The organism is Maricaulis sp. B-26 (assembly GCF_056857855.1).
Genome location: NZ_JBSXNX010000024.1, coordinates 112,888 through 159,163, shown reverse-complemented (window position 1 = coordinate 159,163; position 46,276 = coordinate 112,888). Strand labels below are relative to the sequence as shown.

Sequence of the window (46,276 nt, the reverse complement as noted above, 5' to 3'; positions counted from 1 at the left end):
GACAGTCAGCGCTTTTGCTGCCTCTCCGAACCGATGGCCACCACCGGGCCCTGCTTTGGTCAGTCAGCAGAGACGGGCAGGCTCCGTACTCCCCACACCCCCGGCGAACCAGGCCGGGCCTCGAGCGGTGCGAGAACGGGGTGAGTCTAAGCGAGGTTCTGAGGGCGGGGATAAATCTCCGTTTTCCGCCCTGAAAACCGTCATCCTGACGAAGGTCAGGACCCAGATCCCAAAGCGGAATTTTGGACAAGCGGGCTTATATCCATCGGAGGCGCCAAGCGGGACAGGAGTGCCCTGATCGCATCCACCCAGCCCCATGAACTGGGCCCTTACCTTCGTCAAGGTGACGGTTTCAGGTGAGCCGCTTCCAGACTTGTCATCCCGGACGCATGCCCGGCCCCGAGCCGGGCGGAGATCCGGGACCCATACGCCCGGTGTCCATCGGAAGCAGACGCGACGTGGATAGCGAACCCGCTTCCGGGAAAATCCCGCGTTTATGGGTCCCGGCTCTACAGCCCGCCTGCGCGGGCTAGCCGGCCGGGATGACAGATTGGAATGATCAAACTCTATTCCCCCGGACTGGTTCCGGGGTCTCGGAGACGGCACCGAGTGGAACTCATCGACGCTTCCAAGGCCCCGGGACAAGCCCGGGGAAACCGGAGCTGAGCGGCGTGCCCCGCGCCACTTCCCCGTTCATCGCTTGCCGAGAGCCCGCCGCCCCTAACCCGGTGACGTCCCCTCGCCCGTTTCCAGCTTGCGGCGGAACCGTGTGAGGCCGACGGCTTCGGCGTCGGGATAGGCGTCGACCTTGCGGGTCGTGACCTGGGCGGCGACGACGGCGGCGGGTTCCAGCGAGAGGTCGAGGATAGTGCCGCAGAGGGTTTCCTGGAGGTCGAACTGCTTGCCTTCCAGGGCCTTGATGCCGTGCAGGATGTAGTCGTAATCGACGACCGTCGCGATATCGTCGCTGCCGCACCATTGCTTGGAGACGAGGGTGACGACGTCCACCAGGACGCGCTGTTTCACGCCGCGCTCATAGTCGTGGATGCCGATCTCGATATCCAGTTTCACCCCTTCCAGGCGGTAGACGAAGACATCGTCGCCGGTGGCATGGATGAGCGCGTTTTCGATAACCTGGTCGAGTCTCACGGCTGCCCCTCTCCGGCCATCCCGTCCTCCGGTACGCCGGCTGCGTACATCACATCGCGGTTGCGGGCATCGAGATGCTGCCCGCCATCAATGGTGATGGTCTCGCCCGTCATGGCAGGCGTCGCAAGGATGAAGCGCACCGCGCGGATGATGTCGTCCGGTGTCGAGCCGCCCTGCATCGGGTTCATCGTGTGGGCGCGCCGGAATTCCTCTTCCGACTGGCCGCCCGAGGGCAGGGTGATACCCGGCGCCACGCCGCACACGCGCACGCGCGGCGCATAGGCCATGGCCATGGTCCGCGTCGCGCCCAGCAGCGCGTATTTGGCGAGCGTGTAGGAGTAGAAATCCGGATTGAGATTGAAGAGCTTCTGGTCGAGCAGATTGATGATGCAGCCCGAAGCGCGCGTCTCGTGACGCGCCGCCATGGCCGAAGCCAGGATGACGGGTGCGGCCAGATTGACCTTCAGCATGCGCTCGAGATGTTCTGCCTCGACATGTTCCGGCCGGTCCATCTCGAAGATGGAGGCCGAGTTGATCAGCGCGTCGACGCGGCCCACCCGGTCCATGAACTCACGGATGCCGCCCGTGTCCTCGAGATCGAAATGCGCGGTCTCGGCACTGCCGCCGGCGGCGCGGATCGTCGCCTCGACAGCCCGGGCTTCCGTGCCGGAGCTGTTGTAGTGGACGACGACATGCCAGCCATCCTCGCCGAGCGCCTGCGCAATTTTGGCACCCAGCCGCTTGCCGCCGCCGGTAACGAGCGCGATCTTGTCCGCCATGACGTCCTCAAATCAAAAATCTGGCTCAAATCAGCAATCCGGTCCGATAGATGACGCTTCCGGCGCGTCGGCGCAATCGCCGAGCGGTCCGAAAATCATCGCCGAGTATGTGAAACAGCTGCCGTCCAAGCCGGGCGTCTACCGTATGCTGGGCGAAGATGGGGCCGTGCTCTATGTCGGCAAGGCCCGGAACCTGAAGAACCGGGTGAGCAATTACGCCGCCGGACGCGGACACTCCAACCGCATCGCGCTGATGATCGCGCTGACGCGGTCGATGGAATTCGTGGTCACCGAGACGGAGACCGAGGCGCTCCTGCTCGAGGCCAATCTCATCAAGCGCCTCAAGCCGCGCTTCAACATCCTGCTGCGCGACGACAAGAGCTTCCCCTATATCCTCATCCGCAAGGACCATGCGGCGCCGCAATTGCTCAAGCATCGCGGGGCGCGCAAGGCGAAGGGCGATTATTTCGGTCCCTTCGCCTCGGTCGGCGCGGTCAACCAGACGCTCAACACGCTGCAGAAGGCGTTCCTGATCCGCACCTGCTCGGACAGCGTCTATGAGGGCCGCTCGCGCCCCTGCATGCTCTACCAGATCAAGCGCTGCGCCGGCCCCTGCGTCGATCTGGTCGAGCCGGCGGCCTATGACGAGCTGGTGAAGGAGGCGACCGACTTCCTGCGCGGCCGCTCGGACAGTCTGCGCAGGGAGCTGCAGGCGCGCATGCAGGACGCCTCCGAGGCGATGGATTTCGAGACCGCCGCCCGGTTGCGCGACCGCATCCGCGCCATCGCCGCCGTGACGACGGACCAGGGCATCAATGCGGAAGGCGTGGAGGAAGCCGACGTCATCGCCGTCGCCCAGGATGGCGGGCGGTCCTGCGTGCAGGTCTTCTTCTACCGGGCCGGGCAGAACTGGGGGAACCAGTCCTTCTTCCCGCGCCACGAGGCCGAGGCCGAGCCGGGCGATGTGCTGGCTGCCTTCCTGGCGCAATTCTACGACGACAAGCCGGCCCCGGGTCTGCTCCTGCTCTCGCACGAGATTGAGGAGGCGGACCTCATTTCCGACGCCCTCTCCCTCAAGGCCGAGCGCAAGGTGACGCTGCACACGCCGCAGCGCGGCGAGAAGCGCAAACTGGTCGACCGGACGCAGACCAATGCCCGCGAGGCCCTTGCCCGGCGCCTCTCGGAAAGCGCCACCCAGACCCAATTGCTCAAGGGCGTGCAGCGCGTCTTCGGACTGGAGGACCTGCCCCAGCGCATCGAGGTCTACGACAACTCCCACATCCAGGGCACGAACGCCCTGGGCGCCATGATCGTGGCGGGCCCGGAGGGCTTCGAGAAAAACCATTATCGCCGCTTCAACATGAAGGGCGACGACGCAGCCACGAATGACGACTTCGCCATGATGGCGGCGATGATGCGCCGGCGCTTCTCGCGCCTGCAGAAAGAGCGCGAGGACGGCGCGCCCGTGCCGGACCTCGTCCTGATCGACGGCGGCAAGGGGCAATTGTCGAGTGTGCTGGAGGTCGCCGAGGAGCTGGGCGTCACCGACGTGCCCATTGCGGCCATCGCCAAGGGGCCCGAGCGCGATGCGGGCCGCGAGGCCTTCTATCTGCCGGGCAAGGCGCCCTTCAAACTGCCCCAGAAGGACCCGGTCCTCTACTATCTCCAGCGCCTGCGCGACGAGGCCCACCGCTTCGCCATCGGCGGCCACAGGGCCAAGCGCAAGAAACAGATGACCGAGAACCCGCTCGACGCGATCGAGGGTATCGGCCCCGCCCGCAAGAAGGCGCTCCTCGCCCATTTCGGCTCCGCCAAGGCCGTCAGCCGCGCTGCCCTTGCCGACCTCGAAGCGGTTGACGGGGTATCCAAAGCCATGGCCAAAAGAATACACGACTGGTTTCAGAGGTAGCGCGCGTGCAGCGACACATTCCCAACATCCTGACCGTCCTGCGGATCGTCCTCGCCCTCGCCGGTGCGACGGCGCTCTGGCTCTCCTTCGCCTGGTCTCAGGGCCTGCAGCCCGTCCCGGCCATGCTCGGCGAACCGCGCGCCGTGGCCCAAGGCTTCGCCTTCGCCGGACTTCTCGCCTTCCTGATCGCCGCCGCCTCGGACTGGCTGGACGGTTATCTGGCGCGCCGGTGGTCGGCCCAGAGCGCCTTCGGCAGCGTGCTCGATCCGATCGCCGACAAGATTCTCGTGAACGCCTATCTCGTCGTCTACACGATGATCCTCAATGCGCCGCTGGAGCTGGCCGTCCCGGTCGCCGCCATCGTGCTGCGCGACGCCGTCATCACCCTGGCGCGCATGGTCGGCAAGGACCAGCCGGAAGAGACGCTGCCCGTCTCGCCCTCGGCCAAGCTGAAGACCGCCTTCGCGCTGATCGTCACGGCTTTCCCGCTGATCGCCGTGCCCGCGGGCTGGCACACCTCGGACATCGCCCTGACCATCTGGATCGGCGCCGTCTGGCTCACCGCCGCCCTCAGCCTCGCAACCGGCCTCGCCTACCTCAAACCCCCGGCCCGCAAAGCATAAGCGCGCTTGAGCGGGCGGGCGGAGCGGGGCATGCTGCGCGAGGCTTTTCAGGAGACGGCATGGCGGACCTCGCCGGTGATGACGCGCATATTCTCGTTGTCGATGACGACGACCGGATCCGGTCGCTGCTGAAGCGCTATCTGCAGGAGCGCGGCTATCGCGTCTCCACGGCGCCGGACGCGAAGAAGGCGCTTTCCACGCTCAATTCTCTGGCTTTCGATCTTCTCGTGCTGGACGTGATGATGCCCGGCATGGACGGGTTCGAGCTGACCGAGGCGATCCGCGAGCAGAACGACACGCCCATCATGCTGCTCACGGCGCGCGGCGAATCCGAAGACCGGATCCGCGGGCTCAGCCTCGGCGCGGACGACTATCTGCCCAAGCCCTTCGAACCGGAAGAGCTGATCCTGCGCATCAATGCCATCCTGCGCCGGGCCCGCCCGGCTGCCGCGGCGATCAAGCGGGTCGAGTTCGGACCGTGGAGCTATGATCTGGGCCGCGAAATTCTCATGCGCGAAGGCGAGCCGGTGCGGCTGACGGGCGGCGAGAGCGCCCTCCTCTCCGCCCTCGCCGCATCCGCCGGACAGACCGTGTCGCGTCTCTCCCTGTCCGAACGGACGGGCGGCGGCGAGCGGGCGGTGGACGTGCAGGTCACGCGCCTGCGCCGCAAGCTGGAGAACGATCCGAAGGAGCCCCTCCACCTCCAGACCGTGCGCGGCGAGGGCTATCGCCTCGTCGGCGACCCGGTCTTCGAGGACTAGGAGGTCCGCATCATGGCCGTGCTGCGCCGCTTCCTTCCCAAGGGCCTGTTCGCCCGCACCCTGCTCATCATCGTGCTGCCCGTGGCGCTGATGCAGGTCGCAGTGGCCTGGTCCTTCTTCGAGGAGCACTGGGAGACGGTGACGAGCCGCCTCTCCGAAGGCGTGGCCGGCGATATCGCCATGATGACGGCGCTCTACGAGCAGTCGGCGGACGATCCGGCGAGTTTCGAGCGCTATGCGGAGACGGCCTACGAGACCATGCAGCTCTCGGTCGATTACCGGGCCGGCGACAGCCTGCCGACCTCGCGCCGGTCCTCCTTCTTCCGCACGCTGGACCGGACCCTGCGGCGGGCGCTCTCGGATCAGCTGGACAACGGGTTCTGGTTCGATACGACGCGCTATCCCAGCTATGTCGATGTGCGCGTCGAAGTGGATGGCGGCGTGCTGCGCTTCATCGCCGTTCGCGAGCGCGTCTTCGCCACGACGGGGCATATCTTCCTTCTGTGGATCATCGGCGCGACCTCGCTGCTGACGGCGGTCTCGGTCGTCTTCATCCGCAACCAGGTCAAGCCGATCCGCCGCCTCGCCGACGCCGCGGAACAATTCGGACGCGGCCAGGACGTCGCCCATTTCCGGCCCGCCGGAGCCGCCGAGGTCCGCCAGGCCGCCCATGCCTTCCTGGAAATGCGCAACCGCATCCGCCGCCATCTCGACCAGCGCACCGCCCTGCTTGCCGGCGTCAGCCACGATCTGCGCACGCCGCTCACGCGGCTGAAACTGCAGCTGGCCCTGATGCCCGAAAGCCCGGAGCGCGAGGACGCCAAGCGCGACCTCAACGAGATGGAGGAAATGCTCGACGAATATCTCGACTTCGCTCGCGGCCAGGCGACGGACGAGACCGAGCATGCCGATCTGGTCGCCCTCGTGCGCGACACCGTCGAGGCCGCCACCCGGCAGGGCGGCGAAGTCGAGCTGATTGCCGAAGGCCCGATCGAGGCGGATATCCGCGTGCCCACCGTGCGCCGCGCCGTCGCCAATCTGGTCGGCAATGCCCTGACCTATGGCGAGCATGCCCGCGTCACCGTCGCCCGCGCCGGCTCACGCGTGGAGATCCGCGTCGAGGATGACGGTCCGGGCATCGCGGAGGAGAATTACGCCGAGGCGCTCACCCCCTTCAATCGCCTCGACGAAAGCCGCAACCAGAACCGCAAGGGCGTCGGCCTCGGCCTCGCCATCGCCCGCGACGTCGCCCGCAATCACGGCGGCGATATCCGGCTCGGGCGAAGCGGGATGGGTGGCTTACAGGCGGTGCTGAGCTTGCCGGGGTAGGTGCCAATCAGCGACGGCGACGAACCGCGCCACGCGCTCGCCTTCTCCCCGGGGAGAGGGAGTACTGAGCTCATCAGATCACGCTAATAGCCGCTAGCGGTCATTCCCGTTGGCGCCGAGCTGGCGCGAGCGGCGTTCGGCCGCCGTCACGGCCTGGCGGACGAGCTCCGGCAGACCGCCGCCCCGGCCCATCAGCACGTCGACGGCAGCCTGGGTGGTCCCGCCAGGCGAGGTCACGGCGCGGCGCAATTCCTGGGGCGACTTGTCGGTCTTGGCGAGGAGAGCTCCCGCGCCGACGATGGTTTCCCGGGCCAGCTTCTCGGCGAGATCGCGCGGCAGGCCTTCCGCCGAGGCGGCACCGGCCAGTGCTTCGGCCAGCAGGAAGACATAGGCCGGGCCCGAGCCGGAGACGGCGGTGACGGCGCCGATCAGGCGCTCGTCCGTGACCCACTCGACCGTTCCGGCGCCTTTCAGGAGACGCGTGGCCGCATCCTTGATCGTCTCGCCCGCCTCATTGGCGACGCAGACGCTCATGCCCGCACCGACCGCAGCGGCCGTGTTCGGCATGGCGCGCACGATCGGTCGATCGCCGAAAGCCATCGCCAGACGGTTGATGGTGACGCCGGCCATGACGGAGAGAATGGCAGCCTCGGCGCCCAGATGCGGCGAGATCAGCGTGGCGACCTGTTCGAGCATTTGCGGCTTCACCGCCAGCACGAGCAGATCGATTTCTGCGGCCAGGGACTCGTCCAGCGCATCGACGGCGGTCAGCCCGTGTTCTGCGATCAGGGCTTGGACGGCCTCGCCCGGCGCCGGGTCGACGATAACGAGATTGGCCGGGTCGACGCCGCTGCGTTTCTTACGCAACCAGCCGGCCGCCAGCGCGCCGCCCATATTGCCGCCGCCAACCAGTGCGATCTTCAGTGTCTTGGTCATGGTCCGTATCAGGCCTCGCCGGCCGTCTCGAACATCGCTGCGGCGGCCGCTTCTTCCACTCCTTTGCCACCCCAGACGAGAAAGTGGAAGGCCGGATAGAAGCGTTCTCCCGCCTCGCGCGCAGCCGCGATCATCGCGGCGGCCTGGGAGGGAGACACGGTTTCGCCATTGGGCAGCGAAATCGCATGGCGATAGACGATGGAACCGTCATCCGCCCAGATGTCGAAATGGCCGAGCCAGAGCTTTTCGTTGAGGCGGGCGACGAGCTCGCACACTTCGCGGAAGCGGTTGGCCGGAACCTTGAGATCGAGGCTGGAGCAGATGTGCAGCGCGTCCAGGTCCGGACGCCAGGCAAACCACATCTGGTGATCGCGCCAGGCGCCGGGCGTGCTGATGTGCAGCTCGCCGGTTTCGTCGCGATCATACGGATATTGTTCGGCAATCACCGCCTGTTCGACCGCGTCGAGCGGATCCGTCACAGAGGGTGCGAAATCATCTGACAGCAGGTCCATTGGAGGTGTCTCCTTCGTCTGCGCGGCGACTCACACCGTCCAATGACGGTATGTCTGCGCCGCGTCAGGCGCAATAAAAAGCGCGGGTGAAGCGCGGATCAGTCGGTGGATTTCGTCGCGCGCGGCTTGCTCGCAGCCTTCTTGGTGCGGCTCGCGGTCGATTTCGGCCTGGCGGGTTTCTCGACCGCATCGAGCCGGGCTTTCAGCGAATCGATTTCGCCCAGCGCCTCGTCGAGCGCTGCCTTGACCGCATCGAATTCCTCGCGGCTGACCAGGTCCATCTCGGCGACCATGCGGTCGGCCCGGGCCCGGAAAACCGCCTGGGCCTCCTCGCCCATGGCCTGCGCCGCGCCGAAGGCGTCGGTCATCAGATCGGCAAAATCATTCAGAAGCGGGTTGCGCGTTTGCATCAAAGAAAGCCATTAGAGAGTTCAACACCGCCTATATGCGGCCCATGGGGCAAAAGCGCAATGTGCGCTTCCGTCACATCTGCAGGTGCCGCGCCCGAAAAAGCCGAGTGATACATGCCTTATTGCGAACCGAGTTTCAGTTTCGACCCGGTCATTTTCGCCATTCCCACGCCCTGGGACTTCGAACTGCCCATCCGCTGGTACGCCATGGCCTATATCGCCGGCCTGCTGCTGGGCTGGCGCTACATGGTCTCGCTGTCCCGGCGCCCCGGCCTGTGGAATCCGGCCGGTACGAAAAATCCGAAAGCCCCCTTCAATGGCGAGCAGGTCGACGATCTCCTGATCTGGGCCACACTCGGCGTGATCGTGGGCGGGCGGCTCGGCTATGTGATCTTCTACATGCCCGACATGATCTGGGAGCGGCCGCAGGACATCATTCTCGGCATCACCCAGGGCGGCATGGCCTTCCATGGCGGACTGATCGGCGTCTCGCTCGCACTCTGGGTCTTCGCCAGGCGGCAAGAGCTCGATCTCTGGCGCATCGCCGATGCCGCCGCCGTGGTCACGCCGATCGGACTCTTCTTCGGCCGCATCGCCAATTTCATCAATGGCGAACTCTGGGGCCGGCCGACCGACCTGCCCTGGGGCATGCGTTTCGCGACCGACCCGGACTGCGTCGCCCGCCACCCCAGCCAGCTCTACGAAGCGGCACTGGAAGGCCTCGCCCTCTTCGCCATCATCAATTTCGCCACCTGGAAGTTCCGCTCGCTGGAGCGGCCGGGCCTCAATGCCGGCCTCTTCCTCCTCAGCTACGGCCTCTTCCGCGCCATCCTCGAGACCGTGCGCGAGCCGGATCTGCACATGCCCGAAGCCCTGCGCGGCTATGTGACCATGGGCATGCTGCTCTCCATTCCGATGATCATCGCCGGTGCCTGGCTCGTCCGCCGGGCGCTCAACGCACAGCCTGCCAAGGTCTGAGCCATGATTGCCGAAAGACTGCGCGACCGGATCCGCGAAGCGGGTCCGGTCTCGATCGCCCAGTTCATGACCGAAGCGCTGTTCGACCCGCGCGACGGTTTCTACGCCACCAAGGACCCGATCGGCGCCGGTTCGGACTTCATCACCGCACCGGAAATCAGCCAGATGTTCGGGGAGCTGGTCGGTCTGTGGGCGGCCCAGTCCTGGATGGATATGGGCAAACCCTCGCCCTTCCACTTCATCGAGCTCGGCCCGGGCCGCGGTACGATGATGGCCGATGCGCTGCGCGCCGCGCGGACCGTCCCCGGCTTCATGGACGCGGCCCGCATCGTGCTGATCGAGGCCAGCGCCGCCCTCAAGGCGGTGCAGGCCCAGACCCTCGGCCCCAGCGGCGCGCAGATTTCCTGGGTCGACCGGCTCGAAGCCGTGCCCGCCGGTCCGTCCATCGTGGCCGGAAACGAATTCCTCGACTGCCTGCCCGTGCGCCAGGCCATCAAGCGCGACGGCCAGTGGCATGAACGCATGGTGGGGCTGGACGCGGACGGGGAGCGCTTCGTCTTCGTGCTCGGCCCGCCGCTCGGCGTCGATGAGACCCTGGTGCCCGCCCCCCTGCGCGACACGCCGGAAGACAGCCTCGTCGAACTGCGGCCCGGCGATCTGCAGGTCCTCGAGGCGCTGGCGAAACGCTTCGACGCCGATGCCGGTCGCGCCCTCTTCATCGATTACGGCCCGGCGCTCAGCGAGACCGGCGATACGCTGCAGGCGATCAAGGCTCATAAGAAAGTACCCGTGCTCGACGAGCCGGGTACGGCGGACCTCACGGCGCGGGTGGACTTCCAGTCTCTCCTCACTGCTGCCGACGCGCTTGACCTGACCGGATACGGCCCCGTCGAACAGGGCGAATTCCTAACCGGGCTGGGCATGGAGGCCCGTGCGGCGGCCCTCTCTCAGGCCGCACCCGAACAGCGCGCCAAGATCGCCCGTCAGGTCTGGCGTCTGACCGATCCGGACCAGATGGGGCGGCTCTTCAAACTGGTCTGCATCGACAGCCAGAGGCTCCCGACGCCCCCGGGATTCGCCCCGCGCTGAGGATTTCGGCTTCATTCCAAAGCCGGGCTCTGTTAATCACCGCGCAAATTGGGAATCGGGGTCCTCCACCATGAAACTGATGTCCGGAACGTCGAACCGTCCGCTTGCGCAAGCCATTGCGGACTATCTCGACGCCCCGCTCACCGCGAGCGAGATCGAACGCTTCGCCGACGGCGAAATCTTTGTACGGATCGATGAGAATGTGCGCGGTGAGGACGTCTTCGTCATCCAGTCGACCTCGTCCCCGGCCAATGACCACCTCATGGAATTGCTGATCTGCATCGACGCGCTCGTCCGCGCGAGCGCCAAGCGGATCACGGCCGTCATTCCCTATTTCGGCTATGCCCGCCAGGACCGGAAGACCGGCGGCCGTACGCCGATCTCGGCCAAGCTGGTCGCCAATCTGATCGCCAAGGCCGGCGCCCACCGCGTGCTGACCGTAGATCTCCATGCCGGCCAGATCCAGGGCTTCTTCGACATTCCGACGGACAATCTCTTCGCCACCCGGGTGATGGAAGACGATATCCGCCGCAATTACCGCACCGACGATCTGATGATCGTCTCGCCGGACGTGGGCGGCGTGGTCCGCGCCCGGGCGCTGGCCAAACTGCTCGATGCCGAGATCGCCATCGTCGACAAGCGCCGCCCCAAGGCCGGCGTGTCCGAAGTGATGAATATCATCGGCGATGTGGAAGGCCGGCGCTGCATCCTGTTCGACGATATGTGCGACAGCGGCGGCACGCTCTGCAATGCCGCCGACGCGCTGCTCGCGAAGGGCGCGACCGAGGTCTCGGCCTATGTCACGCATGGCGTGCTCTCCAACGACGCCCAGGGCCGCGTGGCCAAGTCGGCACTGAAGGAACTCGTCGTCACCGACTCGATCACCGAACTGCCTGGTGCCACGCAGACCGACAAGGTCCGGCACCTGTCCGTCGCCCCCCTGCTCGGCGAAGCCATCCGCCGGATCGCCAATGACGAGTCGGTGTCGAAGCTGTTCGACTGACAATCCGGCGGAATTCGCTGACTCTCGCGCGCTCGCGGTGTTGCGCAGCGCTTGTGGATCGGCTATAGCCCGCCGCTCGAAATAACACTGTGGCGCAAGGCCAGGATAGATCGCCGCCCGCGATGGCGCAGGAGGCGGCGTTTGCATTTAAGGAACAGGACCGATGAGCAACATCGTTCTCAACGTTGACGTTCGTGAAGAGACCGGCAAGGGCGCGGCTCGCGCTGCCCGCCGTGAAGACATGGTTCCGGGCGTCCTCTATGGCGGCAAGCCCGGCCCGGTCGCGATCAATCTGCGCGGCAATGAAGTCCGAAAGGCGCTGCTGACCGGCCAGTTCATCTCCAACATGATGGAGCTGAAGCACGACGGGAAGAGCCAGCAGGTCATCGCCCGCGACATCCAGTTCCACCCGGTTTCCGACCAGCCGATGCATGTCGATCTGTTCCGCGTCGACGAGAACACCAAGATCGACGTCGAGGTCCCGGTCCACTTCGTGAACGAGGAAGCCTCCCCGGGCATGAAGCGCGGCGGCGTTCTGAACATCGTGCGTCACACGGTCGAACTGCTCTGCCCGGCCGGCTCCATCCCGGATTCGGTCGAAGCCGACCTCACCGGCCTGGACATCGGCGATTCGATCCACATCTCGGCCATTCCGCTGCCGAAGGGCGTCGAGCCGACCATCACCGACCGCGACTTCACCGTCGCCACCCTGCAGGGTTCGCGCGCCGTCCTGACGCCGGAATCCGAGGAAGAGGAAGGTGCCGAGGAGACGCCGGAAGAGCCGGAAGTCATCAAGCAGAAGGACGAAGGCGAAGACTAAGCCTTCGACCCTGCACGGTCTGGACTACACGATCAGCGAAGCCGGACCCGGCTTCGCTGATTTTGTATCCGCAGCGAACAGCAAGAGTATCTGGCGATGATGATCCTGGCCGGGCTCGGCAATTACGAACCGAAATACCTGCGGAACCGGCACAATGTCGGTTTCATGGCACTCGACGTGATCGCCCATGCCTGGAGCGCCGGTCCCTGGCGCAAGAAATTCCAGGGCCTGTGCTGTGAACTCACCATCGGCTCGAACAAGCTCCTCCTGCTCAAGCCCCAGACTTTCTACAATAATTCCGGCCATTCGGTCGGCGAGGCGGCGAAGTTCTACAAGGTCGACACCGAGAATATCGTCGTCTTCCACGACGAGCTCGACCTCGCCCCGGGCAAGTTCCGGCTGAAGACGGGCGGCGGCGCGGCCGGCAATAACGGCATCAAGTCGATCACCAGCCAGATCGGCCCGGACTTTCGCCGCGCCCGCATCGGCATCGGCCATCCCGGCGATCGGAACCGTGTGACGGGCTATGTCCTGTCAGACTTCGCCAAGGCTGAAGAGGACTGGCTGATCGACCTTCTGGACGCGATCGCCGACAGTCTCGACCTGCTGGCTGCCGGCGATTACGACGCCTTCCAGACCCGCGTGACGCACAAGGCGCCCGCGCCCGAAATCAAGCGGCCCGGCCCGCCCCAAAGCAAGGACTGACACCATGGGTTTCAAATGCGGCATCGTCGGACTTCCGAACGTCGGCAAGTCGACCCTGTTCAACGCGCTCACCCAGACGGCGGCGGCGCAGGCGGCAAACTATCCCTTCTGCACGATCGAGCCGAATGTCGGCGACGTGGCCGTGCCGGAACCGCGCCTGCAGAAGCTGGCCGAGATCGCCGGTTCCAAGGAAGTCATCCCGGCGCGCATGAATTTCGTCGACATCGCCGGCCTCGTTGCCGGCGCCTCGAAGGGCGAAGGCCTGGGCAACCAGTTCCTGGCCAATATCCGCGAGACCGACGCCATCGCCTATGTGCTGCGCTGTTTCGACGATGACGACGTCACCCACGTCGCCAACAAGATCGACCCGCTGGCGGATCTGGAAACCGTCGAGACCGAGCTCATGCTCGCCGATCTGGAAAGCCTGGAAAAGCGCCGCACCAATCTCGAGAAGAAGGCCAAGACCGGCGACAAGGAAGCCAAGCAGCTCCTGCCGCTCGTCGATCTGGCGCTGGAACAGCTCAATAACGGCCGGCCGGCGCGCTTTGCCGAGGTCGACAAGGACGACCGCAAGGCCTGGCGCGGCCTCCAGCTGCTGACCACCAAGCCGGTCCTCTTCATCGCCAATGTCGACGAGGACAGCGCCGCGACCGGCAATGCCTATTCCGAAATCGTCATGAAGCGCGCCGAGGAAGAAGGCGCCGAGGCCGTGGTCATCTCCGCCAAGATCGAGAGCGAGCTGGCCCTGCTCGAGGACGAGGAGCGCACCGAATATCTCGAAGAGCTGGGCCTTGAAGAGGCCGGCCTCGATCGCCTCATCCACACCGGCTACAAGCTGCTGGACCTGCAGACCTATTTCACCTGCGGCCCGAAGGAAGCCCGCGCCTGGACGATCCGCGAAGGCTGGACCGCCCCGCAGGCCGCCGGCGTCATTCACGGCGATTTCGAGAAGGGCTTCATCCGGGCCGAGACCATCGCCTATGACGATTTCGTCGCCTGCGGCGGCGAGAGCGCGGCCAAGGAAGCCGGCAAGATGCGGGCGGAAGGCAAGGACTACATCGTCAAGGACGGCGATGTGATGCACTTCCGCTTCAACGTCTAGGAGCCCCTCGCCCTGGCACTGCGTCAGCGGACCGCATCGGCAGCTCGCCCGGCCTGCGCCAGACTGCGATTTCACCAGCTACGGACCTTGTCATGTCTGCCAATTACCAGCTTCGCGTCACCGAAGCGCGCCAGGCGGCGCGGACCGAAGCCGATGCCATGGGCATTACCGCCGAGATGATCTCGGAGCTGGTCGACACCTTCTACGGTCACGTCCGCAGCGATGACATGCTCGGTCAGGTCTTCGAAAAGGCGATCGGCGATCGCTGGGAACCGCATCTGGAGACGATGAAGCGCTTCTGGTCGGCCATCGTCTTTCATGACGGCGGCTATGGCGGCCGTCCCATGCCGGCGCACATGAAGCTGAAGGCCGAGATTTCGCCGGCGCATTTCGAGCGCTGGCTCGGCCTCTTCGCGCAGACGCTGGACGAACTCGGCCTCGGCGAGGCTGCCAAAGCGGCCTTCCTCGATCGCGCCAACAGGATCGCGGGCAGTTTCCAGGCCCATCTTTTCTACGATCCCTACACGACAGTGCCTCAGGGCTGACACGCCCGTTTGCGTATGGGGGCTGTCCGTATTTGACCGCGCCCGGCGGGTTGCGCCCGCCCTGAGCAGGTCACATATTCACCGGAACGCGCCATCCGGCGCGTTTTCCCGGAGACAGTCATGGTGACTTCGCAACGCCCCCTGGGCGACAGCTTCCCGCTTTCGCTGACAGAATTCGTCGCCCTGCTCGTCGCCATGACGGCCGTGGTGGCGCTGGCGATCGACATGATGCTTCCGGCACTGGACGATATCGCGCGCGATCTGGGCGTCGCGGCGGCGAACGACCAGCAATTCGTCATCACCGCCTATCTTGCCGGCTTCGGCGCGGCCCAGCTGGCCTATGGCCCCCTTTCCGACCGTTTCGGCCGCAAGCCGGTCATCCAGGCCGCGCTGGGCTTCTTCCTCGTGACCAGCCTGATCTGCACGCTCTCGCCCTCCTTCGACCTGCTGCTGGTCGCCCGTTTCCTTCAGGGTGCCGCGGCCGCCGCCTGCCGCGTGATCGCCGTGGCGATCGCACGCGACGTCGCCTCGGGGCGACGCATGGCCGAGATCATGTCCATGGTGATGACGGCCTTCATGGCCGTCCCCGTTCTCGCCCCCGCGCTCGGCCAGGTTATCCTGACCGTCGCGCCCTGGCGCTGGCTGTTCGGTTTTCTCATTCTGTTCGGCGCCGCCCTCATGGTCTGGCTGCAGCTGCGCCTGCCGGAAACCCTGCATCCCGAATTCCGCGTGCGCCTGAAGCTGCGCTCGCTGATCGCGGCTTTCCACGAGACCACGCGCCATCGCCTCATGGTCGGCTATACGCTTGCCGCCATGCCCTTCTTCGGCGGCCTCTACGGCTTCCTCGGCACGTCGCAGCAGATATTCGTCGACCATTTCGGCCTGTCCGACGGACATTTCCCGATCGCCTTCGCGGCCATTGCGGGCGGGATCGGCGTCACCAGCTTCATCAATTCCCGCCTCGTCATGCGGATCGGCCAGCGACGCCTGTCCCACGGCGCACTGGTCGCCTTCACAGCGATCAGTGCGATTCACGCGATCATCCTGATGGCCGGGATCGACAATCTCTATCTCTTCCTCGTCCTGCTGGCGGCAGCCATGGCCTTCCTCGGCCTGATCGCCGCGAACTTCTCGGCGCTGGCGATGGAGCCTGTCGGTCACGTCGCGGGAACAGCATCGGCGGCCTATGGCTTCATGACCGGCGTGGTCGGCGCCCTGATCGGCTCGGCGATCGGCCAGATGTATGACGGCAGTCCCGTCCCGCTCATCGTCAGCCAGACCCTGCTGGCCGCGCTGGCGCTGGTTTTCGTCTTCATGACGGAGCGGGGAAAGCTGTTCGCCGTCGTCGAGGAAGACGGGGCCGAATAGACGGCGACGATACCGCAATAGCGGGTGCCACGCCGCGCAGGGTTTGCTAGCGTTCCGGCCGAACATACCGGGAGGTCGAAGTGTCGTTCAAAGCAATCCGTTACGAGGTCGAGGACCAGGTCGCGACCCTTACGCTGAACCGTCCGCACAGGCTCAACGCCTTCACCTACGAGATGGGCGACGAGGTCGTCGCGGCTTTCGACGAGGCCGATGTGGACGACGGCGTGCGCGCAATCATCGTGACGGGCGAGACGCCAGCCTTCTGCGCCGGCGCCGACCTCTCGACCGGCGCGGAGACCTTCGATCTCGTCTCCAGGGCGCAGGACAGCGGCGAGTTCGACGACAGCGATCCGCGCTGGCGCGACCAGGGCGGGGTGATGAATCTGCGCATCTGGAATTCGACCAAGCCCGTGATCGGCGCGATCAACGGCGCCGCCGTGGGCATCGGCGCGACCATGATCCTGCCCATGGATATCCGTCTCGCCTCGATGGAGGCGAAGTTCGCCTATCCCTTCGCCAAGCGCGGCATCGTCTGGGACGGCTGCGCGAGCTGGTTCCTGCCGCGCGTGGTCGGCATTTCCACCGCCATGGACTGGGGACTGACAGGCCGCACTTTCTCGGCCGCCGAAGCCTTCGAGAACGGGCTGGTCGCCAAGGTCGTGCCCGCCGAGGATCTGATGGCCGAGGCCCGCGAACGCGCCCGCCTGATCGCCGAGCGCTGCGCACCGGTCTCGGTCTCGCTGATGAGGCGCATGGCCTGGAGAATGCTGGGAGCGAACAGTCCGATGGAGGCCCACCGCGTCGAGACGAAAGGCATTCTCTACGCCGGCATGGGACCGGACGCCAAGGAGGGCGTGATGTCCTTCCTGGAAAAACGCGCGCCGGACTTCCCGATGAAGCCCTCGACCGACATGCCGCCCTGGTATCCCTGGTGGGACGAGAGCGAGGACACGTACTAGGGCCTACCGGACCGGGCTTTCGCTAGAGCAGCGTGCCTTCGGCCACCTTCACGGCCTCGCCACCCATCATCAGCTCGGCGAGCTTGCCGCCCTCCTTGCGCAGGCGAAGGCGGATATGGCTCGGCCGGCCCATCTCCAGGCCCTGGAAGAGGCTGACGGAATGTTCGCCATCGCCGAGACCGGCCTGTTCGGCGACAAGGCCCGCAAAGGCCGCAGCCGCACCGCCGGTCGCCGGATCCTCGGCAATGCCCAGATGCGGTCCGAACATGCGCGCACGCCAGTCCGGCGTGTGCTTGGTCGCACTCGCCTTGGTGACGACATAGGCGCAGACCGGCTCGTCGCCGCCGAACACACGCTCGAAGGCTGCCATGTCGATGCGGATGCGGGCCAGGTCTTCGGGATAGCGCACGGGAATGATGGCGAAGGGAACGCCGGCGGACCAGATACCGCCCGTAACCGGCGTGTCGAGCAGATCGCCCGGATTGAGACCCAGAGCTTCTGCCATGCCGTCCAGCTCCGGCAGTTCGCCAAGCTGTTCGGGCAGGCGCGGCACGAAGAAGCGGGACGAGCCCAGCCGGTCGTCGTCCAGACGGGCATCGGACGTCACGTCTCCCACGCGCTCCTCGAGCACGAAACGGCGCACCTTGCCCTGCGCGGCACCCGTCTTCATGGCCAGCGCCACGCTGGCCCCCACCGTCGGGTGACCGGCGAAGGGCAATTCCTCGGTCGGCGTGAAAATCCGCAGGCCGTAATCGGCGTCGCGCCCGGCCGGCTCGGTGATGAAGACCGTCTCGGACAGATTGAACTCGCCGGCAATGACCTGCATGTCGGCATCGTCGAGACCGTCGGCATCGAACACCACGGCCAGCGGATTGCCCGCATAGGCATGGCCGGTGAAGACGTCGAGAATGAAATAGGGATGGCTCATCGCGCTCAGACCTCCTCGGCCGCGTCATCGAGGTCTTCCTCGGTCAGGCCGCCATCCACGCGCCACCCATAGCCATCGCCCTGGGCGAGCGTGTCGGCCAGCCAGGGCAGCGCTGCGACCAGTCTTTCCTCCAGCCAGTAAGGCGGATTGACGACGACCACGCCGGCCCCGGCCAGCTTGCCCTCGCTCGCGAGGTCACGGGTCCACAGATCGGCGCGCAGGATTTTTTCCGGCTCCAGCCCCTTTTCCGAAATGAGCCACTCGGCGAGCCCGTTGTCGAAGCGGTCGGCGGCCCAGAGATTCTTCAGCGAGCGCCAGAAGATATAGGTCCCGGTCGGCCATTGCGGCAGCGCGCCCATCACGGCCTCGGCCATATGCGCCAGCTCGTCGCGATCCTCGAAGGGCGGGTCGATCAGGACCAGGCCGCGCTTTTCCTTCGGTGGCAGCAGGCTCTTGAGCGCCTTGTAGCCGTCGCGTTGTTCCACCTTCACGCGCTTGTCGCGGCGATAGCGGGCGTCGAGCGTCTTGGAGTCCTCGGCGTGAAGTTCGCAGAGATGAAGGCGGTCCTCCTCGCGTGCCAGGCGGGCAGCGATCTCCGGCGAGCCGGGATAATGGCGCATGCCGTCCGGATTCATCTCCCTGATGATGTCGAGATACGGGCCCAGCGCTTCGGAGACGGGCTCGGGCAGATCGGCATCGAGCAGGCGGCCGATCCCGTCCTTCCACTCCGGCGAGCGCTCGGCTTCGCTGGAGGAGAGATCGTATCCGCCGATCCCGGCATGGGTGTCGATCACCCGGAAGGCTTTCGGCTTGGTCTTGAGATGTTCGAGGCACAGGGCGAGCACGCTGTGCTTGAGAACGTCGGCGAAATTTCCGGCATGGAAAGCGTGTCTGTAATTCATGGCGGCGCTATAGCGTGAACACCGGTCCATGGCCATCCGGGAAGTCTCCCGCAATAGCGGACAGGCATCTGAAAACCGGGTCGCCAGATCGTCCGGCCTGTCATAGTTTCGGGGCACAGATCGTGAGGGGAAGCATGTTCGTCAAACTTTACCGCCGCTTGCAGGAAGAAGCCGCGCAGGAACGCCGGGTCTACAAGGCCGGCTGGTTCTTCAAGGAAGACAAGGCGAGCCTGATCTGGGACGCGCCGAAACCGGTCAGCTTCGACAATCCGCGGCCGGCCACGTCGAAATCGGCCCAGTCCTGCCCGGCCGCGATCGAGTTCGACCGCCGGCATTTCGTCATCAACTGTCCGGTCGATCTGCATCTGCGCATGGTGAAGAACGCCCAGGGCCAGCTCCAGCTGACCAATGTGGAAGGCCCGATGGCCTCGACGCGCCCGGCCGGCCTGCAGCAGATCCTCATGCTCTCGCCGCAGAACGAGTGGCGCCATCCGCAGCGTCCCATGCTGCAGCTGGTCACGCCCTTCGTCTTCATCTCCGACGACCCGCTCTATGTGAACCAGTTCCCGCCCTTCCTGCATTACGAGACCCAGCAGCGCCCCGGCGTCATGCTGTGCGGACGTTTCCCGGCTGATATCTGGCCTCGGGTTCACATGTGGGCCTTCGAGTGGCACGACCTCAACAAGGATCTCATCCTCAAGCGAGGCGAGCCGCTCTTCTATGTCCGCTTCGAGGCGCCGGACCCGGCTGCGCCGATCCGTCTGGTCGAAGCCGAGCGTACCGAAGAGCTGAAAAGCTTCATGAACTCGATCCTGGACGTGACGAATTTCGTCAATCAGAGCTTTCAGCTCTTCAAGACCGCGCGCGAGCGGCGGCCCGAGACCCTGCTGGTGGAAAAGAAACGCTGAGGCGGTCGGCGGGTTGCCAATCACCACATTACCGAGGCAGGCTCGCCCCTTCCCAGGCCCGGAATAGCGGCCTAGTTTCCCCGCATACCAGATCGGGGAGACACCAATGATCCGACTTCTTGCCGCCGCCCTCGGTGCGGCGCTCATCTCCACTGCCGCGACGGCCCAGAACAATGGGGGCCAGGACGACAGCGCCGCCGCCGAGGCGCCGCGCGTCTATGAAAGCCGCGGCCAGGTCAATGTGAACGGCGAGCGCATCCGCTATACCGCCACGGCCGGCGAGACCTTCCTGCGCGACGAGGACGGCAATCCGACCGCCTCCATCTTCTCGACCAGCTATATCGCGGACGGCTACGGCGATCCGCGCACGCGTCCGGTCGCCTTCGTCTTCAATGGCGGCCCCGGTTCGGCCAGTCTCTGGCTGCATATGGGCGTGTTCGGCCCGCAGCGGCTCGCCCTGCCGAATGCCACCGATGACGGTGCCGCGCCCTATGACGTCGTCGAGAATGTCCACTCCATCCTGGACGTCGCCGACCTCGTCTTCGTCGATCCGGTGGGCACCGGCTGGAGCCGCCCGCTCGGAGAAGCCGAAGGCGCCGACTTCTGGGGCGTCAACGAGGACGCCGAGAGCCTGGCCCAGTTCATTCGTATCTGGCTGTCGGAAAACCAGCGCTGGAACTCGCCCAAATACCTGCTCGGCGAAAGCTACGGCACGCTGCGCATCGGCTCTCTTCTTAACCAGCTGGAGGGCGGGTTCACCGACGTCGCCATCAATGGCGTCGCCCTGATCTCCACCGTGCTCGATTTCCGCTATGACGATACGTCCGAGGGCAATGATATCGGCTATGTCGGCCTGATGCCGGGCTTTGCCGCCACGGCCTGGTATCACGGCAAGGTCGACCGCTCGGCCTGGAACGGCGATCTGGAAGCCTTCCTCGGCGATGCCCGCAGCTTCGCCATCGAGGAATACATGCCGGCGCTGATGCACGGCGTGCATCTGCCGGCGGACCGCAAGGCCCGCGTCATCGGCGAGCTGTCGCGCTTCACCGGCCTGTCCGAGGACTTCCTCGACCGCGCGAACATGCGTGTCTCGCTCTGGCGCTTCATGCGCGAGCTGCGTCGGGATGAAGGCCTCTCCGTAGGCCGCCTGGACAGCCGTTTCACCGGTCCGGAAGTCGACGGGATCGGCGAAGGTCCGGAACAGGATCCGAGCTTCTACGGCATCGACGGCAGCTATACCGCTTCCATGCTGGACTATTTCGGCCGTACGCTCGGCGTCGACATCACCGAATACTATTCGACCATCGGCGGCGTCGGCGACTGGAACTGGGATGCCGGCCGCACGGGCGACAACAACTACATCAATGTCGCGCCGTGGATCGCCCGCGCCATGCGCCAGAACTCCGATCTCGAAGTGCTGGTCGCGCAGGGCTATTACGACCTGGCCACGCCCTTCTTCGCGGCCGAGCTGATGTTCAGCCAGCCCGGTTTCGACCAGGACCGCGTGACCTTCACCTATTATGAAGCCGGACACATGATGTACATCCACGAGCCCTCGCTCGTGACCTTCACCGAAGATGTCCGTGACATGATCCGCGACTAGCGGACAAGGGCCGGGCGCGGCGTCCTATTTCAGGGCGCCGCGCGCCGCCAGCCAGCCGACCAGCCCGATCGACAGGATCTGGCCGAAAAGCGTGACATAGCTCGAGACCGGCGCCTGCCCTGTCAGCAGGACCTGATAGTAGGGATTCTCATTGGCGAGGAACCAGTCGACCTTGTCGGCGGCGAACGCGCCCAGATAGGACACCAGCGCGAAGCGGCTCCGCATAAGCAGGAGAAACATCGTCAGCAGGATCAGCACCAGTCCGGAAAAGAAGAAGACTTCCTGGGTCCAGTGCAGGCTGGCGATAAAGGCATAGGCGTCCATGCCGGCACCTTCGCGTGCCCACACGCCGAGACGCACGCCGATATCCATGGCCGCCCACCAGAGCCAGATGGCGGTTTCGAAACCGATCAGCGCGATGGCGGCGGAATAGAGAATGCCGTGCCGGCCCCACCAGCTTCCGGTTTTGCGGCGTGCAGTCGAAACCTTCATGTCAGCCTTCCCGCATCGCCCCATTCCGGAACCGGGTCGCCGGGCATTCCGGATAGTCGATCAATCCAGACTCCTGTTTCCAAGACTTACCAGAAGCATTGCAAGCCATTCGCATCGAGGCAAGGCGCCAGAGCGGTAATCCGCGCCGGGGGCGAAGCCTATTCGCCCTCGAATTCCACCAGCGAGGACACCGGGACGCCGAGCGCCTCGATGCGTCTGGCTCCGCCCAGATCCGGCAGGTCGATTACGAAGGCGGCGCCCACGACGGTCGCGCCGGCGCGCTGCAGGAGTTTGATCGAGGCTTCCGCCGTGCCGCCGGTCGCGATGAGGTCGTCGACCAGGAGCACGCGGTCGCCCTCGCGGATCGCGTCGACATGGATCTCGATCGCATCCTGGCCGTATTCCAGCTCGTATTCCTCGATCAGCGTACGATGCGGCAGTTTTCCCCGCTTGCGGACGGGCGTGAAACCGACCGAGAGCTGGTGGGCGACCGCGCCGCCGAGGATGAAACCGCGCGCCTCGGTACCCGCGACCTTGTCGATCTTGGCACCAGCCCAGGGCTGGACCATCTGGTCGACCGCGACCCGGAAAGCCCGCGCATCGCCGATCAGCGTGGTGACGTCGCGGAACATGATCCCGGGCTTGGGATAGTCGGGAATGGAGCGGATGGCGGATTTCAGATCCATCGATCGAGACCTCTTTCGCGGCACCGGCCCGGCCGGCCCGTCCAGTGTTCAATGCCGGCCGGTCCGGCGCAATATGCGGTCGCAGCCGGTAGACGGTAGCCCGTAGCCGGTCAGTTTTCGCGCAATTCCTGCGCCCGCGCCCGGGTCAGGGCGATGCGGCAATCCAGAGCGATTTCCTCGCGCGATTCCGCACTGAGGAACATCAGCGCCGCCCGGCGGTCGCATTCGGCATCGCGATAGGCCAGCCAGGCGCTCTGCGCAGCCTCGAAACTCGCTTCGGCGCGGAACATGCCGCCACTGTCCATATCGGTCTCGGCGGCTTCCTCGCGCGCATCCTCTGCCGCGGAGTCGAGCGCGTCCGCGGCGGTCTCGAGCAGATCGACGAGGCATCCGCGGCGGGCGCGCCAGTCGGTGACATGCTCGGCACATTCCAGCGCGGGACGCGCACTACCAGTCTCCGGCATGGCCGGAGCCTGCCCGGCAAACAGCCACAATCCGGCCAACAGCCCAGACACCATGATGAACTCCCCTTTTCGATACCCGGTCTTTATGGACGAGCCCGGCCAGCGGGGAAAGCCCGTCGTGCCTTCGTCTCAGAGGACGCGTCCGGCTATGGACTTGAGATGGGCGACCAGTTCCGGATCCCGGGCCGCAGGCGGCGTGATCACGGCCTTGTCGAGCACGGTCTCGATCCCGGCCGGCGACGGCGGGCGCGGGCGAGACTCCAGCGAGGCGGTGAGCCGTTCGAGAAGGCGGCGCGCCTTGACCGTGTTTCCCTTCATGACCGCGAGCACGGCTTCCACGTCCACGCTCGCCTCGCCGTCATGCCAGCAATCATAATCCGTGACCATGGCGATGGAGGCGTAGGGCAGTTCGGCCTCCCGGGCGAGCCGCGCCTCGGGCATGTTGGTCATGCCGATCACATCCATGCCCCAGCTGCGATAGAGCTCGCTTTCGGCACGCGTGGAGAATTGCGGTCCCTCGATGACGAGATAGGTCCCGCGGCGATGAATGCGCAGGCCTTCCGCCTCGCCGGCATCGGCCAGCAAGCCCGCCAGCCTGCCGCAGACCGGGTCCGCCATCGGCACGTGCGCAACGCAGCCCTCGCCGAAAAAGCTCCTCGCCCGGCTGTGGGTGCGGTCGACATACTGGTCGACGACGACGAAATCGCCCGGTGCGAGGCCCTCGCGCAGGGAGCCGCAGGCGGAGATGCCAACGATATCGCTGCAGCCGGCGATTTTCAGGGCGGCTATGTTGGCGCGAAAGGGAATCTCCGTCGGCGGGACGACATGCCCCGGTCCGTGTCGCGGCAGAAAGACCAGCTCGACCCCATTGAGACGGCCCCGGGTCAGCGGCGCGGACGGTGCGCCCCAGGGCGTATCCACCGTCTCGGTCCGCACGTCCTCGAGCCCGGGCAGGGCATAGAGCCCCGAGCCGCCGATAATGCCCAGTGTCCAATCCGTCATACCGCCCCTCGATTCCGGCGCTTGAACAGAAAAGGCCGCGAACGAACCCGCTCGCGGCCTTTCGGATTACAGTCGGCGCAAGGCCTAGTGCTTCACGTTCGCCCAGACCTGGCGATAGGCCAGATAGACGAGAATTGCGAAGATGAAGAGGTAGAAGAGGACCATCACGCCCATCTGCTTGCGCGCTTCCATGTGGGGGTCGCCCGCCCAGCTCAGGAAGGTGGTCACGTCTTCGGCCATCTGCTCGACCGTGGCTTCCGTGCCGTCGGCATAATCGATGATGCCTTCGACCAGCGGCGGAGCCATGGCGATCGCGCCACCTGCGAAATACGGGTTGTAGTACTGGCCGGCCGCGAGGTGGGCGTCTTCCGGCGCTTCCTCGTATCCGGTCAGCAGCGAGTAGATGTAGTTCTCGCCGCCCGTACGGGCCTTGACGATCAGAGACAGGTCCGGCGGGTAGGCGCCGCCATTGGAGGCACGGGCCTGCTGCTCGTTCTCGAACGGCGCCGGGAAGGCGTCGGACGGAAGCCCCTCACGCTCGAACATGTCGCCGTCATCATTCGGACCGTCCATGACCATGTAGGACGCGGCGATCTGCATGACGATCGGATTGTCGTTCGGGTTGGCATAGCGCTCATCCTCGAACGGACCGCCCGACTGGCCCAGATTGCGGAACCGCATGAGATCCATGGCGTGGCAGGAGGAGCAGACCTCCTGGTAGACCTGGAAGCCGCGCTGAATGGCCTCGCGGTCATAGGTGCCGAAGGGACCGTCATGGTGCCAGTGGTGCTGGTGCGGCGCATGCTGCTCGCCCTCGAATGCCATGGCGGCACCGGAGGAGAGACCGAAGGCTGCCAGGGCAGCGGCGAAAATACGGGTCATTTTCATGATCGTCGCTCCCCTTACGCCTTGCTCTCGCCGAGGACCGAAGCCTCGATCGAGGCCGGTCGCGGCTTGGGTTTCTCGATGATGCCCAGAACCGGCAGGATCACCAGGAAGTAGGCGAAATAGTACAGCGTCAGGAATTGTGCGAGGTGCACGAATTTCAGGCCGCCGATGAAGGGATCGTCCGGGTTCTTCGCACCGCACCAGCCAAGGCCGAGGGCGGCGATCACGAAGAAGATGAAGAACCAGCGCGTCAGCGGACGGAAGCGCATGGAGCGAACCTTGGACGTGTCCAGCCAGGGCAGGACGAAGAGGATCGCGATGGCGCCGAACATGGCCAGAACGCCGCCGAGCTTGGCGTCGATCGGACCGATGTCGAACGTCACGGCCCGCAGGATCGCGTAGAATGGCAGGAAATACCATTCCGGGACGATGTGCGCCGGCGTCGAGAGCGGGTTCGCCTCGATATAGTTGTCGGCGTGGCCCAGAACCGTCGGCAGGAAGAAGACGAAGACCGCGAAGATCATCAGATAGACGATGATCGCGAAGCCGTCCTTCACCGTGTAGTACGGGTGGAAGGGCAGCGCGTCCTTCTTCGGGTCCTTGACGTCGATACCGACCGGATTGCCGTTGCCCGGCACGTGCAGCGCCCAGATGTGGAGGCCGACGACGCCGGCGATCACGAAGGGCAGCAGGTAGTGCAGCGAGAAGAAGCGGTTCAGCGTGGCCTGGCCGACCGAGAAGCCGCCCCAGAGCCATTCGCGGATCGCATCGCCGACGAAGGGCAGCGCGCCGATCAGATTGGTGATCACCATGGCGCCCCAGTAGGACATCTGGCCCCACGGCAGGACGTAGCCCATGAAGGCGGTCGCCATCATCAGCAGGTAGATCACGACGCCGAGGATCCAGAGGATCTCGCGCGGCGCCTTGTAGGAACCGTAATACAGGCCCCGGAACATGTGCAGGTAGACGGCGACGAAGAAGAAGCTCGCGCCGTTGGCGTGCATGGACTGGATCAGCCAGCCGAAGGGAACGTCGCGCGTGATGCGGGCAACGCTCTGGAAGGCCATGTCCTCGTGCGCCACATAGTGCATGGCGAGCACGATGCCGGTGATCAGCTGGATCATCAGGAAGACGGCGAGAATACCGCCGAACGTCCACCAGTAGTTCAGGTTACGCGGCGTCGGGAAGTCGACGAAGCTGTCCCAGCCGAGACGGATGATCGGAAGACGCTCGTCGAGCCACTTCTCGACGCCCGTCGACGGATTGTAGGTCGAAGGTCCGCTCATGCTACTGCCCACCCCGATTCAGATGCTTCCTCAGGCGACAGACCGATTTTGACGGTCGTCTCGCTCTCGAAATAATAGTCCGGGACCGGGAGGTTTTCCGGCGCCGGGCCGCGGCGGATTCGCGCAGACGTGTCGTAGTGCGAACCGTGGCAGGGGCAGTACCAGCCGTCATAGTCGCCGGTATTGGCGCCCAGGCCGAGCGGCACGCAACCGAGGTGCGTGCAATTGCCCTTCACGATAAGGTATTCCGGGTTCAGCACGCGGTTGGCATCGGTGCCCGGCGTGCCGGCCGGAAGATTGTCGTTGCGCGCTTCCGCGTCGGGCAGAGCGCTGAGCTCGACTGCGCGAGCCTCCTCGATCTCCGCTTCGGTGCGGTGCCGGATGAAGACCGGACCACCGCGCCACATGACGGTGATTTCCGATCCGACCGGTACAACCGACACATCGACGCGGATGGACCCCAGCGCCAGCGTATCCGCTGCGGGGTTCATCTGATCGATAAACGGCCAGGCCACGAGACCGCCACCGACAGCGGCCGCGCCGCCAGCAGCGATATAGATGAAGTCGCGGCGGGACGGTTCCTGACCGTGTCCACCGGGCGCGCCGTTCTCTTCCGTCACGAGCCGACCTCTTCTCTTATCCATTAACGGGAACGCGACATGCGGTCCCTGCCCCAGAAAAACTTGACGTGACCCGCATGCGCGGGCCAGACGCCGTATAAACTAATCCCGGACGCACTGACCAGCACGCGACGCAACGCCGCATGCACAAAGGGCAGGCTCCGGCCAGTGCGCGGCTTAAAATGCGGATCGTTTTTTTTCAACCTGATATTCCGCAAAACCTCGGCGCGGCCATGCGCGTCGCGGCCTGTTTCGGGGCGGAACTCGACATCATCGAACCCTGCGCCTTTCCTCTGACAGACAAGGGAATCCGCAAGGCTGCCATGGATTACAGAGCCGCTATTACGCCCGTCCGGCATGCGGCGTGGAACGCCTACAGGCAAAGTGCAGATAGTAAGTCGGGCCGGCTTGTCCTGTTCACGACAAAATCTGCTGAAAACCTCTGGGACTTCCGATTCCGCCCCGATGACCGACTGCTCTTCGGCCGGGAAAGCGCAGGCGTGCCGGACGAAGTCCATGACGCGGCGGATTGTCGCGTCCGCATTCCGATTCGCCCGGACATGCGCTCGCTCAACGTCACGGTCAGCGCCGGCATCGCCCTCGCCGAGGCGAGCCGGCAACTGGGACTACCCCTCTGAAGACGCGAGGGCGCGAAGAAACACTACGCCGTTCTCGGCCTCGAGAATCGCTCCGAAAAAGGCGCCCATACCATCACAGGCCAGCGCGTAATCCGCCCGTCCCATGGGCCGGCGCTCGCCTAGCAGATCGACATTCTCGGCGCCCATCGTTTCGATCAGAGCCATGCCGGCGAGCTGCTGCACCTCGGGAATCAGCGAGGCATCATAGGGAACCAGCTCGTCTGCCGCTCCATTGGTCAGCTCGGCCATCCGGCGCGCCATCGGCATCGGGTCGATGCCCATATCTGTCAGGTCGGGGGTCGGTGGGCTTCCCTCGAATTGATCCGGAAAGAAAAAGCCGTAGCAGGCGTCCGGATGGTCAGCGAGCGGTCCCGAAGTGAGCGCATACAGCTCGGAATAATACGCCAACAGCGCCTCGTCGGTCGCTCGCGGCGCGTAGGTTTCTATCAGCCAGACACCGATCTCCTCGCCCATTTGGCCGGACACCGCGAGGGCCTCGTCGCGACCGCCGCTGCGATAGGCGTCGAGCACGGCCAGCCGCCAGGTCTCCGCACGCTCGGGCGCGTTTTCCTGCAAGGCGATGAAGAAAGGTTCGCTTTCGAGCTCCACGGCGATCGAGGCCTCGAGCTCTGCGACTTCCGCCTCGGCAACGAAGGCTCGAATATGCGGGCCGAGATACGGCTCCAGATAGGCCGGAAGAAAGCGCCCGCCGGCCAGGGCCAGGCCGATCATCGCCGCCATGCCTAGCATGCCCATCGTTCCGTCGCGGCCCTTCGGCAGAATCTGGCCCAGAAGCCCGCCCAACGCACCGCCGATCCCGCCGCCGATGGCAGCGAGTATAATATCCGTCAAATCCATGATGTCCCCCCGGACGCAAAACAGGCGGTGAGGTTATTCCGGGTATTCGCGATCGGCAATAATCGCGTATCCACCCCGCTTTTGCCCGTCCGCGACACACCGCGTGCTTGCCCTCGCCCGTCACTCCGCTAAACATCGCGCCATGACCGAGACACCCAAGCCCGACACCGCCGGTTCCGACCTCCAGTGCCAGTCCGCAAAGGCCTGGTTCGAGGATCTTCGCGACCAGATCTGTGCTGAATTCGAGCGGCTCGAGGACGAAGCGCCGGCCGATCTTTATGACGGCGAGCCGGGCCGGTTCGAGCGGGAAGCCTGGACGCGTGGCGACGGGTCGAAGGATGAGGGCGGCGGCACGATGGCCATCATGCGCGGCCGCCTGTTCGAGAAGGTCGGCGTGCACGTCTCTGCGGTGAAGGGCGAGTTCTCGGAACAGTTCCGCAAGCAGATCCCCGGTGCCGCCGAAGACCCGCGCTTCTTCGCCACCGGCGTCTCGCTGATCGCGCACATGTGGTCGCCGAAAGTCCCGGCCGTTCACATGAATACGCGCTTCATCACCACCACCGAGTGGTGGTTCGGCGGCGGTATGGACCTCACCCCGGTGCTCGACAGTGCCCGCACTCAGGACCATCCCGACGCGCAGGATTTCCACGCCGCCTGCAAGGCGGCCTGCGACGGGCATGGCGAGGACTACCACGCCCGTTTCAAGAAATGGTGCGACGAGTATTTCTACCTGCCCCACCGCGACGAGCCGCGGGGCATTGGCGGGATTTTCTACGATCGCCACAATAGCGGCGACTGGGATGCCGACTTCTCCTTCACCCGCGATGTCGGTCTCGCCTTTCTCGACATCTACCCGAAACTCGTCCGCCGCCGCATGGGCGAGAGCTGGACGCCGGAAGACCGCGAGGAGCAGCTCGTGCGCCGCGGCCGCTATGCCGAGTTCAACCTGCTCTATGACCGCGGCACGAAATTCGGCCTCGAGACCGGCGGCAATGTGAAGTCGATCCTGTCCAGCATGCCGCCCGAGGCGAAGTGGCCCTGACGGCGAAGGCAGTCCATCCGCATCCGGTCATGCCCGCCCGCGCATCCAAGGAGCATGACCGAGCTTACGCACCCGAGGCCAGAGCCTTCCGCGCCGCGCACCATCGAACGTTTCCAGGCCGCTATTTCCGGCACCGCCTTCTCGCCGCACCGGCATGATGATTACACGCTCGCGCTGACCACGCGCGGCGTTCAGACCTTCGATTATTGCGGCGCCACGCGGCATTCGCAGCCGGGCGAAGTTGTGGTCCTGCACCCCGACGAGATGCATGACGGCCGGCCGGGCACGGAGGACGGCTTCGCCTATCGCGCCATAACCCTGCCGCCGGAGCTTATCGCCGCGCTCCGGCCGGGCACACCCCTGCCCCATCTGACCGGCGGCGTAAGCCGCGATGCGCGCCTGCGCACCGCTCTGCTCGCCATCATGGAGGGCGGAGACGCCGAAGGTTTCGGCGCAGAATCCCGCCTCCTCGACCTGCTGCACGCCCTCGACGCCCTCTCGGATGCTGCGGAAACCGCGAGGGCTCCGGCAGCCGAGGCCGTCGAGCGGGCACGGCGGCACCTCACCGACCGCATGGAAGACCGCGTCAGCCTGTCCGAACTGGAAGCCGTCAGCGGGCTCGACCGCTGGCAATTATCGCGCGATTTCCGGACGCTGCTTGGCACCAGCCCCTATCGCTACTGGCAGATGCGCCGCCTGGAACGGGCGCGAGACCGGATTGCCTCCGGAGACGCGCTGGCAGAGACGGCCTATGCCTGCGGCTTTTCCGACCAGGCCCATCTCACACGCCAATTCCGGCAGGCCTTCGGATTGACGCCGCGCGCCTGGCAGATGCTGATCTCGGATGCAGGCATGCCGTCCCGCACGATCGTTCAATAAACCTGCCGACAACCGTGCGAGACACTGGGGTCACGGCCCGAGAGCCGCCCTGTTCACAGTTCCGAGATGACCCCATGACCGACACTTCCCCAACCGCGGCCACCACCCCGGACCAGGCGACGCCCCTTCCCGCCAGGAATTCCTCCCGGTTCGGCGTGCTCGCCGAACTCGCCCTCGTGATCGCCGTTATGGTGGGCTCCAAGCTGATCTTCGACCGGATCGTCTGGACCTATGCGGGACCGCTCTCCCTGCTCTGTACTTTCACACTGCTGCTTGTCATCACCCGGCTGCGCCGCGAGAGCTGGAGCAATTTCGGCCTTGTGAAGCTGCGTCGCTGGTGGTCCTGGCCGTTGATCATTCCCCAGGCCCTGCTGGGCTTCGCCGCGATCGGCCTGATCGGGGCCGGCACCGCATTCCTCGGCGACGCACTGGGTTTCTGGTCGACGGACACGATACCGGAGGGCGTCGAGGCCCGGTTCGGCAATGTGGTGGGCAATCTGCCCGTCTATCTGGGCTGGATTGCGCTGTCCTGGATCAGTGCCGGTTTCGGCGAGGAAGTCTTCTTCCGCGGCTACATGATCAACCGGGCCGGCAAGTTCTTTCCGAAGGCATGGTGGGGGACGGCCTTCGCGGTCCTGCTGCCTGCCATCGGGTTCGGCATCGTGCACATGTATTATCAGGGCCTTCGCGGTCTCGTCGTGACTGGAATGATCGGTCTGGCGCTGGGCACGCTCTACATTCTCTACAAGCGCAATATCTGGCCGCTCGTCATCGCCCACGGCGCCTTCGACACGCTCACCTTCACCGCCTTCTATCTCGATCTCGACGTCTGACGGAGCGGCGGAATCGCAGGCAACAAAAAACCCCGGCTCGAGGGCCGGGGTTTTTCTGTATTCGGAGGCGTCCGGCGCTAGTGCTTTTTCAGCCGCGCGATCAGCTCTTCCTTGGACGGCTCGAAGCGTTCGGCGATCCAGTGCGCCTTGAGTTCGTCCAGCGCGTCGCCAAGCATCGGACCCGGCTCGTAGCCGAGCAGGATGAGGTCGCCGCCCTTCACCGGAAATTCCGGCTCCTGCCATTCGCGGGCGAATTTGGCGAGCAGGGTCCAGTCGCGCGGCGGCGGGGCGACTTCGCCCGCGGCCTGCAGCCGGACCTGGTCCTCGAAGGCACGGGCGCCCAGAGACATGATCGCGCGTTCCGCAGCGGCCATATCGGAGAAGGCCTCGGTGACCTCTTCGCGATGCGTCGGGTCGACTGCCCCCTGGAGGCGCCGCGCTTCCGCATTCGACATTTTCAGATTGCCGGCCATGGTCCTGATCCTTTCCGGTCCGCCATCGGCGAGCGCCGCGAATCTCAAAAGCGAATCGGGCACTAACTCGTATTCTACATCCTGAGCAATGATACCGCGCAGGACTCTTAATGATCCGTTCACTCCGAGCAGGATTTCCAGCAAGCCGATTTCCCGCATCACTGTGACGGCCGGTCCCGGATCGCGTGCGGACAAAAGCTTTTTCAGCTCGGACCAGACCCGCTCTGCCGATAAATTATGCAGCCCGTCTTTCAGCGCCGCCACAGCCGCGATCGCGGCCGGATCGGGCGTACCGGCACCGTACCAGGCCTCGAATCGGAAAAGTCGGAGAATGCGCAGATAGTCCTCGCGAATCCGCTCTTCCGCATTTCCCACGAAGACGAAACGCCGGTCGGCGAGGTCCGCGAGCCCGCCGGTCGGGTCGTGGATGACGCCGTCCATGTCGGCATAAAGGGCGTTGAGGCGAAAATCCCGGCGGCGGGCATCCTCGGTCCAGTCCTCGGTGAAGGCGACGACGGCGCGGCGCCCGTCGGTCTCGACATCGCGCCGCAGGGTCGTGACCTCGAAGGGCTGCCCCTCGCAGATCACGGTAATCGTGCCATGGTCGATGCCGGTCGGCACGGCCTTGAGACCGGCCTTGCGGGCCGCGTCCATCACCGCCTGCGGCAGGAGCTGGGTGGCGATGTCGATATCCCTGACCTCGGCACCTATCAGGGCGTTGCGCACGCAGCCGCCGACGAAACGGGCCCCGCCGGGGCGGGCCGCATCGAGCGCCGCCATGACCCGGCGGGTCGTGTCGGCGCGCATCCAGTCATGCTCGGCAGGGTCGAGCCGCGGCGCGGTCATCACTGCGGGTCTTCCGGGTCGTCTTCCCCGGCATCATCCTCCGGTTCGAGGTCGACGAAATGACCGGGCACCATCTCGCCGTCGACCACGCGCGGCGGGACGTATTGTTGTCCGGGACGGCCGCTGCCGGCGCTGTCGAGGAAGACCAGAACCAGGAAGGCGAGTACGGCGAGCGTGACTCCCGCCGCGGTGAGTTTCGCGGTCGGCGTCGCATGAAGGGGGTGCTCGGTCCGGGACTGCCAGCGCCAGATGAAGAAGAGCAAGAAGGGCAGCAGGAAGGAGGCGAGCTGGATGAGGGTGATACGGATCATGATTCAACCATATAACCGATCGTGCAGGGATTTCAGCATCCCCGCCGTCGCACCCCAGATATACCGCCCCTGCCAGGGCATGGCGTAATAGTGGCGGGTAATGCCCTGCCACTCGCGCGAATGACGCTCGTGATTGGCCGGGTCCATCAGGAAATCGAAGGGCGCCTCGAACACGTCGGCCACCTCGCCCGGGTCCGGGCACAGCCGATAGCCGGGATGGATCACCCCGACGAAGGGCGTGACGAGAAAGCCCGTGACGGTTTCATAGCCGTCGAAACTGCCAAGCAGTTCGACGTGCTCCGCGGCAATCCCCACCTCCTCGTACAGTTCGCGCACGGCGGCCTCGGCCGGTGTCTCGCCGCCCGGATCGACGCCGCCGCCGGGAAAACTGATCTGACCGGCATGCTTGGCCAGGTGAGCAGCGCGTTCGGTCAGCAGGAGGCGGGGCGGTCCGTCATGCAGGATCAGAGGAGCGAGAACGGCCGCCGGACGCAGGACGGCCGCGCCGGACCGGCGTACGCCGTTCAGATCGCCATCGCCGCGCACGGGATCGCGCACCGGCGCATCGACCGGATCCAGCTTCTGCCGCAAATGCTCGACCAGCGCATCGCTTGGCAAGGTGTCTCGCAGCCTCATGCCGGCCCCAGCGGATAGAATTCGCCCTGGCTCCAGACCCCCGTCACGCCGTCTTCGGTCTCGGCCAGCTCGGCCAGTTCGTAGAAGACCGGCCGCGTCATCAGCGCGTCCAGCCGCCCGCGGACGCGAACCAGCGGAACCGGCTCGCCGCTGTCCTCATCGATCGTCACGGAAATGGGATGATCGGGCCCGGCCTCGATCAATTCGTCGAAATTGGTGCGGAAAACCAGCGAGGCGTCGCGCCCCTCGCCCACCCGGTCGACTCGTACGGCCAGGAAGGGCGCGACCTCGACCTCGATGGCGATTTTTTCCACCGGGGTCACGAGATAATGAATGCCGTCGTCATCTTTCCGCAAGATTGTCGAAAACAGTCGTGTCAGACGGTCGCGTGTAATTCGTGTACCCTCGTGCCACCAGCTCCCGTCCCGTTTGATGACCATGTCCATCTCGCCGCAATATTCCGGCTCCCAGCGATCGACAGGCGGCAAGCCGCCGCCGGCTTCGCGTGCGGCCTTGAGGAGCGACTGCAATGGATCGTCGGTCTGGGCGGTCGTAGGCATGGACAGCTTTCGTGTGCGGAGCCATGCTCGCCTTCGGCGAACAGGCCGATAAATCACCTGTATCGGAGAGGAATGTAGGACGATGACCGAGACGAATGAACCCGGTGCAGAACTGATTGCAGAAGCCGACGCCGCGACCGAGCGCCTGAAAGCGGTGAAAGAGTCGATCGGACGCGTCATCTACGGACTGGAAGACGAGGTCGAGCTCTGCCTCGCCGCCATCCTGTCCGGCGGCCATACGCTCCTGGTCGGTGCGCCCGGCCTGGCCAAAACGCGACTGGTCCAGACCATCGCGGTCGCCACCGGCCTCGACACCAAGCGCATCCAGTTCACGCCCGATCTCATGCCGGCCGACATTCTCGGCTCGGAGATTCTCGAGGAGTCGGATGACGGCAAGCGCCATTTCCGCTTCCTGCCCGGCCCGGTCTTCTGCCGCCTGCTCATGGCCGACGAGATCAACCGTGCCAGCCCGCGCACCCAGGCCGCCCTGCTGCAGGCCATGCAGGAAGGCCATGTCACCGTGGCCGGCGAACGCCACGACCTGCCGCAGCCCTTCCACGTGCTCGCCACGCAGAACCCGATCGAACAGGAAGGCACCTATCCGCTGCCGGAAGCCCAGCTCGACCGTTTCCTGCTGCGCGTCGACGTTCCCTATCCCAGCCGCGACGCCGAACGCGCCGTCCTGCTTGCCACGACCGGTGCCGACGATGCCGAGGCGGTGGAAGTGCTCAATGCCGAGGAAATCCTGAAGCTCCAGTCGCTCGTGCGCCGCCTTCCGGTCGGTGAGCGCGTGCTCGAAGCCATTCTCGACCTGCTGCGGCTGGCCCGCCCGGACGAATCCGATGTCGATGCCGTACGAGACGGCGTGTCGTGGGGTCCCGGACCGCGTGCCGGCCAGGCGCTGATGCTGGCCTGCCGGGCCCGTGCCCTGCTGCGGGGCCGTCTCGCCCCGTCGACCGAGGACGTCGCGGCGCTTGCCGAGCCGGTGCTGAAACACCGCATGGCGCTCTCCTTTGCAGCCCGTGCCGACGGGCACACGCTGGAAGGCCTGATCAAGACGCTCGCCGACCGGGCGGCCTGATCCATGGGACCGGGCTCCGACCGCAATACGGAGGCGCGGGTCGTCTCTCTTCGCCATGAAGGCGAAGACCTCGCTGCCAGCCTGCCGGCCCTGCTGGCGGAAGCGAGCCGTATTGCGGCGACGGTGGCCCAGGGCGTCCACGGACGCCGCCGGTCCGGCATCGGCGAGACGTTCTGGCAATACCGGCACCATCGCCCGGAAGACGGCCGCGCTGCGATCGACTGGCGCCAGTCCGCCCGGTCCGACCAGCTCTTCGTGCGCCAGAACGAATGGGAAGCGGCCAATACGATAAATCTCTGGCGCGACGGCAGCGCCTCCATGCATTTCAGCTCGCACCGTGCAACGCCGACCAAGATGGACCGGGCCGCCGTCTGCCAGATCGCCATCGCCACCCTGCTCACCCAGGGCGGGGAACGGGTCTCCGTGCTGGGCGAAAGCTCGATCGCGCGCACCGGCGCGCTCGGCCTCGAACGCGTCTCGCGCCGCCTGGCGATCGGCCCCGGCGAAGCCGCCTCGGTCGAGGCCCCGCATATTCCGCGTTTCAGCCGCGTCGTTCTGGCGAGCGATTTTCTCGACCCGATCGAAACCTGGGAAGCGCGGCTCGCCCGCTTTGCGGCCCGGGAGTGCGACGGGCTGCTCCTGCGCGTCGTTGATCCGGCCGAAGAAGACTTCCCCTATTCCGGCCGCACCCGCTTCGAGGCGCCCGGTAGCGAGCAGACCCTGCTCTTCGGCCGCGCCGAGGAAGCCCGCAAGGCCTACCGCGAGCGCTGGCTCGAACATGGCGAGCGCCTCGCCGAGCTGGCCCGCCGTTTCGGCTGGGCGCTGGTGACGCACCGTACCGACAAACCCGCGACGAATGCCGTTCTGGCGCTCTATCGCGCGCTTGCGAGGGATGTCTGACGCATGTTCGCTCTCGGCCCCCTCTCCTTCGGCGCACCGCTCGCCCTCGCAGGCCTTCTCGCCCTGCCAGCCCTGTGGCTGCTCCTGCGGGCAACGCCGCCCGCGCCGAAGCGCGCGATCTTCCCGCCGCTGCGCCTCCTGCTGGGAGCGCCGGACGATGCCGAGACGCCGCAGCATGCGCCCTGGTGGCTGATCCTCTTCCGCCTGCTCATCGCCGCTCTCGTCATCATCGCCCTGGCGCGCCCGGTCTGGACGCCGCCGGCCTATGAGGAAGAGACCCGCCCCTCCCTGATCGTGGTCGATAATGGCTGGTCCGCCGCCTCGAGCTGGACGGACATGATGCGCGAGGCCGAACGCCTGATCGCCGAGGCGGATCGCGACGGACGGCCGGTCGCCATCGCCGCCACGGCGGAGAACGGCAATACCGCCACCACGGTCCAGCTCGGCGATGCCGATGCGGCGCGGCGCCGGCTCGAAACCATCCGCCCGCTCGCCTGGTCCGCCGATCGCGAAGCGCTGGCAGACCGTCTTGGCGAAGCGGATCTGGAAGGCCCGCTTGCCGTGACCTGGTTGAGCGACGGGCTGGACAGCCCCGGCGCTGACGCCCTGGCCCGCGCCCTCGCCGGTCTGGGGACCGTTACCGTGCTGGAACCGGACAGCGGGCGCGCGCCCGTCGCCATCGCGGCGCCCGAACCGACCGCGAACGGGCTGCGCCTGGAGGTCCGCCGGGCCGCCACGGATCTGCCGCGCACGCTGGGCCTGACCGCCATCGGCGCGGACGGCCGTGCCATCGCCCGTGCCGATCTGACCTTCGAAGCCGGTTCGGGCAGTGCGAGCGAAACGATCGCCCTGCCCCTCGACCTTCGCAACCGGATTGCCAGCCTGCGCCTGGACGGCAGTGCCAGCGCCGGCACCGTGCGCCTGCTGGGCGATCAGTGGCGGCGCCCGCGGGTCGGTCTGATCACGCAGGAGAGCGATGACGGCCAGCCCCTGCTCTCGGACCTGCACTACATCAACAGTGCGTTGACGCCTCATGCCCAGCTCGAACGAGGGCCGCTCGACGTCCTGCTGGAAAGCGATGTGTCGATCCTGGTCATGACCGATGCGGCGCGCAGCGACGACGCGTCCGTGGTCGAATTCGTCGAGGCGGGCGGCGTCCTCATCCGTTTCGCCGGTCCACGCCTGGCCGCGCGCGGCGACGAACTCCTTCCGGTCGATCTGCGGCAGGGCGGCCGTCTCTTCGGCGGCGCGCTCAACTGGGACGAGCCCCAAACCATCGCAGCCTTCCCGGACACCTCGCCTTTTGCCGGGCTCCCTACGGATGAAAGCGCCACCATCGACCGCCAGGTACTTGCGCAACCCGGTTCGGCCACGCCGGACCGCGTCTGGGCACGCCTGGAGGACGGAACGCCGCTCGTCACCGCGCAGCGCCGGGCCCGCGGCTGGATCGTGCTCTTCCACGTCACGGGTAGCCCGAACTGGTCCGACCTGCCGCTCTCCGGCCTGTTTCCCCGCATGCTGCAGCGCCTCATGGGCCTGTCGCAAAGCGGCGCCACGGGCATGCCGGCCAACGGGGCCTGGGTGCTCGACCAGGCGCTCGGTGCCGACGGCCAGCTCGGCAATGCGCCGGCCACGGCCCGTCCGGTGCCGGCTGCCGCCTGGGAAAGCGCCCGCCCCTCGCCCCGGACGCCGCCTGGCATCTACAGGCTCGGCGCGGCGAGTTCGGCGCTCAATATTCTGGACGCGACGACGCAGCTCGAACCGCTGCCGCGCGCTCTGCCAGGCGTGCGCTTCGCCGGGCTGGACGGCCCGCATGCCCGTCATTTCGATGCCCCGCTCCTCGTGGCTGCGCTGATCCTGCTTTCGATCGACGTGCTGATCGCGCTGGCCCTCGCCGGCCGCCTGCCGGGCACGGCGGGCCGGGTCGCCGGTGCCGTTCTGGCCGGTGCGCTCCTGCTGCCGGCAGCCCCGTCCGCGGAAGCGCAGACGGCCGAACCGGTCGAAGAATTCGTGATGGACGCGGCCCTGACCCTGCGCTTCGCCTATATCGAGACCGGCGATGCGGCGCGCGATGCGCGCAGCGCGGCCGGCCTGCGCGGGCTGGGCCAGGAAGTCATGCGGCGCAGCGCCATGGAGCCGGATGCCCCGATGGGCGTGAACCCGGCCCAGGACGAGCTGATCTTTTTCCCGCTCATCTACTGGCCGGTCGCCCGGGACGCCCAGCCGCTCTCTCCCGAGGCGGCGATGCGGGTCAGCGCCTATCTCCAGTCGGGCGGGCTGATCGTGTTCGATACCCAGGATGCCGATATCGCCATGTTGCGCGCCGGCGAGCCGCATCCCGGACTGGTCAATCTGCTCGAGAGCATCGACGTGCCGCCGCTCGCCCAGTTACCCGGCGATCATGTGCTCACGCGGACCTTCTACCTGCTGCAGGATTTTCCCGGCCGCTTCAGCGACAGCCCGGTCTGGGTCGAGGCCAATCCCGACGGGGCCTCCCGCGACGGCACATCCGGCGTGATCATCGGCGCGAATGACTGGGCCTCGGCCTGGGCACGCGGCGAGAATGGCGAATTCCTCGCCCCGGTCGATGGCGGCGAGCGCCAGCGCGAGATGGCCATCCGCTTCGGCGTGAATATCGCGATGTATGCGCTGACCGGGAATTACAAGTCCGATCAGGTCCATGTTCCCGATATTCTCGAGAGGCTGGGCCAATGAACGCGACCGTCACAGCCCTCGATTTCGCCCCGCTCCTGCCCTGGCGCCTGATCCTGATCTTCGGCGGTCTCGCCCTTGCGACGACCGCCGCCGGGGCCTCGCAGCGTCTGTCCGGATGGATATGGCGCACGCTCGCCATCGGTCTGGTCTTGCTGGTCCTGGCCAATCCCTCGCTCGTCGAGGAAGAGCGCGACCCGCTGGCCGATGTCGCAGTTCTGGTCACCGATACTTCCACCAGCATGACCATCGGCGAGCGCAGCGAGGCCGCCGAGGCCATGGCGGACGCGCTGCGCCGCGAGGCTGAACGCGATCCCCTGCTCGACCTGGTCGAGGTCGAGGCCGGCGAGACGGCGGACGGAACCATGCTGTTCGACGCCGTCGGCGCAGCCCTTGCCAGCGTCCCGCAGGACCGCCTGGCGGGCATCGTCACCGTCACGGACGGACAGGTTCACGACGTCCCGGTCGATGCGGGCGGGCTCAATATCGATGCCCCGGTCCACCAGGTCATGCCCGGCGATGTCAATGCCGGCGACCGTCGCCTCGTCATCGAGGAAGCACCGCGTTACGGCATTGTCGGCCAGACCGTCCAGTTCGTCATCCGGATCGAGGACGACAGCATGCAGGGCACGGCCTCGGTCGCCTTCCGCTTCGAGGGCGGCGACCCGCAGGTCCATGCCATCCCGATCGGCCGTTCGACGCGGGTCGAAGTCCCTGTCGAACGCCGGGGCCAGAATGTGATCGAGGCCGAAGTCGAGGCCGGCCCGGAAGAGCTTTCGCTGATCAATAACCGCGCCGCCGTTTCGGTGAACGGCGTGCGCGACCGTCTTCGCGTCCTGCTCGTGACCGGCGAGCCGCACAATGGCGCCCGCGCCTGGCGCGATCTTCTGAAGTCGGACCCCTCGGTCGACCTCGTCCATTTCACCATCCTGCGCCCGCCGGACCGGCGCGATTCCACGCCGGTGGACGAGCTCGCCCTGATCGGTTTTCCGGTCCAGGAACTCTTCGTGGAACGCCTGTCGGAATTCGACCTGGTGATCTTCGACCGCTACCGGCGCCGCAACATCATGCCGCCGCTCTATTTCGACTATATCGCCCGCTATGTCGAAAACGGCGGCGCCCTGCTGGTCACGGCAGGACCGCCTTTCGCGGGCGCACCGAGCCTCTACCGTACGCCGCTCGCCGCGGTGCTTCCGGTGCGTCCGACCGGACAGATCCGCGAAGAGGCGTTCACGCCGGCTCCGACCGGTACCGGGCTTCGTCACCCGGTTACGGCCGGTCTCGCGGGCGGCGGCGAGTCGCCGGAATGGGGCCGCTGGCTGCGCCATATCGACGGTACGGCGCTGGGCGGCGAAACCTTGCTGGAAACGCCGGAAGGCAGCCCCCTGCTCGTTCTGCAGCGCTCGGGGACCGGGCGCGCCGCCATCGTGATGAGCGATCAGACCTGGCTGTGGGCACGCGGTTTCGAAGGCGGCGGCCCTTACGCGGAAATGTTCCGCCGTGTCGCTCACTGGCTGATGCGCGAGCCCGAGCTGGACGAAGAGCGCCTGAGCGCCTTCGCCGTCGATGGCGAGCTGCAGGTCGACCGCGTCACTCTCGCGGACCAGCCGCCGCCGCTGGACGTCACCTGGCCTGATGGCCGCGAACAAACGGTCTCGATGGAAGCTGCGGGAACCGGGCATTTCGCGGCCCGCCTCGCTGCCGAAGGCAGCGGGCTGGTACGGTTGCGCTCCGGCGATCTGACCACGGTGGCTGCGCTCGGCCCGATCAATCCGCGCGAATATGCGGACCTCCGCCCGACCGGCGACCTGATGGCCCCTGTGCGCGACACCACGGGCGGCGGCCTCTTCGCCATCGGCGAGGGTCCGCGCGCAGATCTGCCGACCCTGCGCCGCACGCGCGCCGGCGCCGACCAGGCCGGCCGCACCTGGCTCGGCCTGACGCGCAATGAGCGCTATGTCGTCCGTGCCAGTACGCGGACCCCGCTCCTCCCGGGCCTGCTGATCGTGCTGATGATCGCTGCACTGCTCGGCCTGGGCTGGTGGCGCGAAGGCCGCTGACTGCGCCCGTCAACGCAATCTTCACCATACGGAAACCCCCGGCATCCCACTGTTCAGGCAATCGTCCGGAGTTTCCCATGACATCGCTGCGCCTCGCCCTGATCGTTCTTCTTCTCGCCCCGAGCCTGTCGGGCTGCCTGGTCGTCGGCACGGCGGCTCTGGCCACCGACGTCGCCATCGGGACAGTGGGCACAGCCGTTGATGTGGGGGCCGCGGCGATCGATGTGGTCATTCCCGGCGATGACGAGGACGAGGACGAGGACGAGGAGGACCGCTGACGCGGGCACACCTTGTCACGCCTCACAAAGGATTTAGTTCTCAAGACATGACGGCCTCTGTTACACTGTTTCAGAGGGATATCGGCCTTGCTGGCCGAACGCTGACGAGAGGATTTACCGATGAAGCGCACATTCACTGCCTTGCTGGCTGCCGCGGCCCTGTCCGCACCGGCCCTCGCCACCGATCCCGTCGCCCTCGGCGAAATCGCGATCGGTCCGGAACTGATGGAGAAAGGCGAGGATTACGGCCAGCGCGAACTCGACCGACTTGCCGGCTACATGCAGGACCATCTCGAGCGGCAGCTCGCCGACATGCTCGGCGATGGCGGCTACACGCTCGACGTGACGATCCTCGACGCCATGCCCAACCGCCCGACCATGCAGCAAATGGCGGGAACGACGGCCTTGCACATGTCGTCCTTCAGTATCGGCGGCGCAGAGGTGGAAGCCCGGCTCCTGTCGGCCTCGGGCGATGTGCTCGAGAGCTACAGTTATAGCTGGCGCAGCCACAGTATCCGCGACGTCGTGGGTTATGCGACCTGGACCGATGCGCGCCGGACCTTCGACCGCTTCGCCCGCCAGATCCGCACCAGCCTGGAGGAGCGTGCCGAGACCGGCAGCTGATCCGGACTGACGGCGGCATCGCCCTGAAACAAGGCGCACCGGCTCCCGGTGCGCCTTTTTCGTTCGCGGTCGCACAATACTTGCCGCTCCGGAAATGCCCGTCGCCGTGCTAGGCTGTTGCCCCAGCGATTAGTGACAGGGAGAGTCCCATGCTGCGTGCTCTCGTGTGTGTTTTCGCGTTCCTGACCCTGAGCGTCGCCGCACTGGCGGATGACGGCTTCCAGGTCAGGCTCCACGGCCAGGCGACCGGCTCCATCGATATCGGCGAGGTCAGTTTCGCGCCTGCCCTGCTTGCCAAGTCCGACCAGTTCGGCGAGACCGAACTGCCGCGCCTTGCGGCCTATCTGCGTGAGGATCTGGAACGGGCTCTCGTCCGGGCCAACTGGCACGGCATGGCCATCGAGCAGACCCATCTGGACGTGACCATCGTCGATGTCCGGCCCAACCGGCCGACCATGACCCAGCTGCAGAACATGGACTCGGTGAACTACCGGGATCACACCGCCGGCGGCGCCGCCCTGGCGGCTGAACTGCGCACCGGCGACGGCGATCTGATCGCCGAGTACAGCTATGAATGGTTCAATCCGGAGCCGGAAGACACCGATTCCCAGGGCACGTGGTCGGATACGCGCACGGCCTTCGGCATCTTCGCGGAAGACATCGCGGAGAGTCTCGGCATCGCGCCGATGCCCGGCAGCTGATCAGGGCGCCCCGATCCATTTGTGGGTCTGGACGCTGAGCGACCATGTCGGGTGCGCAAGGCAGTATTCGAAAGCAGCCTGCGCATTCTCCAACATGGCGTCCCCGTCCATCGGCTGGAGCGAGAACCGCTTGAAGTTCCAGCCGGTGAAGTCGGCCGGATCGAGTTCCGGCTGCGGGAAGACCAGTTTCAGCTCGTCGCCGCTGCGCTGCACGACCGGCGCGGTCCCTTTCGGGCTGACGGTGATCCAGTCGATCCCCTCGGGCGCTGGCAGCGTGCCATTGGTCTCCACGGCAATCTCGAAACCGCGTGCATGCAGCGCCGCGATCAGGGGCGGATCAAGCTGGAGCAGCGGTTCGCCACCGGTACAGACGACCAGTGGGCGTCCTCCGCCCGGCCAGTAGCCCGCAACCGCCTCGGCCAGCGCGGCCTCGGTCTGGAAGCGCCCGCCGCCGGGGCCGTCCATGCCCACGAAGTCCGTGTCGCAGAAATTGCAGACCGCCTTGTGCCGGTCCTGTTCGCGGCCGCTCCACAGATTGCAGCCGGCAAAGCGCAGAAAGACGGCCGGCCGGCCGGCCTGGGCGCCCTCGCCCTGGACTGTCAGGAAGATTTCCTTGACGGAGTAGCTCATGCCTCTGCCGCCTCGCGCCAGTTTTTCCAGCCCCGCGCCCGCAATTCGCAGGCGGGACAGGTGCCGCACCCATATCCCCAGGCATGCTCGACGCCGCGCTCGCCCTTGTAACAGGTGTGGCTCTCGGTCCGGATCAGCTCGACCAGCGCATCCCCGCCCAGCGTGCGCGCCAGGGCCCAGGTCTCCGACTTGTCCAGCTGCATGAGCGGCGTTTCCACGGTCATGGCCGTCGCCAGGCCGAGCGACAGGCTCTGCTGCACCGCGTCGATCGTCTCGCGCCGGCAGTCCGGATAGCCGGAATAGTCGGTCTCGCACATGCCGCCGACCAGCACGTCATGCCCGCGCCGGTAGGCCAGCGCCGAGGCGACGGTCAGGAAGACGAGATTGCGGCCGGGAACGAAGGTCGAGGGCAGCCCGTCCTCCGCCATCTCGATAGCCCTCTCGGCCGTCAATGCGCTCTCCGCGATCGCACCATAGCCCGTCAGGTCGATCACGAAATCCTCGCCCAGCCGGCCCGCCCAGTCGCCGAACCGGTCGCGCATCGCATCGCGCACGGCGGTGCGGGCCTGCATTTCCACGTGGTGACGCTGGCCATAGTCGAAGCCGACGGTCTCGACCCGGTCGTACCGGTCGAGCGCCCAGGCCAGGCAGGTCGCGGAGTCCTGGCCGCCCGAGAACAGGACGAGCGCGGATGAGGAAGCGGATTGGGTCGTCATGCGGCGCTTATATAATGGCTCGCAGGAGGCTTGACCATGAGCAGCTATAGCTGGACCTACACGACCTGGCCGGACGCCGGCGCCGCCCGCGAAGCCGCGGCCGTGCTCATCGATGAGCGGCTCTGCGCCTGCGCCAATATCCTGCCGGCCATGACCAGCGTCTATCGCTGGGAGGGCCGGGTGGAGACGGCGTCGGAAGCGGTCATGATCCTGAAGACCTCACCCGAACGAAAAGCGGCGCTTCGCGACCGGATCGCGCAATTGCACCCTTATGACGAGCCCTGCATCCTTTCGCTCTCCATCGACGACGAAGGGAGTTCGGCTGCGTTTCTCGACTGGATCCGGACGGAAACCTGTCCCGATCCGTGACACTTCTGTGAATAATTCGGCAAATGCATCAGGTGTTTATGCCTTGGAAAGCCTGATCGGCGCATGACTGATTCCCACGCAAGAGGGGATTCGCGATGAGTCGACAGGTACGCGATGTCGTGGTCGATGCGCCGATCGTGGCGCCGGATACGCCGGGCGAGCAGGTCTATGACCTGTTCAGCGAGGATCCCGGCCTGCTCGTCCTCCCCGTCGTCGACGGCATGGTGCCCGCCGGGCTCGTCGCCCGGGACCGCTTCTTCATCAAGATGGCCGACCGGCACGGACGCGCCCTGTTCGGCCGCCGCCCGGTCTCCGTGCTGATGCAGACCGACCCGCTCCTCGTCGAGACCTCGACCCCGATCGACGAACTCAGCGCCCTGATCGCCCGCAACTGTCCGTCCAAACTGCTTGAAGGTTTCATCGTCACGCGGCACGGCCAGTATGCCGGCGTCGGCACGGCGCTGGAATTACTGCGCGTGATGTCCGATGAGAGCGTCGAACGGAACCACAAACTCTCCGCCCTGGCCGAACAACTGGGCCGGGCACGCATCGAGGCGCTCGCCGCCTCCAAGGCAAAATCGGAATTCCTCGCGACCATGAGTCACGAGATCCGCACGCCGCTCAACGGCGTGCTGGGCGTCGCCCAGCTGCTCGCCGCCTCGAAACTCGACGACAACCAGGCCGACCTCGTCCGGATCATCAACGAGTCCGGCAATATCCTGCAGACCGTGCTCAATGACGTGCTCGACCTGTCCAAGATCGAAGCCGGTCGCATGGAGCTCAAAACCGCGCCCTTCTCGCCCGCGAAAATCGCGACGGACGCACTTGCGCTCTGGCAGGCACGGGCACGGGAGAAAGGGCTCGATCTGAGAATCGACCTTACCGGCGACCATGGCCGCGATTTCATCGGCGATGCGACACGCATCCGCCAGATCCTGTTCAACCTTCTCAGCAATGCCATCAAGTTTACTGACAGGGGACGCATCGCCTGCGAAATATCCTTCCATGCGATCGGGCGGCGCCGGAGCGTGATGCGCGCCGAGATCGCGGATACCGGCTGCGGCATTCCCGAGGGCGACCAGGCCAGACTGTTCAGCGCCTTCACCCAGGCCGAGGCGCAGGCGCCGCACGGCCAGGGCGGGACCGGGCTGGGCCTGGCGATCTGCAAGCGCCTGAGCGAACTCATGGGCGGTACGGTCGGCTTTCGCAGCCGGGCCGGCGAAGGGTCCACATTCTGGTTCGAAATACCGCTGCGAGCAGCTTCGGAGACCGCCCCTGCGCGGCCCGCGCCCGCTGCCGGCGACCCGGAACCGTCGAACCGCAATACGCGCATCCTCGTCGCCGAGGACAATCGCATCAACCAGGCCGTCATCCGTGGTTTCCTCGGCCTGAGGCAGCTCGAAGCCGATTACGCGGACAATGGCCGCGAAGCGCTCGAGGCGCTCGGCACGCAGGCCTACGACCTTATTCTCATGGATATGGAGATGCCGGTCATGGACGGCCTGGCCGCGACACGGGCGATCCGCCAGCTGGACGGCCCCGCCGCGTCCACTCCGATCGTCGCGCTGACGGCGCACGCCCTCTCGGACATGCGCGAACGTTGTACGGAGGCGGGAATGGACGACTTCGTCTCGAAACCCATCGAGCAGGCCGAACTCTTCCGCGTGATCGAGGCCCAGCTGGGACGCTCGCGCACTGCCGATCGCGAAAGTCGCGTCGCCTAGTCGAGTTCTTCGGTCTGCCGGTAGGCGTCGTGAGCCGCTTCGTCGAAGCCGCGGCGGCGGCTGATGATGAGAATGGCCGCGAGACCGCCGCCGATCACCACGCTGAACCCGATCCCCAGCGCCAGCGCGACCCAGCCGTGAATGCCCATCTCCACCTCGGGCAAAGCGCCGAAGCCGACAACGATGAAGGCGAGGCAGATGATGATGGCGATCACCGCCGCGATGAGGGAAAGCTGGCTGCCGCGTGTCATGGGCATCTCCTTAAGCGTTCGCAGAAGATAGAGATGCCCGCCGGGCATAACACCCCTCTCGATACACACACAGCGTGCGGCGAAGCGACGCGCGGCACGGCGCATTGGCATCGGTTCCGGAGATTGTTCTGGAGGGGGAAAGTGGTGGCGAGGGAGAGACTTGAAGAAAAGTCCTCACATCAAATCGTCGCAACCACCCAACCGACTGAACTACCGATCATTTTTCAACCAAAAAGAAATCACCCGCCAAACTGACTTCGGGATTTTGTGGGACATTTTGTGGGACAGTTGCAGCAAAAAGTCGACCCGGCGCGATACTGACTTGGTGGCGCAGCACAAGCCTCGCTCGAATTGAGCAAGGACTTACAACGGTAACGTTTCTTGACCCCTTCAGCTCA

The 46,276-nt window shown here is 65.9% G+C and carries 50 protein-coding genes; 28 read left to right on the top strand and 22 right to left on the bottom strand.

Annotation, left to right across the window (positions count from 1 at the left end):
• Positions 1 to 720: 720 nt before the first annotated feature.
• Both AC13HB_RS11380 and AC13HB_RS11375 read right to left on the bottom strand, forming a co-directional pair.
• A complete protein-coding gene (locus tag AC13HB_RS11380; protein ID WP_482949875.1) occupies positions 721 to 1,149 on the bottom strand; it encodes a dihydroneopterin aldolase in 429 nt (142 codons plus the stop codon).
• Complete coding sequence (locus AC13HB_RS11375) at positions 1,146 to 1,928, bottom strand: SDR family oxidoreductase (RefSeq protein ID WP_482949874.1); 783 nt, start codon at positions 1,926 to 1,928, stop codon at positions 1,146 to 1,148. Before AC13HB_RS11375 ends, AC13HB_RS11380 begins: the two co-directional genes overlap by 4 nt.
• On the opposite strand from AC13HB_RS11375, the gene uvrC reads away from it, so the two are divergent.
• From uvrC to AC13HB_RS11355, 4 genes are read left to right on the top strand one after another with little or no spacing between them, the layout of a single operon-like run.
• Positions 1,927 to 3,837, top strand: coding sequence for an excinuclease ABC subunit UvrC (gene uvrC / locus AC13HB_RS11370; RefSeq protein ID WP_482949873.1), 1,911 nt, complete (start codon positions 1,927 to 1,929; stop codon positions 3,835 to 3,837). The two genes, AC13HB_RS11375 and uvrC, sit on opposite strands and share 2 nt — an antisense overlap.
• Positions 3,838 to 3,842: 5 nt before the next feature.
• On the top strand, positions 3,843 to 4,460 hold the full coding sequence (locus tag AC13HB_RS11365; protein WP_482949872.1) for a CDP-alcohol phosphatidyltransferase family protein: 618 nt from the start codon (positions 3,843 to 3,845) through the stop codon (positions 4,458 to 4,460).
• Between the two features lie 59 nt (positions 4,461 to 4,519).
• Positions 4,520 to 5,221: a response regulator gene (locus AC13HB_RS11360; RefSeq protein WP_482949871.1), complete on the top strand. Its 702-nt coding sequence runs from the start codon at positions 4,520 to 4,522 to the stop codon at positions 5,219 to 5,221.
• 12 nt (positions 5,222 to 5,233) lie between these two features.
• Entirely contained in the window at positions 5,234 to 6,550 is a 1,317-nt protein-coding gene (locus AC13HB_RS11355) for an ATP-binding protein (protein ID WP_482949870.1), read from the top strand.
• A 93-nt stretch (positions 6,551 to 6,643) separates the two neighbouring features.
• On the opposite strand, the gene proC is transcribed toward AC13HB_RS11355, so the two are convergent.
• The 3 genes from proC to AC13HB_RS11340 all read right to left on the bottom strand — a co-directional run bounded on the left by proC (position 6,644) and on the right by AC13HB_RS11340 (position 8,408).
• On the bottom strand, positions 6,644 to 7,486 hold the full coding sequence (gene proC, locus AC13HB_RS11350; RefSeq protein ID WP_482949869.1) for a pyrroline-5-carboxylate reductase: 843 nt from the start codon (positions 7,484 to 7,486) through the stop codon (positions 6,644 to 6,646).
• A gap of 8 nt (positions 7,487 to 7,494) precedes the next feature.
• Complete coding sequence (locus AC13HB_RS11345; RefSeq protein WP_482949868.1) at positions 7,495 to 7,998, bottom strand: type III secretion system chaperone family protein; 504 nt, start codon at positions 7,996 to 7,998, stop codon at positions 7,495 to 7,497.
• Between the two features lie 98 nt (positions 7,999 to 8,096).
• Positions 8,097 to 8,408 (bottom strand): accessory factor UbiK family protein, encoded by a 312-nt coding sequence (locus tag AC13HB_RS11340; RefSeq protein WP_482949867.1) that lies wholly within the window; start codon positions 8,406 to 8,408, stop codon positions 8,097 to 8,099.
• Between the two features lie 114 nt (positions 8,409 to 8,522).
• On the opposite strand from AC13HB_RS11340, the gene lgt reads away from it, so the two are divergent.
• The 9 genes from lgt to AC13HB_RS11295 all read left to right on the top strand — a co-directional run bounded on the left by lgt (position 8,523) and on the right by AC13HB_RS11295 (position 16,977).
• Entirely contained in the window at positions 8,523 to 9,386 is an 864-nt protein-coding gene (gene lgt / locus AC13HB_RS11335) for a prolipoprotein diacylglyceryl transferase (protein WP_482949866.1), read from the top strand.
• Between the two features lie 3 nt (positions 9,387 to 9,389).
• On the top strand, positions 9,390 to 10,475 hold the full coding sequence (locus tag AC13HB_RS11330) for a class I SAM-dependent methyltransferase (protein ID WP_482949865.1): 1,086 nt from the start codon (positions 9,390 to 9,392) through the stop codon (positions 10,473 to 10,475).
• A gap of 70 nt (positions 10,476 to 10,545) precedes the next feature.
• Positions 10,546 to 11,478, top strand: coding sequence for a ribose-phosphate pyrophosphokinase (locus AC13HB_RS11325; protein ID WP_482949864.1), 933 nt, complete (start codon positions 10,546 to 10,548; stop codon positions 11,476 to 11,478).
• 163 nt (positions 11,479 to 11,641) lie between these two features.
• Complete coding sequence (locus AC13HB_RS11320) at positions 11,642 to 12,298, top strand: 50S ribosomal protein L25/general stress protein Ctc (protein WP_482949863.1); 657 nt, start codon at positions 11,642 to 11,644, stop codon at positions 12,296 to 12,298.
• Between the two features lie 96 nt (positions 12,299 to 12,394).
• Positions 12,395 to 13,003, top strand: a complete 609-nt coding sequence (gene pth / locus AC13HB_RS11315; protein WP_482949862.1) for an aminoacyl-tRNA hydrolase — start codon at positions 12,395 to 12,397, stop codon at positions 13,001 to 13,003.
• A gap of 4 nt (positions 13,004 to 13,007) precedes the next feature.
• The gene (ychF, locus tag AC13HB_RS11310) at positions 13,008 to 14,105 is read left to right on the top strand and encodes a redox-regulated ATPase YchF (RefSeq protein ID WP_482949861.1); all 1,098 of its coding nucleotides are present in this window, start codon (positions 13,008 to 13,010) and stop codon (positions 14,103 to 14,105) included.
• Between the two features lie 92 nt (positions 14,106 to 14,197).
• On the top strand, positions 14,198 to 14,650 hold the full coding sequence (locus AC13HB_RS11305) for a group III truncated hemoglobin (protein WP_482949860.1): 453 nt from the start codon (positions 14,198 to 14,200) through the stop codon (positions 14,648 to 14,650).
• Positions 14,651 to 14,770: 120 nt separating this feature from the next.
• Positions 14,771 to 16,018 (top strand): multidrug effflux MFS transporter, encoded by a 1,248-nt coding sequence (locus tag AC13HB_RS11300; protein ID WP_482949859.1) that lies wholly within the window; start codon positions 14,771 to 14,773, stop codon positions 16,016 to 16,018.
• Between the two features lie 80 nt (positions 16,019 to 16,098).
• On the top strand, positions 16,099 to 16,977 hold the full coding sequence (locus AC13HB_RS11295; RefSeq protein WP_482949858.1) for an enoyl-CoA hydratase-related protein: 879 nt from the start codon (positions 16,099 to 16,101) through the stop codon (positions 16,975 to 16,977).
• A gap of 22 nt (positions 16,978 to 16,999) precedes the next feature.
• Here the strand turns inward: AC13HB_RS11295 and AC13HB_RS11290 are convergent, their stop codons facing one another.
• Complete coding sequence (locus AC13HB_RS11290) at positions 17,000 to 17,905, bottom strand: PhzF family phenazine biosynthesis protein (protein ID WP_482949857.1); 906 nt, start codon at positions 17,903 to 17,905, stop codon at positions 17,000 to 17,002.
• A gap of 5 nt (positions 17,906 to 17,910) precedes the next feature.
• Positions 17,911 to 18,807 carry a 23S rRNA (adenine(2030)-N(6))-methyltransferase RlmJ gene (locus AC13HB_RS11285; protein ID WP_482949856.1) on the bottom strand — a complete coding sequence of 299 codons (897 nt, stop codon included), beginning with the start codon at positions 18,805 to 18,807 and terminating at the stop codon, positions 17,911 to 17,913.
• Between the two features lie 134 nt (positions 18,808 to 18,941).
• Here AC13HB_RS11285 and AC13HB_RS11280 point away from each other — a divergent pair, with 134 nt between their 5' ends.
• The gene (locus tag AC13HB_RS11280; protein WP_482949855.1) at positions 18,942 to 19,715 is read left to right on the top strand and encodes a hypothetical protein; all 774 of its coding nucleotides are present in this window, start codon (positions 18,942 to 18,944) and stop codon (positions 19,713 to 19,715) included.
• 106 nt (positions 19,716 to 19,821) lie between these two features.
• Positions 19,822 to 21,318: a S10 family peptidase gene (locus tag AC13HB_RS11275; RefSeq protein WP_482949854.1), complete on the top strand. Its 1,497-nt coding sequence runs from the start codon at positions 19,822 to 19,824 to the stop codon at positions 21,316 to 21,318.
• A 24-nt stretch (positions 21,319 to 21,342) separates the two neighbouring features.
• Here AC13HB_RS11275 and AC13HB_RS11270 read toward each other — a convergent pair whose 3' ends face one another.
• The 7 genes from AC13HB_RS11270 to petA form a co-directional block, all read right to left on the bottom strand.
• Positions 21,343 to 21,810, bottom strand: a complete 468-nt coding sequence (locus tag AC13HB_RS11270; RefSeq protein WP_482949853.1) for a hypothetical protein — start codon at positions 21,808 to 21,810, stop codon at positions 21,343 to 21,345.
• A 158-nt stretch (positions 21,811 to 21,968) separates the two neighbouring features.
• On the bottom strand, positions 21,969 to 22,496 hold the full coding sequence (locus AC13HB_RS11265; RefSeq protein ID WP_482949852.1) for an adenine phosphoribosyltransferase: 528 nt from the start codon (positions 22,494 to 22,496) through the stop codon (positions 21,969 to 21,971).
• A 110-nt stretch (positions 22,497 to 22,606) separates the two neighbouring features.
• Positions 22,607 to 23,014 (bottom strand): lysozyme inhibitor LprI family protein, encoded by a 408-nt coding sequence (locus AC13HB_RS11260; protein WP_482949851.1) that lies wholly within the window; start codon positions 23,012 to 23,014, stop codon positions 22,607 to 22,609.
• A 75-nt stretch (positions 23,015 to 23,089) separates the two neighbouring features.
• Positions 23,090 to 23,962: an S-methyl-5'-thioadenosine phosphorylase gene (locus AC13HB_RS11255; protein ID WP_482949850.1), complete on the bottom strand. Its 873-nt coding sequence runs from the start codon at positions 23,960 to 23,962 to the stop codon at positions 23,090 to 23,092.
• Between the two features lie 84 nt (positions 23,963 to 24,046).
• Positions 24,047 to 24,850, bottom strand: coding sequence for a cytochrome c1 (locus AC13HB_RS11250; protein WP_482949849.1), 804 nt, complete (start codon positions 24,848 to 24,850; stop codon positions 24,047 to 24,049).
• 14 nt (positions 24,851 to 24,864) lie between these two features.
• Positions 24,865 to 26,136 carry a cytochrome b gene (locus AC13HB_RS11245; protein ID WP_482949848.1) on the bottom strand — a complete coding sequence of 424 codons (1,272 nt, stop codon included), beginning with the start codon at positions 26,134 to 26,136 and terminating at the stop codon, positions 24,865 to 24,867.
• Positions 26,133 to 26,756 (bottom strand): ubiquinol-cytochrome c reductase iron-sulfur subunit, encoded by a 624-nt coding sequence (petA, locus tag AC13HB_RS11240; RefSeq protein WP_482949847.1) that lies wholly within the window; start codon positions 26,754 to 26,756, stop codon positions 26,133 to 26,135. Before petA ends, AC13HB_RS11245 begins: the two co-directional genes overlap by 4 nt.
• Before the next feature lie 182 nt (positions 26,757 to 26,938).
• On the opposite strand from petA, the gene AC13HB_RS11235 reads away from it, so the two are divergent.
• Positions 26,939 to 27,394, top strand: coding sequence for a tRNA (cytidine(34)-2'-O)-methyltransferase (locus AC13HB_RS11235; RefSeq protein ID WP_482949879.1), 456 nt, complete (start codon positions 26,939 to 26,941; stop codon positions 27,392 to 27,394).
• Here AC13HB_RS11235 and AC13HB_RS11230 read toward each other — a convergent pair.
• Complete coding sequence (locus tag AC13HB_RS11230; protein WP_482949846.1) at positions 27,383 to 28,252, bottom strand: hypothetical protein; 870 nt, start codon at positions 28,250 to 28,252, stop codon at positions 27,383 to 27,385. The two genes, AC13HB_RS11235 and AC13HB_RS11230, sit on opposite strands and share 12 nt — an antisense overlap.
• Positions 28,253 to 28,394: 142 nt before the next feature.
• Here AC13HB_RS11230 and hemF point away from each other — a divergent pair, with 142 nt between their 5' ends.
• The 3 genes from hemF (at position 28,395) to AC13HB_RS11215 (ending at position 31,006) form a co-directional block, all read left to right on the top strand.
• A complete protein-coding gene (gene hemF / locus AC13HB_RS11225) occupies positions 28,395 to 29,294 on the top strand; it encodes an oxygen-dependent coproporphyrinogen oxidase (protein WP_482949845.1) in 900 nt (299 codons plus the stop codon).
• A gap of 54 nt (positions 29,295 to 29,348) precedes the next feature.
• Positions 29,349 to 30,173 (top strand): helix-turn-helix domain-containing protein, encoded by an 825-nt coding sequence (locus AC13HB_RS11220; RefSeq protein WP_482949844.1) that lies wholly within the window; start codon positions 29,349 to 29,351, stop codon positions 30,171 to 30,173.
• A gap of 74 nt (positions 30,174 to 30,247) precedes the next feature.
• Positions 30,248 to 31,006: a CPBP family intramembrane glutamic endopeptidase gene (locus tag AC13HB_RS11215; RefSeq protein ID WP_482949843.1), complete on the top strand. Its 759-nt coding sequence runs from the start codon at positions 30,248 to 30,250 to the stop codon at positions 31,004 to 31,006.
• Between the two features lie 77 nt (positions 31,007 to 31,083).
• On the opposite strand, the gene AC13HB_RS11210 is transcribed toward AC13HB_RS11215, so the two are convergent.
• The 4 genes from AC13HB_RS11210 to AC13HB_RS11195 are packed head-to-tail and all read right to left on the bottom strand — an operon-like array spanning position 31,084 to position 33,832.
• Positions 31,084 to 32,325 carry a CCA tRNA nucleotidyltransferase gene (locus tag AC13HB_RS11210; protein WP_482949842.1) on the bottom strand — a complete coding sequence of 414 codons (1,242 nt, stop codon included), beginning with the start codon at positions 32,323 to 32,325 and terminating at the stop codon, positions 31,084 to 31,086.
• Positions 32,325 to 32,636 (bottom strand): DUF6111 family protein, encoded by a 312-nt coding sequence (locus tag AC13HB_RS11205; protein ID WP_482949841.1) that lies wholly within the window; start codon positions 32,634 to 32,636, stop codon positions 32,325 to 32,327. Before AC13HB_RS11205 ends, AC13HB_RS11210 begins: the two co-directional genes overlap by 1 nt.
• A 3-nt stretch (positions 32,637 to 32,639) precedes the next feature.
• Entirely contained in the window at positions 32,640 to 33,272 is a 633-nt protein-coding gene (locus AC13HB_RS11200; protein ID WP_482949840.1) for an NUDIX hydrolase, read from the bottom strand.
• Positions 33,269 to 33,832: a DUF1285 domain-containing protein gene (locus tag AC13HB_RS11195; protein WP_482949839.1), complete on the bottom strand. Its 564-nt coding sequence runs from the start codon at positions 33,830 to 33,832 to the stop codon at positions 33,269 to 33,271. The genes AC13HB_RS11200 and AC13HB_RS11195 overlap by 4 nt, the downstream gene beginning before the upstream one ends.
• Before the next feature lie 82 nt (positions 33,833 to 33,914).
• Here AC13HB_RS11195 and AC13HB_RS11190 point away from each other — a divergent pair, with 82 nt between their 5' ends.
• The 7 genes from AC13HB_RS11190 (at position 33,915) to AC13HB_RS11160 (ending at position 42,188) form a co-directional block, all read left to right on the top strand.
• Positions 33,915 to 34,913 (top strand): AAA family ATPase, encoded by a 999-nt coding sequence (locus AC13HB_RS11190; protein ID WP_482949838.1) that lies wholly within the window; start codon positions 33,915 to 33,917, stop codon positions 34,911 to 34,913.
• A gap of 3 nt (positions 34,914 to 34,916) precedes the next feature.
• Positions 34,917 to 35,813 (top strand): DUF58 domain-containing protein, encoded by an 897-nt coding sequence (locus AC13HB_RS11185; RefSeq protein WP_482949837.1) that lies wholly within the window; start codon positions 34,917 to 34,919, stop codon positions 35,811 to 35,813.
• A gap of 3 nt (positions 35,814 to 35,816) precedes the next feature.
• On the top strand, positions 35,817 to 38,528 hold the full coding sequence (locus AC13HB_RS11180; RefSeq protein ID WP_482949836.1) for a DUF4159 domain-containing protein: 2,712 nt from the start codon (positions 35,817 to 35,819) through the stop codon (positions 38,526 to 38,528).
• The gene (locus tag AC13HB_RS11175; RefSeq protein WP_482949835.1) at positions 38,525 to 40,585 is read left to right on the top strand and encodes a hypothetical protein; all 2,061 of its coding nucleotides are present in this window, start codon (positions 38,525 to 38,527) and stop codon (positions 40,583 to 40,585) included. Before AC13HB_RS11180 ends, AC13HB_RS11175 begins: the two co-directional genes overlap by 4 nt.
• 77 nt (positions 40,586 to 40,662) lie before the next feature.
• The gene (locus AC13HB_RS11170) at positions 40,663 to 40,863 is read left to right on the top strand and encodes a hypothetical protein (RefSeq protein WP_482949834.1); all 201 of its coding nucleotides are present in this window, start codon (positions 40,663 to 40,665) and stop codon (positions 40,861 to 40,863) included.
• A 120-nt stretch (positions 40,864 to 40,983) separates the two neighbouring features.
• Positions 40,984 to 41,487: a hypothetical protein gene (locus AC13HB_RS11165; protein WP_482949833.1), complete on the top strand. Its 504-nt coding sequence runs from the start codon at positions 40,984 to 40,986 to the stop codon at positions 41,485 to 41,487.
• 149 nt (positions 41,488 to 41,636) lie between these two features.
• Positions 41,637 to 42,188: a hypothetical protein gene (locus AC13HB_RS11160; protein ID WP_482949832.1), complete on the top strand. Its 552-nt coding sequence runs from the start codon at positions 41,637 to 41,639 to the stop codon at positions 42,186 to 42,188.
• Here AC13HB_RS11160 and queE read toward each other — a convergent pair whose 3' ends face one another.
• Together queE and queC are read right to left on the bottom strand one after the other, a co-directional pair.
• The gene (gene queE / locus AC13HB_RS11155; RefSeq protein WP_482949831.1) at positions 42,189 to 42,818 is read right to left on the bottom strand and encodes a 7-carboxy-7-deazaguanine synthase; all 630 of its coding nucleotides are present in this window, start codon (positions 42,816 to 42,818) and stop codon (positions 42,189 to 42,191) included.
• Entirely contained in the window at positions 42,815 to 43,534 is a 720-nt protein-coding gene (gene queC, locus AC13HB_RS11150) for a 7-cyano-7-deazaguanine synthase QueC (protein WP_482949830.1), read from the bottom strand. The genes queE and queC overlap by 4 nt, the downstream gene beginning before the upstream one ends.
• 36 nt (positions 43,535 to 43,570) lie before the next feature.
• On the opposite strand from queC, the gene cutA reads away from it, so the two are divergent.
• Together cutA and AC13HB_RS11140 are read left to right on the top strand one after the other, a co-directional pair.
• Positions 43,571 to 43,903, top strand: a complete 333-nt coding sequence (gene cutA, locus AC13HB_RS11145; RefSeq protein WP_482949829.1) for a divalent-cation tolerance protein CutA — start codon at positions 43,571 to 43,573, stop codon at positions 43,901 to 43,903.
• Positions 43,904 to 43,998: 95 nt separating this feature from the next.
• Positions 43,999 to 45,627 carry an ATP-binding protein gene (locus AC13HB_RS11140; RefSeq protein ID WP_482949828.1) on the top strand — a complete coding sequence of 543 codons (1,629 nt, stop codon included), beginning with the start codon at positions 43,999 to 44,001 and terminating at the stop codon, positions 45,625 to 45,627.
• On the opposite strand, the gene AC13HB_RS11135 is transcribed toward AC13HB_RS11140, so the two are convergent.
• Positions 45,624 to 45,878: a hypothetical protein gene (locus tag AC13HB_RS11135; protein WP_482949827.1), complete on the bottom strand. Its 255-nt coding sequence runs from the start codon at positions 45,876 to 45,878 to the stop codon at positions 45,624 to 45,626. The genes AC13HB_RS11140 and AC13HB_RS11135 overlap by 4 nt on opposite strands.
• Between the last annotated feature and the right edge of the window lie 398 nt (positions 45,879 to 46,276).

Coding starts and splice junctions, on each gene's coding strand:
- AC13HB_RS11205 (WP_482949841.1), bottom strand. CDS start 32,636: ATGATCCGTATCACCCTCATCCAGCTCGCCTCCTTCCTGCTGCCCTTC.
- AC13HB_RS11160 (WP_482949832.1), top strand. CDS start 41,637: ATGCTGCGTGCTCTCGTGTGTGTTTTCGCGTTCCTGACCCTGAGCGTC.
- hemF (WP_482949845.1), top strand. CDS start 28,395: ATGACCGAGACACCCAAGCCCGACACCGCCGGTTCCGACCTCCAGTGC.
- AC13HB_RS11180 (WP_482949836.1), top strand. CDS start 35,817: ATGTTCGCTCTCGGCCCCCTCTCCTTCGGCGCACCGCTCGCCCTCGCA.
- AC13HB_RS11210 (WP_482949842.1), bottom strand. CDS start 32,325: ATGACCGCGCCGCGGCTCGACCCTGCCGAGCATGACTGGATGCGCGCC.
- AC13HB_RS11250 (WP_482949849.1), bottom strand. CDS start 24,850: ATGAAAATGACCCGTATTTTCGCCGCTGCCCTGGCAGCCTTCGGTCTC.
- AC13HB_RS11305 (WP_482949860.1), top strand. CDS start 14,198: ATGTCTGCCAATTACCAGCTTCGCGTCACCGAAGCGCGCCAGGCGGCG.
- queE (WP_482949831.1), bottom strand. CDS start 42,818: ATGAGCTACTCCGTCAAGGAAATCTTCCTGACAGTCCAGGGCGAGGGC.
- AC13HB_RS11345 (WP_482949868.1), bottom strand. CDS start 7,998: ATGGACCTGCTGTCAGATGATTTCGCACCCTCTGTGACGGATCCGCTC.
- uvrC (WP_482949873.1), top strand. CDS start 1,927: ATGACGTCCTCAAATCAAAAATCTGGCTCAAATCAGCAATCCGGTCCG.
- AC13HB_RS11190 (WP_482949838.1), top strand. CDS start 33,915: ATGACCGAGACGAATGAACCCGGTGCAGAACTGATTGCAGAAGCCGAC.
- AC13HB_RS11245 (WP_482949848.1), bottom strand. CDS start 26,136: ATGAGCGGACCTTCGACCTACAATCCGTCGACGGGCGTCGAGAAGTGG.
- AC13HB_RS11290 (WP_482949857.1), bottom strand. CDS start 17,905: ATGAGCCATCCCTATTTCATTCTCGACGTCTTCACCGGCCATGCCTAT.
- AC13HB_RS11300 (WP_482949859.1), top strand. CDS start 14,771: ATGGTGACTTCGCAACGCCCCCTGGGCGACAGCTTCCCGCTTTCGCTG.
- AC13HB_RS11230 (WP_482949846.1), bottom strand. CDS start 28,252: ATGGATTTGACGGATATTATACTCGCTGCCATCGGCGGCGGGATCGGC.
- AC13HB_RS11355 (WP_482949870.1), top strand. CDS start 5,234: ATGGCCGTGCTGCGCCGCTTCCTTCCCAAGGGCCTGTTCGCCCGCACC.
- AC13HB_RS11235 (WP_482949879.1), top strand. CDS start 26,939: ATGCGGATCGTTTTTTTTCAACCTGATATTCCGCAAAACCTCGGCGCG.
- AC13HB_RS11280 (WP_482949855.1), top strand. CDS start 18,942: ATGTTCGTCAAACTTTACCGCCGCTTGCAGGAAGAAGCCGCGCAGGAA.
- AC13HB_RS11270 (WP_482949853.1), bottom strand. CDS start 21,810: ATGAAGGTTTCGACTGCACGCCGCAAAACCGGAAGCTGGTGGGGCCGG.
- AC13HB_RS11170 (WP_482949834.1), top strand. CDS start 40,663: ATGACATCGCTGCGCCTCGCCCTGATCGTTCTTCTTCTCGCCCCGAGC.
- AC13HB_RS11255 (WP_482949850.1), bottom strand. CDS start 23,962: ATGACGGATTGGACACTGGGCATTATCGGCGGCTCGGGGCTCTATGCC.
- AC13HB_RS11220 (WP_482949844.1), top strand. CDS start 29,349: ATGACCGAGCTTACGCACCCGAGGCCAGAGCCTTCCGCGCCGCGCACC.
- AC13HB_RS11135 (WP_482949827.1), bottom strand. CDS start 45,878: ATGACACGCGGCAGCCAGCTTTCCCTCATCGCGGCGGTGATCGCCATC.
- AC13HB_RS11175 (WP_482949835.1), top strand. CDS start 38,525: ATGAACGCGACCGTCACAGCCCTCGATTTCGCCCCGCTCCTGCCCTGG.
- AC13HB_RS11140 (WP_482949828.1), top strand. CDS start 43,999: ATGAGTCGACAGGTACGCGATGTCGTGGTCGATGCGCCGATCGTGGCG.
- AC13HB_RS11360 (WP_482949871.1), top strand. CDS start 4,520: ATGGCGGACCTCGCCGGTGATGACGCGCATATTCTCGTTGTCGATGAC.
- AC13HB_RS11330 (WP_482949865.1), top strand. CDS start 9,390: ATGATTGCCGAAAGACTGCGCGACCGGATCCGCGAAGCGGGTCCGGTC.
- lgt (WP_482949866.1), top strand. CDS start 8,523: ATGCCTTATTGCGAACCGAGTTTCAGTTTCGACCCGGTCATTTTCGCC.
- AC13HB_RS11285 (WP_482949856.1), bottom strand. CDS start 18,807: ATGAATTACAGACACGCTTTCCATGCCGGAAATTTCGCCGACGTTCTC.
- AC13HB_RS11215 (WP_482949843.1), top strand. CDS start 30,248: ATGACCGACACTTCCCCAACCGCGGCCACCACCCCGGACCAGGCGACG.
- AC13HB_RS11165 (WP_482949833.1), top strand. CDS start 40,984: ATGAAGCGCACATTCACTGCCTTGCTGGCTGCCGCGGCCCTGTCCGCA.
- AC13HB_RS11200 (WP_482949840.1), bottom strand. CDS start 33,272: ATGAGGCTGCGAGACACCTTGCCAAGCGATGCGCTGGTCGAGCATTTG.
- queC (WP_482949830.1), bottom strand. CDS start 43,534: ATGACGACCCAATCCGCTTCCTCATCCGCGCTCGTCCTGTTCTCGGGC.
- proC (WP_482949869.1), bottom strand. CDS start 7,486: ATGACCAAGACACTGAAGATCGCACTGGTTGGCGGCGGCAATATGGGC.
- AC13HB_RS11275 (WP_482949854.1), top strand. CDS start 19,822: ATGATCCGACTTCTTGCCGCCGCCCTCGGTGCGGCGCTCATCTCCACT.
- AC13HB_RS11265 (WP_482949852.1), bottom strand. CDS start 22,496: ATGGATCTGAAATCCGCCATCCGCTCCATTCCCGACTATCCCAAGCCC.
- AC13HB_RS11260 (WP_482949851.1), bottom strand. CDS start 23,014: ATGGTGTCTGGGCTGTTGGCCGGATTGTGGCTGTTTGCCGGGCAGGCT.
- cutA (WP_482949829.1), top strand. CDS start 43,571: ATGAGCAGCTATAGCTGGACCTACACGACCTGGCCGGACGCCGGCGCC.
- pth (WP_482949862.1), top strand. CDS start 12,395: ATGATGATCCTGGCCGGGCTCGGCAATTACGAACCGAAATACCTGCGG.
- ychF (WP_482949861.1), top strand. CDS start 13,008: ATGGGTTTCAAATGCGGCATCGTCGGACTTCCGAACGTCGGCAAGTCG.
- AC13HB_RS11340 (WP_482949867.1), bottom strand. CDS start 8,408: ATGCAAACGCGCAACCCGCTTCTGAATGATTTTGCCGATCTGATGACC.
- AC13HB_RS11185 (WP_482949837.1), top strand. CDS start 34,917: ATGGGACCGGGCTCCGACCGCAATACGGAGGCGCGGGTCGTCTCTCTT.
- AC13HB_RS11320 (WP_482949863.1), top strand. CDS start 11,642: ATGAGCAACATCGTTCTCAACGTTGACGTTCGTGAAGAGACCGGCAAG.
- AC13HB_RS11325 (WP_482949864.1), top strand. CDS start 10,546: ATGAAACTGATGTCCGGAACGTCGAACCGTCCGCTTGCGCAAGCCATT.
- AC13HB_RS11375 (WP_482949874.1), bottom strand. CDS start 1,928: ATGGCGGACAAGATCGCGCTCGTTACCGGCGGCGGCAAGCGGCTGGGT.
- AC13HB_RS11195 (WP_482949839.1), bottom strand. CDS start 33,832: ATGCCTACGACCGCCCAGACCGACGATCCATTGCAGTCGCTCCTCAAG.